General features: G+C 64.1%; 53 protein-coding genes, 1 tRNA gene and 1 pseudogene (2 of these 55 cut by a window edge). 33 read left to right on the top strand and 22 right to left on the bottom strand.

Annotated elements, in window-relative coordinates:
- The 7 genes from RTH46_RS19210 to RTH46_RS19240 form a co-directional block, all read left to right on the top strand.
- Nucleotides 1-2072: the 3' portion of a hypothetical protein gene (locus RTH46_RS19210; RefSeq protein WP_316906368.1), read on the top strand. The gene continues 547 nt to the left of window position 1, outside the view; only the last 2072 of its 2619 coding nucleotides appear in the window; its start codon lies off the left edge, out of view; the stop codon is at nucleotides 2070-2072.
- 253 nt (nucleotides 2073-2325) lie between these two features.
- The gene (locus RTH46_RS19215) at nucleotides 2326-3336 is read left to right on the top strand and encodes a nucleoside-diphosphate sugar epimerase/dehydratase (protein WP_279847231.1); all 1011 of its coding nucleotides are present in this window, start codon (nucleotides 2326-2328) and stop codon (nucleotides 3334-3336) included.
- On the top strand, nucleotides 3329-4456 hold the full coding sequence (gene wecB / locus RTH46_RS19220; protein WP_153786928.1) for a non-hydrolyzing UDP-N-acetylglucosamine 2-epimerase: 1128 nt from the start codon (nucleotides 3329-3331) through the stop codon (nucleotides 4454-4456). The genes RTH46_RS19215 and wecB overlap by 8 nt, the downstream gene beginning before the upstream one ends.
- A gap of 9 nt (nucleotides 4457-4465) precedes the next feature.
- Entirely contained in the window at nucleotides 4466-5434 is a 969-nt protein-coding gene (locus RTH46_RS19225; RefSeq protein ID WP_316906370.1) for an SDR family oxidoreductase, read from the top strand.
- A complete protein-coding gene (locus RTH46_RS19230) occupies nucleotides 5431-6441 on the top strand; it encodes a glycosyltransferase family 4 protein (RefSeq protein ID WP_316906394.1) in 1011 nt (336 codons plus the stop codon). Before RTH46_RS19225 ends, RTH46_RS19230 begins: the two co-directional genes overlap by 4 nt.
- Before the next feature lie 92 nt (nucleotides 6442-6533).
- A complete protein-coding gene (locus RTH46_RS19235) occupies nucleotides 6534-8531 on the top strand; it encodes a polysaccharide biosynthesis protein (RefSeq protein ID WP_178125811.1) in 1998 nt (665 codons plus the stop codon).
- Nucleotides 8532-8696: 165 nt separating this feature from the next.
- Nucleotides 8697-9023: a ComEA family DNA-binding protein gene (locus RTH46_RS19240; protein WP_153786925.1), complete on the top strand. Its 327-nt coding sequence runs from the start codon at nucleotides 8697-8699 to the stop codon at nucleotides 9021-9023.
- Between the two features lie 56 nt (nucleotides 9024-9079).
- On the opposite strand, the gene RTH46_RS19245 is transcribed toward RTH46_RS19240, so the two are convergent.
- Nucleotides 9080-9247 (bottom strand): DUF2897 family protein, encoded by a 168-nt coding sequence (locus RTH46_RS19245; protein ID WP_110992543.1) that lies wholly within the window; start codon nucleotides 9245-9247, stop codon nucleotides 9080-9082.
- 183 nt (nucleotides 9248-9430) lie between these two features.
- Here RTH46_RS19245 and pyrF point away from each other — a divergent pair, with 183 nt between their 5' ends.
- Nucleotides 9431-10132: an orotidine-5'-phosphate decarboxylase gene (gene pyrF, locus RTH46_RS19250; protein WP_110992544.1), complete on the top strand. Its 702-nt coding sequence runs from the start codon at nucleotides 9431-9433 to the stop codon at nucleotides 10130-10132.
- Between the two features lie 37 nt (nucleotides 10133-10169).
- Here pyrF and RTH46_RS19255 read toward each other — a convergent pair whose 3' ends face one another.
- Nucleotides 10170-11171: an NADP-dependent oxidoreductase gene (locus RTH46_RS19255; RefSeq protein WP_316906371.1), complete on the bottom strand. Its 1002-nt coding sequence runs from the start codon at nucleotides 11169-11171 to the stop codon at nucleotides 10170-10172.
- Nucleotides 11172-11349: 178 nt separating this feature from the next.
- Here RTH46_RS19255 and RTH46_RS19260 point away from each other — a divergent pair, with 178 nt between their 5' ends.
- Nucleotides 11350-12111, top strand: a complete 762-nt coding sequence (locus tag RTH46_RS19260) for an SDR family oxidoreductase (protein WP_153786923.1) — start codon at nucleotides 11350-11352, stop codon at nucleotides 12109-12111.
- Between the two features lie 28 nt (nucleotides 12112-12139).
- Here RTH46_RS19260 and RTH46_RS19265 read toward each other — a convergent pair whose 3' ends face one another.
- On the bottom strand, nucleotides 12140-13342 hold the full coding sequence (locus tag RTH46_RS19265) for an MFS transporter (RefSeq protein WP_316906372.1): 1203 nt from the start codon (nucleotides 13340-13342) through the stop codon (nucleotides 12140-12142).
- Nucleotides 13343-13463: 121 nt separating this feature from the next.
- Between RTH46_RS19265 and RTH46_RS19270 the strand changes: the two genes are divergently transcribed.
- The 3 genes and pseudogenes from RTH46_RS19270 to RTH46_RS26360 all read left to right on the top strand — a co-directional run bounded on the left by RTH46_RS19270 (nucleotide 13464) and on the right by RTH46_RS26360 (nucleotide 16916).
- Complete coding sequence (locus tag RTH46_RS19270) at nucleotides 13464-14861, top strand: PLP-dependent aminotransferase family protein (protein ID WP_153786921.1); 1398 nt, start codon at nucleotides 13464-13466, stop codon at nucleotides 14859-14861.
- A gap of 969 nt (nucleotides 14862-15830) precedes the next feature.
- A pseudogene (locus RTH46_RS26355) lies at nucleotides 15831-16010 on the top strand (hypothetical protein); the annotation flags it as partial.
- Nucleotides 16011-16211: 201 nt separating this feature from the next.
- Nucleotides 16212-16916: a methyl-accepting chemotaxis protein gene (locus RTH46_RS26360; protein WP_390967781.1), complete on the top strand. Its 705-nt coding sequence runs from the start codon at nucleotides 16212-16214 to the stop codon at nucleotides 16914-16916.
- A 131-nt stretch (nucleotides 16917-17047) separates the two neighbouring features.
- Here the strand turns inward: RTH46_RS26360 and RTH46_RS19280 are convergent, their stop codons facing one another.
- On the bottom strand, nucleotides 17048-18238 hold the full coding sequence (locus RTH46_RS19280) for a benzoate/H(+) symporter BenE family transporter (RefSeq protein WP_153786919.1): 1191 nt from the start codon (nucleotides 18236-18238) through the stop codon (nucleotides 17048-17050).
- Nucleotides 18239-18384: 146 nt separating this feature from the next.
- On the opposite strand from RTH46_RS19280, the gene RTH46_RS19285 reads away from it, so the two are divergent.
- Complete coding sequence (locus tag RTH46_RS19285) at nucleotides 18385-18987, top strand: glutathione S-transferase family protein (protein WP_110992551.1); 603 nt, start codon at nucleotides 18385-18387, stop codon at nucleotides 18985-18987.
- An 81-nt stretch (nucleotides 18988-19068) separates the two neighbouring features.
- Here RTH46_RS19285 and RTH46_RS19290 read toward each other — a convergent pair whose 3' ends face one another.
- From RTH46_RS19290 to RTH46_RS19310, 5 genes are all read right to left on the bottom strand, one after another.
- Nucleotides 19069-19434: a glutaredoxin family protein gene (locus RTH46_RS19290; RefSeq protein WP_153786917.1), complete on the bottom strand. Its 366-nt coding sequence runs from the start codon at nucleotides 19432-19434 to the stop codon at nucleotides 19069-19071.
- A 76-nt stretch (nucleotides 19435-19510) separates the two neighbouring features.
- Entirely contained in the window at nucleotides 19511-20056 is a 546-nt protein-coding gene (gene folE / locus RTH46_RS19295) for a GTP cyclohydrolase I FolE (protein ID WP_153786916.1), read from the bottom strand.
- Between the two features lie 69 nt (nucleotides 20057-20125).
- Nucleotides 20126-20686 (bottom strand): Smr/MutS family protein, encoded by a 561-nt coding sequence (locus RTH46_RS19300; RefSeq protein WP_153786915.1) that lies wholly within the window; start codon nucleotides 20684-20686, stop codon nucleotides 20126-20128.
- 128 nt (nucleotides 20687-20814) lie between these two features.
- On the bottom strand, nucleotides 20815-21135 hold the full coding sequence (locus tag RTH46_RS19305) for a hypothetical protein (protein WP_110992555.1): 321 nt from the start codon (nucleotides 21133-21135) through the stop codon (nucleotides 20815-20817).
- Between the two features lie 89 nt (nucleotides 21136-21224).
- Nucleotides 21225-21815: a cysteine hydrolase family protein gene (locus RTH46_RS19310; RefSeq protein ID WP_110992556.1), complete on the bottom strand. Its 591-nt coding sequence runs from the start codon at nucleotides 21813-21815 to the stop codon at nucleotides 21225-21227.
- A gap of 179 nt (nucleotides 21816-21994) precedes the next feature.
- On the opposite strand from RTH46_RS19310, the gene prmB reads away from it, so the two are divergent.
- On the top strand, nucleotides 21995-22903 hold the full coding sequence (prmB, locus tag RTH46_RS19315; RefSeq protein ID WP_153786913.1) for a 50S ribosomal protein L3 N(5)-glutamine methyltransferase: 909 nt from the start codon (nucleotides 21995-21997) through the stop codon (nucleotides 22901-22903).
- Nucleotides 22904-23081: 178 nt separating this feature from the next.
- Here prmB and RTH46_RS19320 read toward each other — a convergent pair whose 3' ends face one another.
- The gene (locus tag RTH46_RS19320) at nucleotides 23082-23867 is read right to left on the bottom strand and encodes a hypothetical protein (protein WP_316906374.1); all 786 of its coding nucleotides are present in this window, start codon (nucleotides 23865-23867) and stop codon (nucleotides 23082-23084) included.
- Nucleotides 23868-23990: 123 nt separating this feature from the next.
- Nucleotides 23991-24950 carry an alpha/beta hydrolase gene (locus RTH46_RS19325; protein WP_153786911.1) on the bottom strand — a complete coding sequence of 320 codons (960 nt, stop codon included), beginning with the start codon at nucleotides 24948-24950 and terminating at the stop codon, nucleotides 23991-23993.
- A 236-nt stretch (nucleotides 24951-25186) separates the two neighbouring features.
- On the opposite strand from RTH46_RS19325, the gene aroC reads away from it, so the two are divergent.
- The 3 genes from aroC to RTH46_RS19340 all read left to right on the top strand — a co-directional run bounded on the left by aroC (nucleotide 25187) and on the right by RTH46_RS19340 (nucleotide 28081).
- Nucleotides 25187-26278 (top strand): chorismate synthase, encoded by a 1092-nt coding sequence (gene aroC / locus RTH46_RS19330; protein WP_153786910.1) that lies wholly within the window; start codon nucleotides 25187-25189, stop codon nucleotides 26276-26278.
- Between the two features lie 112 nt (nucleotides 26279-26390).
- Complete coding sequence (locus RTH46_RS19335; RefSeq protein ID WP_316906375.1) at nucleotides 26391-27545, top strand: MFS transporter; 1155 nt, start codon at nucleotides 26391-26393, stop codon at nucleotides 27543-27545.
- Entirely contained in the window at nucleotides 27545-28081 is a 537-nt protein-coding gene (locus tag RTH46_RS19340) for an oxidase (protein ID WP_316906376.1), read from the top strand. The genes RTH46_RS19335 and RTH46_RS19340 overlap by 1 nt, the downstream gene beginning before the upstream one ends.
- Before the next feature lie 9 nt (nucleotides 28082-28090).
- On the opposite strand, the gene RTH46_RS19345 is transcribed toward RTH46_RS19340, so the two are convergent.
- Nucleotides 28091-28363, bottom strand: a complete 273-nt coding sequence (locus tag RTH46_RS19345; protein WP_110992563.1) for a DUF3509 domain-containing protein — start codon at nucleotides 28361-28363, stop codon at nucleotides 28091-28093.
- A gap of 267 nt (nucleotides 28364-28630) precedes the next feature.
- Between RTH46_RS19345 and RTH46_RS19350 the strand changes: the two genes are divergently transcribed.
- Together RTH46_RS19350 and RTH46_RS19355 are read left to right on the top strand one after the other, a co-directional pair.
- Nucleotides 28631-29152 (top strand): ankyrin repeat domain-containing protein, encoded by a 522-nt coding sequence (locus RTH46_RS19350; RefSeq protein ID WP_316906377.1) that lies wholly within the window; start codon nucleotides 28631-28633, stop codon nucleotides 29150-29152.
- A 62-nt stretch (nucleotides 29153-29214) separates the two neighbouring features.
- On the top strand, nucleotides 29215-29745 hold the full coding sequence (locus RTH46_RS19355; RefSeq protein WP_316906378.1) for a hypothetical protein: 531 nt from the start codon (nucleotides 29215-29217) through the stop codon (nucleotides 29743-29745).
- 122 nt (nucleotides 29746-29867) lie between these two features.
- Here RTH46_RS19355 and RTH46_RS19360 read toward each other — a convergent pair whose 3' ends face one another.
- Nucleotides 29868-30806, bottom strand: coding sequence for a ZIP family metal transporter (locus tag RTH46_RS19360; protein WP_153786905.1), 939 nt, complete (start codon nucleotides 30804-30806; stop codon nucleotides 29868-29870).
- Between the two features lie 126 nt (nucleotides 30807-30932).
- On the opposite strand from RTH46_RS19360, the gene RTH46_RS19365 reads away from it, so the two are divergent.
- The 4 genes from RTH46_RS19365 to RTH46_RS19380 all read left to right on the top strand — a co-directional run bounded on the left by RTH46_RS19365 (nucleotide 30933) and on the right by RTH46_RS19380 (nucleotide 34330).
- Nucleotides 30933-31124, top strand: a complete 192-nt coding sequence (locus tag RTH46_RS19365) for a PLDc N-terminal domain-containing protein (protein ID WP_125463163.1) — start codon at nucleotides 30933-30935, stop codon at nucleotides 31122-31124.
- A gap of 228 nt (nucleotides 31125-31352) precedes the next feature.
- Complete coding sequence (locus RTH46_RS19370; RefSeq protein WP_316906379.1) at nucleotides 31353-33431, top strand: LTA synthase family protein; 2079 nt, start codon at nucleotides 31353-31355, stop codon at nucleotides 33429-33431.
- Nucleotides 33432-33575: 144 nt separating this feature from the next.
- Complete coding sequence (locus tag RTH46_RS19375; RefSeq protein WP_153786904.1) at nucleotides 33576-33812, top strand: hypothetical protein; 237 nt, start codon at nucleotides 33576-33578, stop codon at nucleotides 33810-33812.
- A gap of 185 nt (nucleotides 33813-33997) precedes the next feature.
- On the top strand, nucleotides 33998-34330 hold the full coding sequence (locus tag RTH46_RS19380) for a ribonuclease E inhibitor RraB (protein ID WP_110992570.1): 333 nt from the start codon (nucleotides 33998-34000) through the stop codon (nucleotides 34328-34330).
- Between the two features lie 57 nt (nucleotides 34331-34387).
- Here the strand turns inward: RTH46_RS19380 and RTH46_RS19385 are convergent, their stop codons facing one another.
- Complete coding sequence (locus RTH46_RS19385; protein ID WP_316906380.1) at nucleotides 34388-35188, bottom strand: cytochrome c; 801 nt, start codon at nucleotides 35186-35188, stop codon at nucleotides 34388-34390.
- A 528-nt stretch (nucleotides 35189-35716) separates the two neighbouring features.
- On the opposite strand from RTH46_RS19385, the gene RTH46_RS19390 reads away from it, so the two are divergent.
- The gene (locus tag RTH46_RS19390) at nucleotides 35717-36451 is read left to right on the top strand and encodes an amidotransferase (protein WP_316906381.1); all 735 of its coding nucleotides are present in this window, start codon (nucleotides 35717-35719) and stop codon (nucleotides 36449-36451) included.
- 117 nt (nucleotides 36452-36568) lie between these two features.
- Here RTH46_RS19390 and RTH46_RS19395 read toward each other — a convergent pair whose 3' ends face one another.
- The 3 genes from RTH46_RS19395 to RTH46_RS19405 form a co-directional block, all read right to left on the bottom strand.
- The gene (locus RTH46_RS19395) at nucleotides 36569-37540 is read right to left on the bottom strand and encodes a magnesium and cobalt transport protein CorA (RefSeq protein WP_110992573.1); all 972 of its coding nucleotides are present in this window, start codon (nucleotides 37538-37540) and stop codon (nucleotides 36569-36571) included.
- A gap of 186 nt (nucleotides 37541-37726) precedes the next feature.
- A complete protein-coding gene (locus RTH46_RS19400; RefSeq protein WP_153786900.1) occupies nucleotides 37727-38452 on the bottom strand; it encodes a lysophospholipid acyltransferase family protein in 726 nt (241 codons plus the stop codon).
- A 136-nt stretch (nucleotides 38453-38588) separates the two neighbouring features.
- Complete coding sequence (locus RTH46_RS19405) at nucleotides 38589-39278, bottom strand: crotonase/enoyl-CoA hydratase family protein (protein ID WP_125463171.1); 690 nt, start codon at nucleotides 39276-39278, stop codon at nucleotides 38589-38591.
- A 289-nt stretch (nucleotides 39279-39567) separates the two neighbouring features.
- Here RTH46_RS19405 and RTH46_RS19410 point away from each other — a divergent pair.
- Nucleotides 39568-39657: transfer RNA gene (locus tag RTH46_RS19410), tRNA-Ser, on the top strand.
- Nucleotides 39658-39824: 167 nt separating this feature from the next.
- Complete coding sequence (locus RTH46_RS19415; protein ID WP_153786899.1) at nucleotides 39825-40721, top strand: hypothetical protein; 897 nt, start codon at nucleotides 39825-39827, stop codon at nucleotides 40719-40721.
- 8 nt (nucleotides 40722-40729) lie between these two features.
- On the opposite strand, the gene RTH46_RS19420 is transcribed toward RTH46_RS19415, so the two are convergent.
- Nucleotides 40730-42862, bottom strand: coding sequence for a TonB-dependent siderophore receptor (locus tag RTH46_RS19420; RefSeq protein WP_316906382.1), 2133 nt, complete (start codon nucleotides 42860-42862; stop codon nucleotides 40730-40732).
- A gap of 194 nt (nucleotides 42863-43056) precedes the next feature.
- Entirely contained in the window at nucleotides 43057-43434 is a 378-nt protein-coding gene (locus RTH46_RS19425) for a hypothetical protein (protein WP_125463173.1), read from the bottom strand.
- Nucleotides 43435-43876: 442 nt separating this feature from the next.
- Between RTH46_RS19425 and RTH46_RS19430 the strand changes: the two genes are divergently transcribed.
- The 5 genes from RTH46_RS19430 to RTH46_RS19450 are packed head-to-tail and all read left to right on the top strand — an operon-like array spanning nucleotide 43877 to nucleotide 50182.
- Nucleotides 43877-45334, top strand: coding sequence for a serralysin family metalloprotease (locus RTH46_RS19430; protein WP_153786897.1), 1458 nt, complete (start codon nucleotides 43877-43879; stop codon nucleotides 45332-45334).
- A 53-nt stretch (nucleotides 45335-45387) separates the two neighbouring features.
- On the top strand, nucleotides 45388-45765 hold the full coding sequence (locus RTH46_RS19435) for an AprI/Inh family metalloprotease inhibitor (RefSeq protein ID WP_279846075.1): 378 nt from the start codon (nucleotides 45388-45390) through the stop codon (nucleotides 45763-45765).
- 44 nt (nucleotides 45766-45809) lie between these two features.
- A complete protein-coding gene (locus tag RTH46_RS19440; RefSeq protein ID WP_153786895.1) occupies nucleotides 45810-47531 on the top strand; it encodes a type I secretion system permease/ATPase in 1722 nt (573 codons plus the stop codon).
- Nucleotides 47528-48820 (top strand): HlyD family type I secretion periplasmic adaptor subunit, encoded by a 1293-nt coding sequence (locus tag RTH46_RS19445; RefSeq protein ID WP_279846077.1) that lies wholly within the window; start codon nucleotides 47528-47530, stop codon nucleotides 48818-48820. Before RTH46_RS19440 ends, RTH46_RS19445 begins: the two co-directional genes overlap by 4 nt.
- 9 nt (nucleotides 48821-48829) lie before the next feature.
- Nucleotides 48830-50182, top strand: a complete 1353-nt coding sequence (locus RTH46_RS19450; RefSeq protein WP_410478582.1) for a TolC family outer membrane protein — start codon at nucleotides 48830-48832, stop codon at nucleotides 50180-50182.
- A gap of 203 nt (nucleotides 50183-50385) precedes the next feature.
- On the opposite strand, the gene RTH46_RS19455 is transcribed toward RTH46_RS19450, so the two are convergent.
- Nucleotides 50386-51573 (bottom strand): MFS transporter, encoded by a 1188-nt coding sequence (locus tag RTH46_RS19455; RefSeq protein WP_153786893.1) that lies wholly within the window; start codon nucleotides 51571-51573, stop codon nucleotides 50386-50388.
- Between the two features lie 107 nt (nucleotides 51574-51680).
- On the opposite strand from RTH46_RS19455, the gene RTH46_RS19460 reads away from it, so the two are divergent.
- A complete protein-coding gene (locus RTH46_RS19460; protein WP_153786892.1) occupies nucleotides 51681-52562 on the top strand; it encodes a LysR substrate-binding domain-containing protein in 882 nt (293 codons plus the stop codon).
- 114 nt (nucleotides 52563-52676) lie between these two features.
- Here the strand turns inward: RTH46_RS19460 and RTH46_RS19465 are convergent, their stop codons facing one another.
- Nucleotides 52677-53432, bottom strand: a complete 756-nt coding sequence (locus RTH46_RS19465) for a 3-oxoacyl-ACP reductase family protein (RefSeq protein WP_410478583.1) — start codon at nucleotides 53430-53432, stop codon at nucleotides 52677-52679.
- Between the two features lie 118 nt (nucleotides 53433-53550).
- Between RTH46_RS19465 and RTH46_RS19470 the strand changes: the two genes are divergently transcribed.
- The gene (locus RTH46_RS19470) at nucleotides 53551-54477 is read left to right on the top strand and encodes a LysR family transcriptional regulator (protein ID WP_316906384.1); all 927 of its coding nucleotides are present in this window, start codon (nucleotides 53551-53553) and stop codon (nucleotides 54475-54477) included.
- 137 nt (nucleotides 54478-54614) lie between these two features.
- Here the strand turns inward: RTH46_RS19470 and RTH46_RS19475 are convergent, their stop codons facing one another.
- Nucleotides 54615-55037: the 3' portion of a GreA/GreB family elongation factor gene (locus tag RTH46_RS19475; RefSeq protein WP_153786889.1), read on the bottom strand. 60 nt of this gene lie beyond the right edge of the window; the window shows 423 of its 483 coding nt (coding positions 61-483); the start codon falls outside the window, past its right edge — the gene reads right to left on this strand; the stop codon is at nucleotides 54615-54617.

Genomic DNA, 55037 nt, shown 5'->3' on the forward strand with positions numbered 1-55037 from the left:
TGGGCATGTTTAGTGGTTTGCGCACATTGTTACCTCATTTCGGTTCAACACTGGCGATTGGTGCTTCCGTATATATAATTCGGCTCTTCATGATTCTGTTGCTCGGCAAACAAAGTGCGGGTGACCTGTTTGCTGCGTTTGCCCTTGGCGGCATCATGGGCGCAGTTTTTTCCCAGGCACTGGGTGCGACGATGGTTCGCAATGAAGCGTCGCTCAGAAATAGTAAATTCAGAAAGCTCTTCAATATTCTTCTGCTGGCAATGACGTTGGCGGGTATCACGCTGGCGCTTTCAGTTTGGCATGTCCCGGAGCTGTTGGCCTGGACATCAAAGAGTCATGTTTTCTGGATGGCCGTTAGCTGCTCTTTGGTTGGAGGGACGGTAATGGTTCTCGCTCAGCAATTACGATTGCAGCTCCTGCAGAACCGTGCCGGATGCGATGTTTTTGGCTCCGATGTGTTGGCGAACTTGCTTCTGGTTGGTTGTGTGCCGCTCTTGTTTTTTGGCATGGGTGAAACCTACCTGGCGAGCTTGTATCTGGTTGGTGCTGTTCTATCACTGGTTTTCTATTTAAGTGAAGATTGGTCTGTGATCATGGAAAAATATCGAGGCGGTCGGATGGTGTCGAACCTGCGGAGGATGGCTGGTGTTGGTGCAGGGCAGCAGGGGTGGGGAATGCTGCTGTTGGTGATCGGCTTGTTCACCCCCATGTTTGTTCAGTGGGGGCTCGGTCTTTATCATGCGGATAATTATTATGACAGTGGCGGGCGGCTGGCTTCGCTTCCCATTCCCCTGTCTGTGGTTTTTTGTTGTGCGGGTATAGTGCTCATGGGTGGGTATGCGCGTGCGCGCAGGGTGTTGCTCGTCATTTTTTCTTCATTCGTGGCGATGTGCTTGAGCTTGTTGGCGTTTGCGCAAGAGTCTGGCGTCGGTATTAACATGAGTAAGCTTGTTTTAATGCTGCAGTATTTGCTGCCGATGTTTGCATTAATTGCAGGCGTGCAGGCTGGTAGCATATGCGATGCTCTGCGTGGCCTGGCGCGAGGGGTGCTTGCTGTCCTGCTGGTTGTAATAAGTCTGCAGCTGGTTGCTACGGTGGTTTTGGAAAAGCGGATATTAAGCGAGTCAGCATTATTGTTTGGGGTCTATCAGGGGTTGCAGTATGTGCCGGTTATATTTGTCGGCGGGTACCTGATCGCGCTTTATACGCTTTGGTGTGATAAATCGACACATGCATGGTTGCTGGTGCTTGGCGGGCTGATAGGAGCCTATGCAGCGCTCTCAATCTCGGTGCTTGCCCTGTTCCTTTTGTCGGCGGGGGGGCTGATATTCATGGTGACAAATCTGTTCGCGGGCGTTCACCGTGTTCGGGTTCTGGTTCTGGCGGCTCTATTGGCGGCAGGTTTGGGAGGGGGGGTAGTGTATGCGTCCGGAAGTCCGTTGCACTCGCTCAAGTTCAATATGCTGTTTGCTGCGGCTAAGCCTGTCGTACAGCCTGTGCAAAAAAAATCGCCAGTCACTACGGGGCCGGCACAGCCTTCTGCTTCGACCGCCGGCGTTCCGCGAGTGGCAACCACCGCCGTTACAGCAGCATGCGCTGGTGGCGAGGAGGGTAAGCGCCTCGCGGTTCCGCTCAATTTGATCGAACGATTGAAATTTTGGGACTTTTACCTTGAGGGGGTACAAGAAAGTTGGACGGCCTTCCTCCTGGGGCATGAGCGCCCCCCTGAGCGAAGCGTTTTCCCAAGTGCTCATAATTACTACCTTGATCTTGTTTATAATTTTGGCTTTCTGGCGCTTGCGCCGTTGCTCATGCTGATGTTGCACACGCTCCATTGTATTTTTAAGCAGGCGAATCGAATTTTTAACGAGCCAGGAATGTTGGCGGTTACAGTGGTCGTGTTGTTTATCCTGCTGATTGACAACTCACTCAAGGTCGGGATGCGCCAGCCTTACCCTGGTATCGTTTCATTCTTCCTGTGGGGCTTCCTCCTCGCCTGGCTGTGGCGCTTTGAAAACGCTGCAAAAACGTCAGCGGCCGAGACTCGTTGCCATGCTGGGCGTGATCAATGATGTCGATGTGGATGCGGCCTTCGTCAAAAGTGTGCCGTAGCCTGTATGATGCGTCAGCCGTGCGATGGGCCAGCTCCGTTACGATCAGGCAGAATGGCAAGCCGCTTGATAGTCCTGTGCACCAGGCCTGGTTGATGTGCATGGCTTTGCGTGTGCCTGGGTGACGCTTCAGGCATGGCCAGCATCATAATTGGCATGCGTTCATATCATTTCGTGCACCGCGTTGGCTGCACGCACCTGCTGGGAAGGTTCTATGTTCGACAATAAGGTATTGATGATCACCGGAGGCACCGGCTCCTTCGGTCACACGGTGTTGCGGCGTTTCCTCGATACCAACGTGCGTGAAATCCGCATTTTCTCTCGCGATGAGAAAAAGCAGGAAGACATGCGCATCGCCCTGGCCAATGACAAGGTCAAGTTCTACATCGGTGATGTACGCGACAGCGACAGCCTGAAACAGGCCATGGTAGGCGTCGACTACATCTTCCACGCTGCGGCCCTCAAGCAGGTGCCTTCGTGTGAGTTCTACCCGATGGAGGCCGTGCGCACCAATGTCATCGGCACCGAGAACGTGCTCAATGCCGCCATAGCCTCTGGCGTCAAGCGAGTGGTGGTGCTGTCGACCGACAAGGCTGTCTACCCGATCAACGCGATGGGTATTTCCAAGGCGATGGCCGAGAAGCTGGTGGTGGCCAAGTCGCGGATGATCCCGCAGGGTGGCACGGTGGTCTGCTCCACGCGCTATGGCAATGTCATGGCATCACGCGGCTCGGTGATCCCGCTGTTCATCGAACAGATGCGCAACGGCGAGCCGTTGACCGTCACCGACCCGGCAATGACCCGCTTCCTGATGTCGCTGGAAGACTCCGTCGACCTGGTGCTGCACGCCTTCGAGCATGGCGAGCAAGGGGATCTTTTCGTACAGAAAGCCCCGGCTTCGACCGTGGGCGACCTGGCTCAGGCGCTGAAAGAGATGTTTGCCAGCGACAGCGCGCTGCGGGTGATTGGCACCCGTCACGGCGAGAAACTCTATGAGTCGCTGGTGTCGCGCGAAGAGATGGCCAAGGCCGAGGACATGGGGCGCTACTACCGCATTCCCGCCGACAATCGCGACCTCAACTACAAGAAGTACTTCGTCGAAGGCGAGGAGAAGATCTCCGAGCTGGAAGACTACACCTCGCACAACACCGAACGCCTTGATATCCCAGGCGTCAAGCAGTTGCTGTTGAAACTGGACTACATCAAGGAGCAACTGAATGCTTAAGGTCATGACCCTGGTCGGTACCCGCCCCGAGCTTATCAAGATGAGTCGGGTGATTGCCGAGCTCGATCGCCAGGTCAACCATGTTCTGGTGCATTCCGGGCAGAATTACGACTTCGAACTGAATCAGGTGTTCTTCGACGACCTGGAAATTCGCAAGCCCGATCATTTTCTCGGTGCCGCCGGTGAGACTGCCGCGCAGACCATCGCCGAGGTGATCGCCAAGGCCGACGCAGTATTCGAGCAGGAACAGCCCGACGCGCTGCTGCTCTACGGGGATACCAATACCTGTCTGGCGGTAATCGCCGCCAAGCGCCGCAAGATTCCGGTATTCCACATGGAGGCGGGCAACCGCTGCTTTGACCAGCGTGTTCCCGAAGAGCTCAACCGCAAGGTGCTCGACCACCTGTCCGACATCAACATGGTGTTGACCGAGCATGCCCGCCGTTACCTGATCGCCGAGGGTATCCGCCCGGAAACCATCATCAAGACCGGCTCGCACATGCATGAAGTGCTCGAGTACTACATGCCGAAGATCGAAGCCTCCGACGTGCTGGCGCGCAGCGGCCTGGAAGCCGGCAAGTTCTTCATCGTCAGCGCTCACCGTGAAGAGAACGTGGACAGCCCGGACAACCTGCGCGACTTCCTGGCCACCCTGCGTGCCCTGGTGGAGCAGTACGGTTACCCGGTGATCGTCTCGACCCACCCACGTACCCGCAAGCGCCTGGAAAGCCTGGGTGAGAACCTGGACCATCCGCTGATCCGCTTCGTCAAGCCGTTCGGCCTGCTGGACTACATCAAGCTGCAGATGTCTGCGTTCTGTGTACTGTCCGACAGTGGCACCATCACCGAAGAAGCCTCGTTGCTGAACCTGCCGGCGGTGACCCTGCGCAATGCCCACGAACGGCCGGAGGGGATGGACGAAGGCACGCTGATCATGAGCGGCCTCAAGGCCGAGTCGGTACTGGCAGCTGTCAAGGTGATCACCAGCCAGCACCAGGCCGGCCAGCGGCAGATCCCTGTGGTCCCTGATTATGAGGGCGGCCCGGTTTCGCAGCAGGTCGTGCGCGTGGTGCTGAGCTACACCGACTACATCAATCGCACTGTCTGGCGTAAAGCCTGAGTGCCCGGCATGGCTCAACGAGTCTTCCTGACCGGAGCAACGGGGTTCGTCGGTTCGGCGGTCGCCCGGCGTCTGCTGGCTGATGGCTGCGGCGATTTGCGCTGCGCTGTGCGCAGTGAAGCAGCCGATGTGCCGTCGCCAGCGCAGGCTGTGCTATGCAAGGACTTCGCCGAGAATGATGGTTGGCAGGCTGCATTGGGCGGTGTGGACGTGGTCATCCACAGCGCAGCCCGCGTGCATGTGATGAACGACACCGAAGCGGACCCGCTGGCTGCGTTTCGCCGGGTCAATGTCGAGGGCACGCTCAACCTGGCACGCCAGGCAGCGGCTGCTGGCGTCAAACGTTTCGTGTTCATCAGCTCAATCAAGGTCAACGGAGAAGGTACGCCCCCTGGCAGCGCCTACCGTGCCGATGATACCGCTGCGCCTCAGGACCCTTATGGCGTATCCAAGCATGAGGCCGAGCAGCAACTGCTTCAGTTGGCGACCGAGGGCGCGATCGAGGTGGTCATCATTCGACCGGTGCTGGTCTATGGCCCAGGAGTCAAAGCCAACTTCCTGGCCATGATGCGTTGGCTCGACCGCGGTGTGGTATTGCCGTTTGGCGCCATCGGCAATCAGCGCAGCCTGGTTGCACTGGACAACCTGGTCGACCTGATCGTGACCTGCGTATCACACCCTGCGGCTACCAATCAGATTTTCCTGGCCAGCGATGGCGAAGACCTGTCGACGACACAGCTGCTGCGGCGCATGGCGGCGGCACTGGGCAAACCGGCCCGGTTGCTGCCCATCCCCGCCTGGGTGCTGACCCTGGGCGCCACCTGCCTGGGGCGCAAGGCGCTGTCGCAACGCCTGTGTGGCTCATTGGCGGTGAATATAGACAAAACCCGCACACTGCTGGGGTGGACCCCGCCGGTCAAGGTGGATGCCGCATTGTCGGCCACCGCCCGGCACTATCAGGATTCAGTTCGCAAATGATCTATTGGTTACTCCCCCTGATTGTCGTCATCTCGCTGGTGATGACGGCGTTGTTGCGCCGTTACGCGTTGGCCAGAAGCATCATCGACATCCCCAACGCGCGTAGCTCTCATACACTGCCGACACCTCGCGGTGGTGGCGTGGCGATAGTGGTGGCGTTCCTGCTGGCGCAGCCCCTGCTGGCCTGGACTGGCCTGTTGGACAGTGCTTCACTCGTCGCATTGTTTGGTGCCGGCCTGTTGGTTGCTGTCATCGGTTTCATGGACGACCACGGTCATATTGCGGCGCGCTGGCGCTTGCTCGGGCATTTTTGCGCTGCGATCTGGGCGCTGGCCTGGCTCGGTGGCCTACCACCCGTGCAAGTGTTCGGTATGAGCTGGTCATTGGGATGGGCCGGGCATGTGCTGGCCGCTTTCTACCTGGTCTGGATGCTCAACCTCTACAACTTCATGGATGGCATCGACGGCATCGCCAGCGTCGAGGCGATCACTGCCTGCCTGAGCGCTTGCCTGCTCTACTGGCTGGCGGGCGAGATCTCGCTGATCTGGGCCCCACTGTTGCTGGCGGGCGCGGTGGCGGGCTTCCTGTTCTGGAACTACCCTCCGGCACGAATCTTCATGGGCGATGCGGGCAGCGGTTTTCTCGGCATCGTGCTGGGCGGGCTCTCGCTTGTCGCGGCCTGGCAGTCGTCGCAGCTGTTCTGGGCCTGGCTGATCCTGCTGGGTGTGTTCGTGGTTGATGCGACGTTCACCCTGGGCCGGCGCCTGCTACGGGGAGAGAAGGTTTACGAGGCCCATCGCAGCCATGGTTATCAGTTCGCCTCGCGCCGTTACAAGAGCCACAAGCGAGTGACCTTGGCGGTACTGGCAATCAACCTGCTCTGGTTGCTGCCCATCGCTGTTGTGGTCGTTCATTGGCAACTGGATGGTTTGCTGGGGCTGTTGATCGCGTATAGTCCTTTGCTTGTATTGGCGCTCAAGTTCGACGCTGGCAAGCAAGAAAACTAAAAGCATATCGGCCATGACCGGTATCATGCGGTAACCGTGTTTACTGAATATTGACGTCATATCCGCGGGATGCGGAGGCGGGATCAACTCTGATGATGGATAAATTGAGGGCAGCCCTGCTGGGGCTGCCGCGTCGCTACAAAAGGGCGCTTCAAGTCGCTGTAGACCTGCTGCTGGTCTGGGTTGCGCTGTGGATGTCGTTCATCGTGCGCCTGGGGTTCGAGGACGCCGGCAGCCCGGTGCTCAACCATCCGTGGCTGTTCCTGGCCGCCCCCGCGATCGCCATTCCGATCTTCATCCGTTTCGGCATGTACCGGGCGGTGATGCGGTACTTCGGCAACGATGCACTCATGGTCATCTTCAAGGCTGTCGGGCTTTCCTCACTGCTGTTGGCGCTGGTCGTCTACTGGTACAGCAACCATGCCACCCTCGTGCCTCGCTCGATCGTCTTCAACTACTGGTGGTTGAGCCTGGTCATGCTCGGCGGCCTGCGCCTGGTGATGCGTCAGTATTTCATCGGCGACTGGTTTACCACTGCCCAGCACGTCCCCTTCACCAATCGCGATGATGGGCTGTTGCGTGTGGCCGTCTATGGTGCCGGGGCAGCAGGCAACCAATTGGTGGCTGCCTTGCGCATGGGCCGCTCGATGCGTCCCGTGGCGTTCATTGATGATGACCCAGGCATTGCCGATCGGGTCATCTCCGGCTTGCCAGTATTCAAATCGCGCAATATCCAGCGAATGATCGATGCCACGGGCGCCCAGGAAATCCTCATGGCGCTACCCTCAGCGAGCCGTGGGCGCAGGCGTGAGATCCTCACTTACCTTGAAGGATTCCCGCTGCATGTGCGCAGTGTGCCCGGGCTGATGGACCTGGCCAGTGGTCGGGTCAAGGTCGATGATATCCAGGAGGTCGATATCGCCGACCTGCTGGGGCGCGATGCGGTACCGCCCGAGGCCGGCCTGTTGCAGCGCTGCATCACCGGCAAGGTGGTGATGGTGACTGGTGCCGGGGGGTCGATCGGTTCTGAGCTGTGCCGGCAGATCATGGGGCTTGGGCCGACCACCTTGCTGTTGTTCGAGCACAGTGAGTTCAACCTCTACAGCATCCTCACCGAGCTGGAACAGCGTTGCCAGCGCGAGTCACTGAGCGTTCGACTGCTACCGATCCTGGGGTCGGTGCGCGATGCCAACAAGTTGCTGCACATCATGCAGACCTGGCAGGTCGAGACCGTCTACCACGCGGCCGCCTACAAGCACGTGCCGATGGTCGAGCACAATATCGCCGAAGGCGTGCTGAACAACGTCATGGGGACGCTGCATGCCGCGCAGGCGGCGATGCAGGCCGGTGTCGCCAACTTCGTGCTGATCTCCACCGACAAGGCGGTGCGCCCCACCAACGTCATGGGCAGCAGCAAGCGCCTGGCCGAGATGATCCTGCAGGCGCTGAGCCGGGAGAGCTCCCCTGTGTTGCTGGGCGACAATCGCAATGTCTCGCAGATCAACTCCACCCGTTTCACCATGGTGCGCTTCGGCAATGTACTGGGTTCGTCGGGCTCGGTGATCCCGTTGTTCCGCCAGCAGATCAAGGCTGGTGGGCCGTTGACCGTGACCCACCCGAAGATCACACGCTACTTCATGACCATCCCGGAAGCCGCGCAACTGGTGATTCAGGCCGGCTCCATGGGGCAGGGCGGCGATGTGTTCGTGCTGGACATGGGCGAGCCGGTGAGGATCGTCGAGCTGGCGGAGAAGATGATCCATCTCTCGGGCCTGAGCGTACGCAGCGAGCGTAATCCAGCTGGGGACATCGCCATCGAGTTCACTGGCCTGCGTCCTGGCGAGAAGCTCTATGAGGAGCTGCTGATCGGCGACAACGTCGAGGCCACTCGCCATCCGATGATCATGAGCGCCCATGAGGACCACCTGGCGTGGGAAGCGCTCAAGGATCGCCTTGGCCAGTTGTTGACGGCGGTGGCGACGGATGACTACGGGCGGGTGCGCCAACTGCTGCGGGAAACGGTGAGCGGTTATGCACCAGATGGCGAAATTGTCGACTGGATCTACCAGCAGCGTCGGCTGGAACCATAGGAAAAAGCCCGGACTGATGCCGGGCTTTTCTTTGCTTCAACGCTTTGAATTATCTAGAAAAATACTCGCACCTTGAGCGGTTTGCCGTGGGCGGCATGGCCATCTACCGTAGCAGGGCAACCAAGGAAACGTTGCCTTTCAATTAGCCTCAAGGAGTGACTTCCCATGCGTAACACTGTCCTGTCGTACCTGCTGCTTCCGCTTTTTGCCGGGTTTTCCTTTTCGCTCAGCGCTGCCCCCACCAGCATGCCTGCCGAGCCAGTGCCAGCAGTGATGCCGGCCGAGCAGGCAAACAATCGGGTAGATCTGAACACGGCCGATGCGCAAACCCTGCAAAAAGCACTGAACGGCATCGGTCAGGCCAAGGCACAGGCCATTGTCGCCTACCGTGATGCCAACGGGCCGTTCACCTCCGTGGATGAACTGCTCGAGATAAAGGGCATAGGCAAAGCGCTGCTGGAGCGCAATCGTGACAAGCTGATGGTCGAGTAAAGCAGGCTGGAGCCGATCGGCACCCGCTGGTCGGCTCTTCATGACGGCAATGTTGTTCAGCGGTCTTGCGCATCCTTGGCATCCGCCTCGGCATTGCGCTCGTGGACTTTCTTCAACTGCTCCTCGGTCAACGGCAGTTTTTTCGCCGTATCCCGCAGCATCATCAGCCCGCCAACGATCGAGCCAAGGGCGACGATGAGTATCAACCAGGCATACCAAGGCATCGATGTTCTCCTGCAAACTGAAGATGACAGCACCTGCATGGTATTCGAACCATGGCCGTGTGCGATGGTTCAATTATAGGAGTGGCCTACTGCCAGGCCAATTCTCATGACCCGCGGCCCCCAAAGGCCACGCCACTTCGTTTACAATGCGCGCCGTTTACGACTTGCCAAGAGACCGCGCCCATGTCCGCCTGCCAGACGCCCCTGATCGTCGCCCTGGATTTCCCTACCCGTGACGCCGCCCTGAAGCTGGCTGACCAGCTCGATCCGGCGCTGTGCCGGGTCAAGGTCGGCAAGGAACTGTTCACCAGCAGCGCTTCGGGGATTGTCGAAACCCTGTGCAGCAAGGGTTTCGAAGTGTTCCTCGACCTCAAGTTCCACGACATCCCCAACACCACGGCGATGGCGGTCAAGGCCGCTGCCGAAATGGGCGTCTGGATGGTCAACGTACACTGCTCCGGTGGCCTGCGCATGATGTCGGCCTGCCGTGAGGAGCTGGCCAAGCGCAGTGGCCCACAGCCACTGCTGATCGGCGTGACCGTGCTGACCAGCATGGAGCGTGAGGACCTGGCGGGCATTGGCCTGGATATCGAACCGCAGGAGCAGGTATTGCGCCTGGCGGCACTGGCCGAGAAGGCCGGGATGGACGGCCTGGTGTGCTCGGCGCTGGAGGCTCCGGCGCTGAAGGCCGCGCATCCGTCGCTGCAACTGGTCACCCCGGGTATCCGCCCGGCGGGCAGTGCCCAGGACGACCAGCGCCGGATCCTGACCCCGCGCCAGGCGCTGGATGCAGGTTCCGACTACCTGGTGATCGGTCGCCCGATCAGCCAGGCGGCGGATCCGGCGCAGGCGCTGGCCGCTGTGGTCGCTGAAATCCGCGGCTGATTCGAGCCTGCCGGGGCTGCCTTGCAGCCCCGGGACATCAGACCTTCAACACCAGCTTGCCGAAGTTTTCCCCGCTGAACAGCTTGAGCAGCGTCTCTGGGAAGGTTTCCAGCCCCTCGACCACATCTTCCTTGCTTTTCACTTTGCCGCTGGCCAGCCAGCCGGCCATTTCCTGTGCGGCCTTGCCGTACTCCTTGACGTAGTCCATCACCACGAAGCCTTCCATGCGCGCACGGTTGACCAGCAGCGCCAGGTAGTTGGCCGGGCCTTTGACCGCTTCCTTGTTGTTGTACTGGCTGATGGCGCCGCAGATCACCACCCTTGCCTTGAAATTCAGGCGCGACAGCACCGCGTCGAGGATATCGCCGCCGACGTTGTCGAAGTAAACGTCCACGCCCTTCGGGCATTCACGCTTCAGGCCCGCCAGCACGTCCTCGGCCTTGTAGTCGATGACGCCGTCGAAGCCCAGCTCGTCGAGCAGGTACTGGCATTTCTGCGCGCCGCCAGCGATGCCGACCACGCGGCAGCCTTTGAGCTTGGCAATCTGCCCGGCGATGCTGCCCACGGCGCCTGCCGCACCGGAGATCACAACGGTCTCGCCTTGCTTGGGCTGGCCGACGTCGAGCAGGGCGAAGTAGGCGGTCATGCCGGTCATGCCCAGGGCGGAGAGGTAGCGGGGCAGGGGGGCCAACCGTGGGTCGATCTTGTGCAGGCCCTGGGGTTCGCCGGTGAAGTAATCCTGCACGCCCAAGGCGCCGCTGACATGGTCACCGGGCTTGTAGTCCGGGTGCTGCGAGGCAACCACTTCGCCCACGCCGAGGGCACGCATCACCTGGCCCAGGCCAACTGGCGGGATATACGACTTGCCTTCATTCATCCAGCCGCGCATGGCCGGGTCGAGGGACAGGTACAGGTTCTTCACCTGAATCTGGCCCGCGCCGGGTTCGTCAGCCGGTACCTGCTCGAAGGTAAAGTCGTCGCGGCGCACGGCGCCGACCGGACGCTTTGCCAGCAGGAAACGGCGGTTGGTCTGGGGCATGGCGGATTCTCCTGAACAGGTTAAAAGAGGGTCGATGATCGGCTGTGATTATGTACTGCGTCACGCAAAATCACCGCAAACGATAGTAGTCCAACCGTGCCCCTGATGATGCTGCCCAGCCGGCAGGCGGGCTGACTAGACTCAGCCTCGACTCAATTTCTCCATGCAGGAGCCAGTGATGAGCATGACCTTCTCCGGCCAGGTAGCCCTGGTCACCGGTGGCGCGGCGGGTATCGGCCGGGCGACAGCCCAGGCGTTCGCCGCCGAGGGGCTGAAAGTGGTGGTGGCCGACCTGGATGCGGCCGGCGGCGAAACCACGGTGGCGCTGATCCGTGAGGCGGGTGGCGAGGCCCTTTTCGTTGCCTGCGACGTGACCCGCGACAGCGATGTGCGCCAGTTGCACGAGAAGACCGTGCAGGCCTATGGCCGGCTGGACTACGCCTTCAACAATGCCGGTATCGAGATCGAGAAGGGCCGCCTGGCCGAGGGCAGCGAGGCCGAGTTCGACGCCATCATGGGCGTCAACGTCAAGGGTGTGTGGCTGTGCATGAAGTACCAGCTGCCTTTGCTGCTGGCCCAGGGTGGTGGCGCGATCGTCAATACCGCCTCGGTGGCGGGCCTGTCGGCGGCGCCGAAGATGAGCATCTATGCCGCGTCCAAGCACGCGGTGATCGGCCTGACCAAGTCGGCGGCGATCGAGTATGCGAAGAAGGGCATCCGGGTGAACGCGGTATGCCCGGCGGTGATCGACACCGACATGTTCCGCCGTGCTTACGAGGCCGACCCGCGCAAGGCTGAGTTCGCCGCGGCGATGCATCCGGTCGGGCGCATCGGCAAGGTCGAGGAGATCGCCAGCGCGGTGCTGTACCTGTGCAGTGATGGCGCCGCGTTTACCACCGGGCACAGCCTGACCGTCGATGGCGGTGCACTGGCGATCTGATTGTCCCGTCAGCGCTGGGCAGATGGGATCAATTGTCTTGCTCGCCATTCAAACATCTGCGCGATTCCTGTGGGAGCGGGTTCACCCGCGAACGGGCCGGCCAGGTTATCCACAACCGCCACGCCACCCCCGCACACCCCAGCAGCAACACCGTGCCGAATACGCTCAGCGCCAGGCGCGACCCCAGCCTGTCGCTGAGCAATCCAGTAAAGATCACCGGCAGGCTGAACCCCAGATACGCCAGCAGGAAGAACCCGGCACTGGCCCGGGTCTTCTCGCTGCCGGCGAGCTGGTTCACCGCAGCCAGCCCACCCAGGTAGATAAAACCGTAGCAGGCACTGCTGGCGGCAATCGCGCCCAGCAGCACACCGGCCAGCTGGCCGCTGTCGGCGCCCCAGGCCAGCAACCCATAGCTGCAGGGCAGAATCAGCAGTCCGAGCAGTGTGGCCTGGGCGCTTGGCAGGCGCCGGGCCATGGGCTGGAACAGCAGCCCGCAACTGATCACGCAGAAGGTCGAGAACCCCGACCAGGCACTCAGGCCGTGTTGGCGCAGGATCCCCGGCAGCAGGGCGATCACCAGGCCGACACAGGCCCACGCGAGCAGGATCGCCAGGCCGTAGGCCAGGCTGCCGGCGGGGTAGCAAGGCAGACGCAGCATGGCGCTGCGCTGCGCCGGGCGCGGGTCGGGCAGTCGCCACACCAACAGCACTGCGATGCCCGCGAGCAACAGTTGCAGATGAAAGCTCGCCGGTGCCAGGGTGGGCCCGCGCAGCAGGCACAGGCTGGTCAGCGCCGCGCCCAGGCCGAAGCCCAGCGAGGTGCTGGCCGTGACCCAACTGGCGGCGCGGCCGCTGTCGCTGCCCGCCATCAGTTCGCCCATGTAGGCGGTGGCCGTGGCCGATGCCAGCCCGGTACCCAGGCCCAGGAGCATGCGCGCGACACCCAGTGCCTCCAGGCTTGGGAACATCAGCATGATCAGCGTGGCGAGCATCGACAGGGCCAGGGCGGCGATGATCAGCGGGCGTCGCCCGACCCGGTCGGCCAGCCCGCCAAGGGCCAGCAGCACCGGCAGTACGCCAAGCACATAGCCGGAGAAGGCCACGGCGGTGGTCGCGGCGCCACGGCCGGCGAGTTCGGCGTAGGTGATGTATAGCGGTGCCTGCAGGTTCACCGCGAGGGTGATCAGGCACAATGCGAAGGCCAGCAGGGCCGGGGCATGGCGGGTGGGCATGGGGGCATCCGTCAAAGGGGGAGTGTCTGTCGGCAGCATCGCGGCTAGGGGGTTGCCCAACAAGGCACACTCCCCAGGCATTTGTGCTTAACTGTTCGACCAAAATCAGCGAACACTTGCCATGCACCTGAATCTGGATCGCCTGCAGCCAACGCCCCTGGTCCAGCAACTGACCGAACAGTTGCAAGCCTGGATCGAACAGCAACGCCTGCGCCCCGGCGCCCGCCTGCCGTCGATCCGCACCCTGGCCAAGGCCCAGGCGGTAAGTGCGTCCTGCGTGATCGAGGCCTACGACCGCCTGGTGGCCAGCGGCTGGCTGGTGGCGCGGCACGGTGCCGGTTTTTTCGTTGCCGAACGCAAGCCAGGGCAACAAGTGGATGCCGGCAGCGCCTGGGGCGAGGCTACCGACGGCAGTTGGCGCCTGTTCCGTGAAGGCCATGAAGCGCTGCTCAAGCTCGGCTGCGGCTGGCTGCCGGTAGCCTGGCGCGCCGAGGCGGAACTGGCGCAGGCCGTGCGCCAGGTCAGTCGCGGCGAGCCCGAGGCGCTGTTCGACTACTGCCCGCCCCTGGGCCTGGCCAGCCTGCGCCTGCAACTGCACAAGGGCCTGGCGCGGCTCGATATCAGCGCCGAGCCCGAGCGCATCCTCACCACCCAGGGCATCAGCCATGCCCTCGACCTGCTGGTACGCACCCTGCTGGCGCCGGGCGACACGGTGCTGGTGGAGCGCCCCGGCTACTACAACCTGTTCAACCTGCTGCGCCAGCACGGCGTGCGGATGCTTGAAGTGCCCCGCACGCCCACCGGGCCGGACATTGGCGAACTCGAGCGGCTGCTGGTCGAGCACCGGCCACGCTGCCTGTTCACCAACAGCCTGTACCAGAACCCCACCGGCACCAGCCTGACCCCCAAGGTCGCCTATCGCCTGCTGGAACTGGCCCGCGAGCATGACCTGCGGATCATCGAGGACGACCTATACGCCGACTTCCAGGAAGGCCCGGCCACCCGCCTGGCCACCCTCGACAGCGAGCAGCGGGTGATCTACCTGGGCAGCTTCTCGAAAACCCTCAGCAGCTCGCTGCGGGTGGGCTACCTGGTCGCGGAACCGGCGCTGATCGCCCGCCTGGCCGAGTTGAAGATGGTCAGCGGCATCGGCACTTGCCGCTTTGCCGAGCAGGTGATCGGCCAGATGCTTGCCAATGGCAGCTACCGCAAGAGCATCCAGCGCCTGCGCGTGCGCCTGGGGCAGCACATGGCCAAGCTCCTCGGGCAACTGGAGGCGTGGGGCTGGGAGGTATTGTGCGAACCCTGTGGCGGCATGTTCGTCTGGGCCCGCTCGCCCGGGCGCGACTTTGCCGCTCTGGAGCGTCTGGCGCTGGAACATGCCGTGCTGCTCACGCCCGGCAGCGCCTTCGACCCCCAGGGGCGGGCGTGTGACTGGCTGCGCATCAATGTCGCGTACGGGCAGGACGTCCGCGCCCAGGCGTTCCTCCGACATGCGGGGCGACCTCCAGCGGCCTGAAAGCGACACGCTCATAGCTAAATGACACCATTCTGACGCCAAGCTCTTGTGAGGTGGCTGCCGCCGTTGTCACTCTTGCTTCTCGGAAAAGCCCGACAAGGCAGAGGGGAATCGGTGATGGCGGTGACCAAGCACGGTGTTCTGGCCAATCTGGGCATGGCCCGCAAGCTCGGTTTGGGCTTTGCCTTGGTGCTGCTGCTGACACTGCTGGTGGCAGCCATCGGCGTCTACGCGCTGTTCAGCGTAGGCCAGCGCTTCGACGGCTTGCGCCAGATGGCCCAGTTCAATACCGACCTGCTGCGCCTGCGCCAGCACGAGCAGGCGTTCGCCCTGCGCTCCGACATCACCGAAGCCGATGCGCTGCGCACTGGCCTGCAGGGCCTGCTCGAGCGCGCCCGTGGCCTGCCGGGGCTGGCCTCGACCGAAGACGAACTCGGCGCCTACGGCCAGGCGTTCGACCAGTTCGTCCAAGCGGTGCAGGGCAAGGAGCTGGCGCTGGACATGGCCAGCTGGTCGGTGTCCAGCGTGGCCAACAACCTCGATGTGCTGCAGGCCGGCCTGGCCGATGACGGCACCTACACCCTCAAGCAGTCGCAAGGCCAGCAGGGCGGCGAGTTTCTCGAACAGGCCGGCCAGGTGGCGCAGGTGTCACGGCTGATGCTGCAGGCCATGGATGAAGCCCGGGTGCGCCTGGAGCAGAGCCGCAAGGGCGGCGAGGTGGGCCAGGGGCGCATTGCGCAGACGGTGGAGGCGGCCAGCCTGGTCGAGCAGCTCAAGGGCGCGGTGAGCGATGCCGGTTACCAGAGCGTGCTGGGCGAGGTGGCCGGGCATATCGCCAGCTTCTCCGACAAACTCAATGAATACACCGACCTGCTGGCGCAGGAGCAAGGCATCAAGGCCCAGTTGCAGGTCCGCGCCGAACAGGTCACGGCGCGGGTCGACCAGGCCTACAGCGCACAGGAACAGGCGATGCAGGCCGAGCTCGCACGCAATGCCGTGGCCATTGCCGCCGCCACCGCGCTGGCGCTGCTGGTCGGGGTGCTGGCGGCCTGGCTGATCACCCGCGCGGTGGTCGCGCCGCTCAAGCGGGTGATCATCCGTGCCCGGCGCATCGCCGCCGGTGAGCTGGCCATCGAGGCCGAGGCGCCGCGCAAGGACGAGGTCGGCCAGTTGTTGCAGGCCATGCAGCAGATGGCCGAGGGTTTGTCCGGTGTCGTCAGCGGCCTGCAGCAAGGCATCGAGCAGTTGGCCGGCAACGCCCAGGCGTTGTCGGCCGTGACCGAGCAGACCAACCGCGAAGTCGGCAGCCAGAAGGACGAGACCGAGCAGGTGGCCACCGCCATGCAACAGATGACCGCCACCGTGCATGATGTGGCGCGTAATGCCGAGCAGGCGGCCGAAGCGGCCCAGGCCGCCGACGACAAGGTCGAGTCCGGCCAGCAGGTGGTGCGCCAGAGCATGCAGCGCATCGAGCAGCTGGCCGCCGCCGCCGAGACCGCCAGCTGCGGGATCGACAGCCTGAGTGCCGAGATCCACACCATCGGCGACGTGCTGGAGGTGATCAAGAGTGTCGCCGAGCAGACCAACCTGCTGGCGCTCAATGCCGCCATCGAGGCCGCTCGCGCCGGTGAGCAGGGGCGTGGCTTCGCCGTGGTGGCCGATGAAGTGCGCGCCCTGGCGCGGCGTACCCGGCAGTCCACCGAAGAGATCGAGCGCCTGGTGGCCAGCCTGCGTGGCAATGCCCAGCAGTCGGTGACGCAGATCCGTGGCAGCACCGAGCTGGTGCGCCTGGCGGTGGCCGATGCGCTGCAGACCGAAAGCGCGCTGGGCAGCATTGCCGCGGCGGTGTCGTTGATCCAGCAGATGAACCAGCAGATCGCCGCGGCGGCCGAGCAGCAAAGCTCGGTGGCCGAGGAGATCAGCCGCAGTGTCACGCAGATCCGTGGCAGTGCCGATCAGGCGGCGCTGGCGATGGAGGACAATGCCCGCTCAAGCGTTGAACTGGCGCGGCTGGGGGATGACCTGAAGGGGATGGTGGGGCATTTCCGCCTGTGATTGGCTGGGGTGTCCCCATCGCGGGGCAAGCCCGCTCCCACGCTGCTCACTGCTCTTCAAGGGTCGGATGGGGGCCAACTTCCTGAGGACAGTCCAAAGCGTGGGAGCGGGCTTGCCCCGCGATAGCGTTTTCAGCCCTTGCGCGGGCTGAGGATAAGCAAGGTCAGCACCCCCGCCACAATCCCCCAGAACGCCGACCCGATCGAGAACAGGGTGAACCCCGACGCTGTCACCATGAAAGTGATCAGCGCCGCCTCACGCTCGCGAACCTCGCCCATGGCCACGCTCAGGCCATTCATGATCGAACCGAACAGCGCCAGCGCAGCGATCGACAGCACCAGCTCCTTGGGCAGGGCGCCGAACAGCGCCGCCAGGGTGGCGCCGAAGATACCGGCGATACCGTAGAAAATCCCGCACCAGACCGCGGCGGTGTAGCGCTTGCGCGGGTCCTCATGGGCATGCGGCCCGGTGCAGATGGCCGCGCTGATGGCCGCCAGGTTGACCCCGTGCGAACCGAACGGCGCCAGCAGCAGCGAAGCCAAGCCAGTGGCCGAAATCAGCGGCGAGGCCGGCACCTGGTAGCCGTCGGCGCGCAGCACGGCGACCCCGGGCATGTTCTGCGAGGTCATCGCCACCACGAACAACGGGATGCCGATGCTGATGGTCGCCGCCAGCGAGAAGCTGGGCGTGGTCCACACCGGGGTGGCTACCTCGAGCTGGAAGCCGCTGAAGTCCAGCAGGCCCAGCGCGCCGGACAGCGCGGTGCCCACCAGCAGCGCGGCCAGCACGCAATAGCGCGGCGACAGGCGCTTGACCAGCAGGTAACTGAAGAACATCCCCAGCACCAGCAGGGTACGGTGCTGGGCGGCGACGAAGATCTCACTGCCGATCTTGAACAGGATGCCCGCCAGCAAGGCGCTGGCCAGCGACGCGGGAATACGCTTGACCAGCCGTTCGAAGCTGCCGGTTAACCCGCAGATCAGCACCAGCACGGCGCAGGTGATGTAGGCGCCAATGGCCTCGCCGTAGCTCACGCCGCCGAGGCTGGTGATCAGCAGGGCCGCGCCGGGCGTCGACCAGGCCACCGTGATCGGCGTGCGGTAGCGCAGCGACAGGCCGATGCTGCACACCGCCATGCCGATCGACAGCGCCCATATCCACGACGAGATCTGCGCGCTGGTCAGGCCCGCCGCCTGGCCGGCCTGGAACATCAGCACCAGCGAGCTGGTGTAGCCGGTGAGCATGGCGATGAAACCGGCGACTACCGCCGAGGGGGAGCTGTCTGCCAGCGGGCGCAGGGGCACGGTGGTGGCATCGGTCATAGGGTGAATTCCTTGTACAGGTGTAAGCATTTTTTTCAGGCTACCGTGCCATGGCTTGATCCTTGCCATACAGCAGGCATTGCATTTAGCCGTACAGTCGCCAACTATTGGCCACGGTTGTGCAACTGCGTGAAAGGGGAGGGGCGATGTACAAGGTGTATGGCGATTACCAATCGGGCAACTGCTACAAGGTCAAGCTGATGCTCAGCTTGCTGGGCCGCCCGTACGAGTGGCAGGCGGTGGACATTCTCAAGGGCGAGACCGAAACCCCCGAGTTCCTGGCCATGAACCCCAATGGCAAGGTGCCGGTACTCAAGCTGGAGGATGGCACTTGCCTGTGGGAGTCCAACGCCATCCTGAACTTCCTCGCCGATGGCAGCGAGTTCCTGCCCAGCGAGCCACGCCTGCGCACCCAGGTGCTGCAGTGGCAGTTCTTCGAGCAGTACAGCCATGAGCCGTATATCGCAGTGGCGCGGTTCATCCAGTTTTACCTGGGGCTGCCGGACGAGCGACTGGAGGAATACAAGGGGCTGCACAAGGGCGGTTACAAGGCGCTCAAGGTGATGAACAAGCAGCTGGAGATGACGCCGTACCTGGTCGGCGACCAGTATTCGATTGCCGACGTGGCGTTGTACGCCTACACCCATGTGGCGCATCAGGGCGGGTTCGATCTTTCTGCCTATCCGGCAGTGCAAGCCTGGTTGGCGCGCGTGGCCAGCCATCCGCGGCATGTGCCGATGGTGGATTGAGTTGAGTTATCGCGGGGCAAGCCCGCTCCCACGCCGGTATCTGGCGTGGGAGCGGGCTTGCCCCGCGATGGCTTGTAGCCTCTAAGCGAAGCGCTTGTCCAGGTAGGCAATGATGTCCTTGGACTCATACATCCAGGTCACCTTGTCGCCTTCTTCGATGCGCAGGCATGGCACCTTCACCCGGCCACCGCCTTCGAGCAGCGCCTGGCGGTGCTGGGCATCGTTCTTGGCGTCACGCAGCGCCACCGGCACGTTCAGGCGGTGCAGGGTGCGCCGGGTTTTCACGCAGAACGGGCAGGCGTGGAACTGATACAGGGCTAGGCCCTTGGCTTCCTGCTCAACGCGCGCCTGGGCCGAGGCATCACGCTTCTTCTTGGCCGGGCGGCTGATCCAGTCGCCGAAAACGATGAGCTGGCCGAGGCCGACCCGCAGGGCTTTGACGATCATGACTGACTCCTGATCTGGTTGAGGCGCACAAAACAAAAAGCCGACCCCTGGGGGTCGGCTGCGAATCACGGGCCGATCACTTGATCAGGCTGAGGAACTCGCTGCGGGTGGCGGCGTTGTCACGGAACTCGCCGAGCATCACCGAGGTGAGCATGGTGGAGTTCTGCTTCTCGACACCGCGCATCATCATGCACATGTGCTTGGCTTCGATGACCACGGCCACGCCAGCGGCACCGGTCACCTGTTGCACGGCCTCGGCGATCTGGCGGCTGAGGTTTTCCTGGATCTGCAGGCGACGGGCGAACATGTCGACGATGCGCGCCACTTTCGACAGGCCCAGTACCTTGCCCTGAGGCAGGTAGGCGACATGAGCCTTGCCGATGAACGGCAGCATGTGGTGTTCGCACATCGAATACAGCTCGATGTCCCGGACCAGCACCATTTCGCTGTTGTCGGAGCTGAACAGCGCGTTGTTGGTGACTTCTTCCAGGGTCTGCTCATAACCGCGGCAAAGGTACTTCATGGCCTTTGCAGCCCGCTTGGGCGTGTCGAGCAGGCCCTCGCGGGAGACGTCCTCACCCAGTTGGCTGAGGATCTCGGTGTAGTTCTGTTCCAGGGACATGGATCTACCTGTGGAAAATTTCGCAAAGGCGAAGGGTACGGCGGCGGCGGCGGCGCTGCAAGCGCGATGTCACTCGTCGCGCCCTTCGAGCATGGTTCGCTTGAGCATGACATACACCGCGCCAGTACCACCGTGGCGGGCCTGGCACGAGGTGAAGCCGAGCACCTGCGGGTGCTGGCGCAGCCAGGTGTTGACGTGGCTCTTGATCATCGGGCGCTTGCCGTCGATACGCGCGGCCTTGCCGTGGGTGACGCGCACGCAGCGAACTTCGAGCTTGGTGGCCTCGGCGATGAAGTCCCAGAGGATCTCGCGGGCTTTCTCCACGCTCATGCCGTGCAGGTCGAGGCTGCCCTCGAAGGCGATCTGGCCGAGCTTGAGTTTGCGGATCTGGCCTTCCTGCACGCCGTCGCGGCGCCACATCAGTTCGTCTTCGGCACCGACGTCGATGACGAACTGGTCGGACAGGCCGTCGACCACCAGTGGCTGGTCGCTGCGGATGGTCGCCGCCTGGCGCAGGCCGGCCAGCTGCTTGCGATCGGCCTTGGCCTTGCCGACTTCGGCGCGGTCGTGCTTGATCTGCTTGACCCCGCGCACTTCGCTGCGGAAGAGGGAAAAATCGTCGTCTTGCATGGTGCCTCCACGTGGGCGGCGTAGTTTACGCGAGTGGGGCAGGGTTGTGTTGCCCTGGCCGACGCCATCGCGGGGCAAGCCCGCTCCCACAGGCTATAGCGTGGGAGCGGGCTTGCCCCGCGATGGCGTCAGTCGTGCTTCTTCATCAAATGCGGCGACAGGTTCAGCTCACGCCCGCGGCGCAGGCGAATGCGGCTGCGCCGCCAGAAACGCACGCCGACATACAGCAGCAACAGCCCGACCACGGTCAGTGTGGCCGCGAGCGGGCGGTTGGCATTGAGTTCGGCGAGGGCAGGGTAGTTGCCCAGCAGGCCGGCGATGCCGGCCATGGCGAGCAGGATGCCCAGGGTAGCCAGCAGGACGGAGAAGGCGGCGGCCAGGCGCGCGCCCCAGTTGCGCGGCTCGCGCTGGCGCAGGCGTCTGGCATCGAAACTGCCTTTGAGCTTCATTCGAATTCCTCGGGATCTGGTGTCGCTGATCCGGGTTTCGACCTGCTGCCCGCCCTCGGGTTCCGCCCGTCCGCCGGGCGGTGCCTGGCTCAGACCAGGCTGGCGGTAGGGGCCACGCAGGCGAAGTTGTCGGCCATCACGGCCATCTCGCACTGGTGGATCTGCGCGGCAGGAATGACCCCGTCCTTGAAGGCCAGGTCACGGGTCGCCGAGGCATCTTCCACCAGGGTGCAACGATAACCATAGTCCTTGGCGCGGCGTACGGTGGTGCTGACGCTGGAGTGGCTCATGAAGCCGCAGACGATCAGGTCCAGGTGACCGAGTTCCTGCAGCGTTTCGTGCAGCTTGGTGTTCTTGAAGGCGTTGGGCATGCGCTTTTCGATGATGGTTTCACCGGCCAGCGGCTCCAGGCCCGGGATGAACTCGCCGCGCGCGCCCTGCGGGTCGAACAGGCCGCCGACAGTGCCCAGGTGGCGAACGTGGATGATCGGGCGCCCGGCCTTGCGGGCAGCGTCGAGCAACCGGGCGATGTTGGCCACGGCCTCGTCCATGCCCGACAGCGCCAACGGACCGCTCAGGTACTCCTTTTGCGCGTCGATGACGATCAGGCTGGCTTGGCCCAGCTTGGCCGGCGGGTAGTCGCGGCCGCTGAGGCGGAACATCGTGGTTGGAACGGACATCAAGGGCTCCTTGGATAGGGCTTTTGTGTACCTATTCTCCCTTGCCTTGGCGCCAATGTGAATGGTTGACATTGCAGGCGGCATGGTTACTGGCCTGTGGCTACCCATTCGGCTATCCGAGGGAGCATTTGTGTGGTGTGGGCTGTTAGACTTTTGGCCTGTCTGAAAAGGAGTCCTCCGTGATCACATCCCGCCTGCGCACCCTGCGCGACCATATCCGCTGGGCGGTCAGCCGCTTCCATGAGCATGAGCTGTTTTTCGGCCACGGTGCCGACAATGCCTGGGACGAAGCCCGCCTGCTGGTGCTCGGCGCCGTGCACCTGCCGTGGGAGGTGGCCGACAGCTACCTGGACTGCCAACTGGAAGACGACGAGCGGGTACGCCTGATGCACTTGCTCAAGCGCCGTATCGAGGAGCGGGTACCGACCGCCTACCTGCTGGGCGAGGCGTGGTTCTGCGGCATGTCGTTCATCGTCGATGAGCGTGTGCTGGTGCCGCGCTCACCTATCGGCGAGCTGATCGAAAAACGCTTCGAGCCGTGGCTGGCGGCGGAACCTGCGCGCATCCTCGACCTGTGCACCGGCTCCGGCTGCATCGGTATCGTCGCTGCCGAGGTGTTCCAGGAGGCCGAGGTGGTGCTGGGCGACCTGTCCTTCGAGGCCCTGGAAGTGGCCAACCAGAACATCGAGCGCCACGGGCTGGATGCGCGGGTCTACACCGTGCAGGGTGATGGCTTCGCCGGCCTGCCGGGGCAGCGCTTCGACCTGATCCTGTCGAACCCGCCCTACGTCGACTCGGAAGACTTCGCCGACATGCCGGCCGAATACCACCACGAACCCGAACTGGGCCTGGCCTGCGGCAACGACGGCCTGGACCTGGTGCGGCGCATGCTTGCCGAGGCGGCAGACCATCTGACCGAGAAAGGTTTGCTGATTGTCGAAGTGGGCAACAGCCAGGTGCATGTCGAGGCGTTGTACCCCGAGGTGGACTTTGCCTGGCTGGAGTTCGAGCGCGGCGGGCACGGGGTGTTCATGCTGACTGCCGAGCAGTGCCGACAGCATCAGGAACTGTTCGCTTCGCGGGTTTGATCGGCGTTCGCTGAACTGGGGCCGCTTTGCGGCCCATCGCCGGCAAGCCGGCTCCCACACCGATCGCATAAACCCAAACAATGCGTAATTCCTGTGGGAGCCGGCTTGCCGGCGATGAGGTCAGTGCAAGCTACACAAGGCAATTGCTCCCACCCCGACCGCTGGCTTGCCGGCTGTGTCAGCGCGTGGCAATCCAGATCAGCAGCCCGGCCTGGAACACCGCAAAGGCCACCAGGCAGGTGATGGTGAAGCGCAGCCCGTTGTCCTCGCGGCGGTACTTGGCCACACGCTCGTCACGCTCGCGCAGCTGCGCTTCTTTTTCCATCAGGTTCTGCTCGGCCTGCTGCAGCATGCCGGCGGCGTCGAGGATATCGACCCGCTGCACCTTCTCGGTATTCCAGCCGCCCTTGAGCTGGCCAACCGTGGTTTCCACCACGGCGCCCTTGAGTATCTGGCCTTCGCTGTACTCCACGGCCAGGCCGACGCTGGTCAGCACATGGTCGCGGCGCAGGCGCGTGTCTTCGTTCAGCGCGTCCTTGTTCGGCAGGCTCATGCCTTCGATGTGGTAGCCCGAGCAGCGCTGTTGCAACCATTGCACCGCCTGGGCCAGCAGGTAGCGGCCAAGCCCACGATTGAGCGGCTCCAGCTGCAGGCCGGCGTCGCTGCCGATACGCACCAGGCGCTGTTCGTGATCGACGCGAATATCCAGCTGGTTCTGTTCCTTGCGCACTTTCTGCCCGGGCAGGCGGATTTCCATGCGCAGCAGGCTATGGGCCTTGTCATGCCGCTCGGCGTAACCGAACTGGACGAAGCGCAGCGGGCGGGCGCCGCTGTTGCGATCGGTCGGCAGAGCGGCCAGGCGCAACAGCTGGAAGTGTTCGGCAGCCAGGTCCGCCCACGGCTGCGGGGCGCTTTCCGGGGCTTGTTCTTCGGGCGCCTCGGCGGCGGCGGGAGCATCGGTCATCAGGGCAATCCTCAGGTGCGCGGCGGCCGGGTACTGGTGGACATCGCACGCGCCGTCACCGCCTTCTCATGCCGCGTTATCGGCAGCCATCGCCAAGACCTGAGCCTGCGGCGGCAGGAAAGCTCAGGCCGGCGGCAGGCCATGGATGAAGGCGACGATCCGTTCGCCCAGTTCGCTGGCCAGCGGCAGTTCGGGATTGCTGTAGCTGTCGCGTTGCTGGCGCATGTCCCGGGGGCTGATGCGCAACATGTGGTTCATGCCGTCGATCAGCGCCAGTTGCGCGTCTGGCTTGGCGGCCTTGAGCCGTTCGGCGTCGGCAACCTCTACCTGCACGTCATTGCGCCCCTGAATGATCAGCGCCGGCACCTGGAGCCTGGCGAACGCCGACGCCGGGTCCTGGCGCAGCAGCGAAATCAGGTACGGCTGCACGCTGGGGCGGAACACCTGGCGCAGCGGGGCCGGGACATCCAAGCTGGTCTGCCCGGCCTGCAGGCGGTCGATCAAGGCCACGCCGCCGGCCAGTTGCGCCGCGGGCAGGCGCTGGGCCAACTGCTCGCGCAGCACATCGGCCACCGGGCGACCGCTGCCGGCCAGGGTGATGACCGCGCTGGCGCCGGCCTGCTCGGCGGCCAGGCTGGCAATCAGTGCGCCCTCGCTGTGGCCGATCAGGATCAGCGGGCCGAAACGCGGGTCGTGGCGCAATTTCTGGCCCCAGGCCACGGCGTCGGCGACGTAGCGCTCGACGCTCAGATTGCGCTCGTCCGGGGTGGCCGGCTGGCTGGCGGCCACCCCGCGCTTGTCATAGCGCACGCTGGCGATGTGTTCGCCGGCCAGCAGCAAGGCCAGGCGCTTGAGGTTGTCGATACGCCCGGAGGCCGGGTTGTTGCCGTCGCGGTCGGTAGGGCCGGAGCCGGCGATGATCAGCACCACCGGCGGCGGGGTGTCCTGCTGCGGCAACAGCAGGCTGCCGTGCAGCACGCCCTGGCCGGTGTCCAGGTCGATCGGGCGTTGAAGGACCGTGGGCGCGGCCTGGGCGAGGCTGGCGCAGAACAGCAGGAGCAGGGCGGCGAGGCGCGACGTCATGGAGGGGGTACTACCTGATGAGATGACAGTAGGACAGGGTGGGTGGGGGAAGGTTCTCATGGCCATGTCGTCCCATCGCGGGGCAAGCCCGCTCCCACGATAATCACGTGGGAGCGGGCTTGCCCCGCGATAAGGCCATTCCAGGCAAATGAGCGCCCCGAAGTTTTCACCCATTGCACCGGCTTTCCGTATACTGGCCGCCTCTCACCCACTCAGGCTGATTTCGCGGAGCGTCCATGTCCGGCAATACCTACGGCAAGCTGTTCACTGTCACCACCGCTGGCGAAAGCCATGGCCCGGCGTTGGTCGCCATTGTCGATGGGTGCCCGCCCGGGCTGGAAATCTCCCTGGCCGACCTGCAGCACGACCTCGACCGGCGCAAGCCCGGCACCAGCCGGCACACCACCCAGCGCCAGGAAGCCGATGAAGTGGAGATCCTCTCCGGCGTGTTCGAAGGTCGCACCACCGGCTGCTCGATCGGCCTGCTGATCCGCAACACCGACCAGAAGTCCAAGGACTACTCGGCGATCAAGGACCTGTTCCGCCCGGCCCACGCCGACTACACCTACCACCACAAGTACGGCGAGCGCGACTACCGCGGCGGCGGGCGCAGCTCGGCGCGCGAGACCGCCATGCGCGTGGCAGCCGGCGCCATCGCCAAGAAGTACCTGGCCACCCAGGGCATCCGCGTGCGCGGATACATGAGCCAGCTCGGCCCGATCGAGATCCCGTTCAAGACCTGGGACTCGGTGGAAGACAACGCCTTCTTCAGCCCCGACCCGGCCAAGGTGCCGGAGCTCGAGGCCTACATGGACCAGCTGCGCCGTGACCAGGACTCGGTCGGGGCGAAGATCACCGTGGTGGCCGAGGGCGTGATGCCGGGCCTGGGCGAGCCGATCTTCGACCGCCTCGACGCCGAGCTGGCCCATGCGCTGATGAGCATCAACGCCGTCAAGGGCGTGGAGATCGGCGCAGGTTTCGCCAGCGTCGCCCAGCGCGGCACCGAACACCGCGACGAAATGACGCCGGAAGGATTCCTCAGCAACAACGCTGGCGGAATTCTCGGTGGCATTTCCTCCGGCCAGCCGATCGTCGCCCACCTGGCGCTCAAGCCGACCTCCAGCATCACCACGCCGGGCCGCTCGATCGACATCGACGGCAACCCGGTGGAGGTGATCACCAAGGGTCGCCACGACCCATGCGTCGGTATCCGCGCCACGCCGATCGCCGAGGCGATGATGGCCATCGTGCTGATGGACCACCTGCTGCGCCACCGCGCACAGAATGCCGATGTGAAGGTGAATACCCCGGTGCTGGGCCAGCTCTGACAGTCCCGGCCCCATCGCGGGGCAAGCCCGCTCCCACGGGATTCGTGGGAGCGGCGGTGCGCCGCTGCGACTTGCCCCGCGATAGGGCCGGTAGCCTCTGAACGGACTTCCCATGCCTCCCATCCCCTACTGGCGCCTGTCCAGCTTCTACCTCTTCTACTTCGCCCTGCTCGGTTCCACCGCGCCGTTCCTGGCCCTGTACTTCGATCACCTTGGCTTTTCCCCGGCACGCATCGGCGAGCTGGTGGCCATCCCCATGCTGATGCGTTGCATCGCCCCCAACCTGTGGGGCTGGCTGGGTGACCGCAGTGGCCAGCGCCTGCTCATCGTGCGCCTGGGTGCCCTGTCGACCCTGGCGACCTTCTCGCTGATCTTCTTCGGCAAGAGCTACGCCTGGCTGGCGCTGGTGATGGCCCTGCACGCGTTCTTCTGGCATGCGGTACTGCCGCAGTTCGAGGTGATCACCCTGGCCCACCTGCACGGCCAGACCGCGCGCTACAGCCAGGTGCGGCTGTGGGGCTCGATTGGCTTCATCCTCACCGTGGTCGGCCTGGGGCGCCTGTTCGAACAGTTGAGCCTGGACATCTACCCGGTGGCCCTGGTGACCATCATGGCCGGCATCGTCGCCGCCAGCCTGTGGGTGCCCAACGCGCAGCCAGTGGAGCATGCCGAACGGCGCGGGGCAGGGGGCTTCCTCAAGCAGTTGCTGGCCCCTGGCGTGCTGGCGTTCTACCTGTGCGTGGGGCTGATGCAGCTCAGCCACGGCCCGTACTACACCTTCCTTACCCTGCACCTCGAGTCGCTGGGCTACAGCCGCGGCGCGATCGGCCTGCTGTGGGCGCTGGGGGTGGTGGCCGAGGTGCTGGTGTTCATGGGCATGAGCCGCATTTTTGCGCGTTTCTCGGTGCGCCGGGTGCTGCTGGCGAGCTTCCTGCTGGCCGCCGTGCGCTGGCTGCTGCTGGGCAACCTGGCGGATATCCCGGCGGTGCTGGTGCTTGCCCAGGTGTTGCATGCCGCCACCTTCGGTTGCTTCCACGCCGCCAGCATCGCCTTCGTGCAGTCCAGCTTCGGTGCCCGCCAGCAGGGCCAGGGCCAGGCGTTGTACGCCGCCCTGTCCGGCACCGGTGGTGCGCTGGGCGCGCTGTATTCGGGTTACAGCTGGAAACTGCTGGGCCCGCACTTCACCTTTGGTATGGCCAGCGTCGCGGCACTGGCGGCAGCCGTTATCATTGCCCTCCGTTTGAAAGACAGCAGGAACGACCCCTGATGAGCATCCTCAGCGTTTTCCACCGCAGCAGCCCGGAAATTGCGAACAAGGTACTGACCCACCACGACGACATCGTCGCCACCCTGGCCGAGCAGGGTGTACGCCTGGCGCGCTGGGAGTCCGGCGCGCGTCTGCGTCCGGGCAGCAGCCTGGGCGAGGTGCTGGACGCGTGCCGCGCACCGCTCGACCGGCTGATGAGCGAGCATGGCAGTGCCACCTTCAGCCTGCTCAGCCGCGATGGCGTCGACTCCGCCGAGGTCGACTTGCGCGACGAGCATGTGCATGACGACGAGCAAGTGTTCGCGCTGATCAGCGGGCGCGCACAGTTGAGCCTGCGCCTGGGCGATTTTGTCTATGCGGTACTGTGCGAGAAAGATGATGTGCTGGTGGTGCCGGCTGGCACCCGGCGCTGGCTTGACCTGGGGGACACGCCGTTCTGCCTGGCGCTGCAGCTGCACGCCAGCGAGCAGGGCGTGCAGCCGCGTTTCACCGGGGATCTCGGTGCCCGGCAGTTCCCGGGGTTTGGCGAGCTCTGAAACAGCTGCTCAGCGGTAGGTCGGCAGCGCGAAGCGCTGCTGGCTCTGCAGCCTGGAGATCACCGGCAGTTCACTGGCTTGTTCGGCGAGGTCACGGCGCAGCGCACTGATCGCCCACGACAGCTGTTCGGCACTGTGCAGTTGCGCGTAGCTCAGCACGCGGCGGGTGACCACGCCATCGGCGGCGCGCAAGGTCAGCAGCACACCGCCGTCCGGGCGGGCCTGAGTGTCCACCTGATAAGCGGAAAACACCGAGACGAACTTTTGCTGGATGAGGTCCATATCAACTCCTGACTGATGTGTGGGCAGACATGAGTTGGTTTTTGCAGTGATCGTGCCATTCTGTTTGTTATAAAAAGTCCTTTAAAAACAATAGTTTAATGAGGATTATTAGGTGCCTTGCATTGCATTCTGCAAGGTCGTGCAATTTGCACAGTGCATTTTGCACGGTCATAGCTTCTGTCTCTGCCCCCCATAGAATCTGAACCTTTGACCCGCTGGCGGTGCCTGACCAACACTTGGGCCCATTCAATTGCCAGGAGGTTCCAGATGTCTGACCAACAGCCCACGCCCATGACCGCCGAAGAAACCGCCGCGTTCGCCGAAGAAGTCTTCGAGCGTGCCCGCCGCGGCGATGCGCCGATGCTCGGGCGCCTGCTCGACAGCGGCTTGCCGGTCGATTTACGCAACCATAAGGGCGATACCCTGCTGATGCTGGCCAGCTACCACGGCCACCATGAAGCGGTGCAGGTGCTGCTGGCCCACGGTGCCGACCCACTGATCGCCAACGCCAACGGCCAGTTGCCCATCGCTGGCGCGGCGTTCAAGGGCGACCTGGCGATGATTCGCCTACTGCTGGAGCAGGGCGTGCCGGTAGACGCCGCCGCAGCGGACGGCCGCACCGCACTGATGCTGGCGGCGATGTTCAATCGTCTGGAGATCATCGACTACCTGCTGGCCCAGGGCGCCGACCCGACCCACCGCGATGCCGCGGGGGCCACCGCACTGATGGCTGCGCGCACCATGGGCGCGACGGACGCCGCAGCGCGCCTCGAAGCACTCGCCGGCTAACGGCCTGGGGGCGTTTGCGGCTATCCTTGGCGCCTTTTCACGCCAACCCGCAGGGCCCCCCCATGAAAGACCAGTTGCTCGAACTCATCCGTCTCATCGCTGCCGGCTGCATGCGCGATGAGGATATCGAGCGCATCGCCGACGAAGCCGCCCAGGCTTACGCCGACCCCGCCGCCTTCCTTGCCGCCAACCCGGACATCAACTTCGACGACACCTTCCCGTTCCCGCTGGGCGAATGGGTGGTGGTCGGCAGCCTGCCCGACACCGTGCTGTTCCAGGCCGACAGCTACCAGGAGTTGTTCCAGCAGATCTGCGATTCGTTCGACAAGAGCGTGCCGTTCACCCTCAAGCCCAAGCAGCTGGCGCGTACCGAGCCCTTGACTGCGCTCAACCGCATCCAGGTGCAGATGGGCGCGCTGAACAAGGAAGCCGGCGGTTATGTGCTGCTGAACTTCAGCCAGTTGCTCGACGATGAGTTGCAGGTGGTGATGGTGGGGCAGAACGACCTGGCGCGGGTACTGGAGCTGGGCGCAGCGGTGGGGATCAAGGTCGAGCCGGCGCTGGAAGCGTTGAAGGTGGCTGTGCACGTCTGAAATTTGCGTCGCTATTTTCGCGGGTAAACCCGCTCCCACAGGTTCCGTGCATTCCCCACGATTGCACAGTACCTGTGGGAGCGGGTTTACCCGCGAAATGGGCCTGAAGGTTGCTGTCAGTTTCAACCCAACGCGGTATCGAGAAACATCATCACCGCAAACCCGCCCATCAACCCCAGTGTCGCCGCGGTCTGGTGGCCGTTGCGGTGGGTCTCCGGAATCACCTCGTGGGATACCACGAAGATCATCGCCCCCGCCGCCAGGCCCATGCTGATCGGGTAGGCCAGGGCGAATCCGGTGGAGATGCCCAGGCCGATCACCGCTCCCAACGGCTCCATCAGGCCGGAGCCGATCGCCACCAGCGCCGCCTTGAAGTTGGACAACCCCGTGGCGCGCAGGGCCAAGGCGACCGCCAGACCCTCGGGAATGTCCTGGATGGCGATGGCGCTGGTCAGTGGCAGGCCGATGCTCATGTCGCCGTTGGCGAAACTCACGCCGATGGCCATGCCTTCGGGCAGGTTGTGCAGGGTGATGGCCAGCACGAACAGCCACACCCGGCTCACCCGCTCGGCCTGCGGGCCACAGGGGCCGGTGCTTTCGTGCTCGTGCGGGGTGAAACGGTCGAGGCCGAGCATCAGCAGCACGCCCAGGCCCATGCCCAGCACCACGGTGAAGGCCGCGGCCGGGCCGTTGCCGGTGATCTCGCGGGCGGCGTCGAGGCCGGGCAGAATCAGTGAGAAGGAACTCGCGGCGAGCATCATGCCGGCGGCAAAGCCAAGCATCACGTCCTGGCTGCGCGCGCTGACGTCGCGCAGGACCACCGCAAGCACCGCGCCCAGCGCGGTGGCCGCAAAGCCGGACAGGCCGCCGAGGGTGGCCAGGGGCAGGTGGTCGGCATGGTCACCGTTGAGCGCGTTCCAGATGCTAGCCAGCAGCAGCGCGACGATGGCCAGCAGGCTCAAGCCCAGGCCGGCGCTGAGCCAGGGTGTGGTGCGGGCCTGTTGCCGCCAGGCGCTGAGTGGCGAGAAGGGGGCGGCGTCCTGGGTGTGGGCTGGGGGCATGCGGACCTCGAAGCGATGAATGTTGCCAGTCTATCCACTGACTGGCCCGTGGGACCAAGGATTCCCCTCTATCGAGGCCATAGCCAGCTATGCTCTGGCTCACATTCACCTCACGGGAGCGGCGGCATGGGCTCTACTTTCAACGGGCTGGTCGGCCTGGTCATCCTCGCCCTGGACATCTGGGCGGTGCTCAACGTACTCAAAAGCAGCGCCGAAGTCGGCATCAAGGTGTTGTGGATCCTGCTGATCGTGCTGCTGCCGGTGCTGGGGCTGATCATCTGGGCCATTGCCGGCCCGCGGGGCAACCTGCGGATCTGATCGCCTGCTGCGGCGAAAAACTGGCATCAGCCGTTACAATTTGCCCACGACAAGGCCTATCCTGCCATAGCCTGTGAAAGGCGCTATCGACAAAATTTTCACACTCGATTTTCGAGAATCCGCGCCGCACAATGCCGCTCTGGTCCGGTGCCATGATCGATGGCAAGGCCTGGCTGTCGGCGATTTCGCCCTTTTCGCAAACCCGCAATCCTTAGGACCTCTCCATTCATGGCTAACACGGATGCCCTGAAGCAAGGGGGCGCGCGAGGCTCGTTCTCGCCGACCCTGAAATCCCACCTGGCCTATACGCTGCTCAGCGGCCTGGTGATCATGCTGATGCTCAGCCTCGTGCGCCTGGCGCTGCTGGTCTACAACAGCGACATGATCGGCGACACCCCGTACTCGACCGTGGCCGAAGGCTTCCTCAACGGCCTGCGCTTCGACCTGCGGGTGGTGGTGTACATCAGCATTCCGCTGCTGTTGGCCCTGCTCAGCCCCTGGCTGATGGCCCGGCGTGGCCTGTTCCGGCTGTGGCTGACCATCGCCTCGAGCGTGGTGATGTTCCTCGGCCTGATGGAGATGGATTTCTACCGCGAGTTCCACCAGCGCCTGAACGGCCTGGTGTTCCAGTACATCAAGGAAGACCCCAAGACCGTCATGAGCATGCTCTGGTACGGCTTCCCGGTGGTGCGCTACATCCTGGCCTGGCTGGTCGGCACCTGGCTGCTGAGCCTGCTGTTCAAGGGCATCGACCGCCTGACCCGTGGCGCTGGCGCCAGCCTGCAGGGCGCTGGCACGCGTACCGTGGCGCCTTGGTATGGCCGCCTGGTGGTGTTCGTAGTCATCCTGCTGATTGCCGTGGTTGCCGCCCGTGGCACCCTGCGTCAGGGCCCGCCCATGCGTTGGGGCGATGCTTTCACCACTGACTCGAACTTCGTCAACCAGCTTGGCCTGAATGGCACCCTGACGCTGATCGATGCCGCCAAGAGCCGCTTCGGTGAAGACCGCGCCAACATCTGGAAAGCCACCCTGGACCAGAACCTGGCCACCCAGAGCGTACGCGACCAGCTGCTGACCCCGCATGACACCCTGGTCGATGCCGACGAAGCGGCGATCCGTCGCGACTTCGTGCCGCCCCAGGAGCGCACCCTGCCGATCAAGAATGTGGTGGTCATCCTGATGGAAAGCTTCGCCGGGCACTCGGTGGGCGCCTTGGGCAGCGAGGCCAACATCACCCCGTACTTCGACAAGCTGGCCAAGGAGGGGCTGCTGTTCGACCGCTTCTTCTCCAACGGCACCCATACCCACCAGGGGATGTTCGCCACCATGGCCTGCTTCCCCAACCTGCCGGGCTTCGAATACCTGATGCAGACCCCGGAAGGCGGCCACAAGCTGTCCGGCCTGCCAGCGCTGCTCAGCGCCCGCGACTATGACGACGTCTACGTTTACAACGGCGACTTCGCCTGGGACAACCAGTCCGGGTTCTTCGGCAATCAGGGCATGACCACCTTCATCGGCCGCAACGACTTCGTCAATCCGGTGTTCTCCGACCCGACCTGGGGTGTTTCCGACCAGGACATGTTCGACCGCGGCAACGAAGAGCTGGCCAAGCATGACGGCAAGAAGCCGATCTATGCCCTGCTGCAGACGCTGTCCAACCACACCCCGTACGCGCTGCCCAAGGACCTGCCGGTCGAGAAGGTCACCGGCCAAGGCCGCCTGGACGAACACCTGACCGCCATGCGCTACTCCGACTGGGCGCTGGGCCAGTTCTTCGAGAAGGCGCGCAAGGAGCCGTACTTCAAGGAGACCCTGTTCGTCATCGTTGGCGACCACGGCTTCGGCAACCACCAGCAGGTCACCGAGCTGGACCTGGGCCGCTTCAACGTGCCGCTGTTGCTGATTGCCCCGGGTATCCAGGACAAGTTCGGCGCGGTCAACCACACCGTGGGTACCCAGGTCGACATCGTGCCGACCATCATGGGTCGCCTCGGTGGCCAGGCCCGCCACCAGTGCTGGGGTCGTGACCTGCTCAACCTGCCGGAAGGCGATCAGGGCGTGGGTATCATCAAGCCGTCGGGCAGCGAACAGATCGTCGGCCTGGTGCAAGGTGACCGCATTCTCATCGAGTCCAAGGACATGAGCCCGCGTATGTACCGTTACCAGCTGGGCCGTGAGTTCAAGGCCGAGCTGATCGAAAGCCCGGACGAGTCGCAGTTGCAGAAAAAGCTGGAGGCCTACATCCAGACCGCGACCAAGAGCCTGCTGGACAACACCGCGGGTGTGGTCCATGGCACGCCGAAGTAAGTAAGTCGTTGCAGCGAAAAAGCCCGCCCTGATCCGGCGGGCTTTTTTTATCAGGTTTCATGCTTGGGGCTGAACAATTGCCCCCTTGCCAGGGTCAAGCTAGTACGCAGTTTCACTCACCGTAGTGGTAGCGAGGGCTGATCGATGAAAGAGTGGGAAGTCCGTTTTGCTGATCAGAAGGGCGAACCGCAATCGCTGTTGCTCAACGCCGAGCAGCGCCCCAGTGAGGAAGATGCCGCACGGGCGATTCGCTCCCGTTTGTTTCCGCTCATGGATGAGCTGGACCTCAACGATTTTCAGGATCGCAGTTTCTCCCCGACTGCGCGTTGGCTCAAGGAGCAGAGCGGCGTCACCATCACCGCTATCCACGAAGCCCCCTGAACAACGGGTTTCTGGCAAGGTGCCGGCTCAGGCACTACGCTGTTTGAACGCGTGGGCCTAATCTGCGGGCCCGCGTCGTCTTCATTCTCGTTTTGCATCAGCTCTAAACGCCAGGCAGGTTTCAAATGCCAGGCAAGTGCGTTGTGCACGGAAAGTCTATCCATTGCATTGCAGGAGGACGTTTCATGAGCAGCCTGAACGACGATATCAGCAGCAGTGTCCTCAGCCAGATGAAAGCTGGCGGTTTCGATTTCACCCGCATCCACCCCATCGAGTTCTATGCCGTGTTCCCCGACGAGGCCTGTGCGCGCCGGGCGGCGGGGCAGTTCCGTGGGGAGTCGCTCAGTGCCCAGGTGAGTGAGCGTGACGATGGCGCCTGGCACCTGGAGCTGAGCAAGGTCATGTACGCCACCTACGGCGGGATTGGCGCTTTCGAGGCATCGTTCGAACGCGTGGTTTCGCCCTATGGCGGCGAGGTGGAAGGCTGGGGCGTCAAGCAGGAGCGGCCGATCGCCTGAGGCCATTTCAGAATAGCTTTCGCCTGCCGCTCCTACAGAAACAGCGCACGATCGGCCTCACTGTTTACGCCCGGCCATATGATTCAGATACGCCAGCAGCGCATCGAGCTCCTGCTCGCTCAGCACCGCAGTGGAAAACCCCGGCATCCTTGCCTGCGGCCACTGCCGCAGGCTCTGCGGGTCGCGGATGTACTGGCGCAGGAACGCCGGCTGGAAATACTCGGTGGGGTTGTGTGGCAGGTTCAAGTCCGGGCCGAACTGCGCGTCGCCTGCGCCATTGAGGCGGTGGCAGGCCAGGCAGTTCTGCTGGAACAGCGCGAAGCCCTGGCGCACCGGGTCATTCTCCGGCAGCGCGGGGGCGGGCAGCAGGGCCGGGAAACGCGCCTCCACCGGCGCCAGGCGGCGGATCGTGGCGATCTGGAACGGCCATTGTTCGGGGCGGATACCGCTGGCCTGCGGGTTGGTCCAGACCAGGTAGAACGGCCCGGCGCTAGGCTTGCCTGCGGCCAGCGGCGGCCAGCCATGGGCGGGGTCTTCGATGGCCAGCCAGGCCTGGGCCGGGCCGCTTTGCAGCAGCGGGCCGGCCGGCATTTCGGCGGCGAAACCATCCAGGGCCACGGCTTGCAGGTGATCTACTGCGCTCACCCCTTCGAGCAGCGCAGCCAGCGGCACCGCGCGGTAATGCATCGCGCGTTTGTAGGCCACATCCTGTTCGATGGTGATGTCGCGGGCTTGTGGGTGGTCGAGCAGTTGCTCGCTCTGCCATTGCTGGTGCTTTTCGCCCAGCTCCAGGTTCAACTGCGCCGCCGAAAGCAGCGGTGTGAGCAACAGGCAGAGCAGGGCGAGGTACAGGCGCATGGGGGTCTCCAACCATCAAGGTCGGCAGATTACCCGTGCACTGCCCGCAAAGGCTACAGCCGCCGTCAGCCAAACAGCCGGGTGAGGTTCGGCAGAATCAGTAGCAGTGTGGTGGCGAAGAGTATGAGCCCGGCTTGGCGTACTTTCGATTGTCTGAACATGGCGGACCGCCTTCTTGTTGTTATTCCTGAATAGCCCTTGGCTTCCCTGTCACGCGTCGGGTCGATCGCAGTGGCGTGGCATGACGCCGTTGCTGCTTGCCTCGTGTTTTGTCGATATACAACCAACAGTAGGGCGCGCGTCAGGCATGTTTCAGAACCCTTTGTTCTATTGGATTTTGCATTGATATCCGAGCGTTTTAAGGCCACTGGCCACCTCGCTGGCACGCACTGGCTAGACGAGTGCGCGCAGGGGGTTACCGAGGGTTACAGGGCCTACCGTTCGTCCGGACATCCTACTTGCTTGTGCTGATATTTCGCGTCAGTCTTTACAGCAAATCCCACCCACATGTCGTTCAGGACTACCGCTATGTCGTTACGCATCTGCATCCTTGAAACCGATGTCTTGCGACCGGAGCTGCTCGCGCAGTACCAGGGCTACGGAAGGATGTTCGAGCAGCTGTTTTCGCGTCAGCCGATCGCTGCCGAGTTTGACGTGTACAACGTCATGAACGGCGACTACCCCCCGGACGGCGTAGCCTTCGATGCTTACCTGGTCACCGGCAGCAAAGCCGACTCGTTCGGCGACGACCCGTGGATCCAGACCCTCAAGGCCTACCTGCTCAAGCTGTATGAGCGTGGCGAGAAGCTGCTGGGCGTGTGCTTCGGCCATCAACTGCTGGCGCTGACCCTCGGTGGCAAGGCCGAGCGCGCCGACAAGGGCTGGGGTGTGGGTGTTCATCGCTACAGCCTGGCGGCCCATGCCCCGTGGATGGACCCGCAAGTGTCCGAGCTGACCCTGCTGATCAGCCACCAGGATCAGGTCACCCAATTGCCCAAGGACGCAACGGTGATCGCCTCCAGCGATTTCTGCCCGAACGCCGCCTATCACATTCGCGACCAGGTGCTGTGCTTCCAGGGCCACCCGGAGTTCGTCCACGACTATTCCCGCGCATTGCTCGATGCGCGCCAGGATTACCTGGGGGATGAGGTCTATCAGAAAGCCGTGGCCAGCCTGGCCACCGAGCACCAGGGTGACCTGGTGGGCGAGTGGATGCTGCGCTTCATCCAGCAGCCGGCCAAGTCCAAGCCTGACGCGGCCTGATCGATCGCGGGGCAAGCCCGCTCCCACGCTGGCTGGACTGCCCCCAAGGGTTGGATTGGTGTCCAACTTCTAGGGGGCAGTCCAGGTCGTGGGAGCGGGCTTGCCCCGCGATGCGTTCTACAGCCAGCCCGATCGCTTGAAGCTGTAGAACAACCCCGCACACCCCAGTCCGATCACACTCAGCACGGCAAAATAGCCGTAGTGCCAGCCCAGCTCCGGCATGTTCTGGAAGTTCATCCCGTAGATCCCGGCAATCGCCGTGGGGAACGCCAGGATTGCCGCCCAGGCCGCGAACTTGCGCTGGGTGATGCTCTGGCGCGAAGACTCCAGCAGCATGCCGATCTCGATGGTCTGGCTGGCGATGTCGCGGATGCCGGCCAGGTCCTCCATCTGCCGCGTGACGTGGATCTGCACGTCGCGAAAGTACGGGCGCATGTTCTTGTCGATGAACGGGAAACTCAAGCGCTGCAGCTCCTCGCTCACCTCGACCATCGGTGCCACGTAGCGGCGCAGGCGCAGGATGTCGCGGCGCAGGCTGTGCAGGCGCTGGATATCCTCCTCCTTGAGCGAGTTGCTGAGCACGCTCTGCTCCAGCTCTTCGATCTCGCCGTGGATGGCTTCGCTGACGGGCTGGTAGTTCTCGGTGACGAAGTCGAGCAGGGCGTACAGCACGAAATCTTCACCGTGCTCGAGCAGCAGCGGGCGCGCCTCGCAACGTTGGCGCACCAGGGCATAGGATTTCGAATGGCCGTTGCGGCAGGTGATGATGTAGCCGTTGCCGGCAAAGATGTGGGTCTCGATGAATTCCAGCCGGCCCTCGTGGCGCACTGGGGAGTAGGTGACGATGAACAGTGCGTCGCCGAAGGTTTCGAGTTTCGGCCGGCTGTGTTTTTCCAGGGCGTCTTCGATCGCCAGTTCGTGCAGGCCGAACTGCCGCTGCAGGTTGGCCAGCTCCTCGGCATTGGGCTCTTCAAGGCCGATCCAGACGAAATGCCCAGGCTTGCGGGCCCATTCGGCGCCTTCATCGAGGCTGATGTTGGTGACTTTCCTGCCGGCACTGTACACCGCAGAGGCGACGACTCGACCCATGGTTGTCCGCTTATTCGGTTGAACACAACGGACAGCTTGGGCTGTGCGGGCGCTTGGGGCAACCCGCAGACATGAAGAATTGCGCAGGCCCTATCGCTGGCAAGCCAGCTTCCACAGGTGCAGCGCAAGTTTCGAGAATGGCGCGGTGAGGGTGGGAGCCGGCTTGCCGGCGATAGGGCCCGAGAGTCAGGCCCCGTTGCCTGGCAGTTCGTTTTCCATATGGTCGATGCAATGCTGCATCTGCGCCTGGCACTGCTCGATCAAGGCGGGCAGGTCGCGCTGGGTCAGGCCTGCGGTGGCGATCGGCGCCAGCGAGCGAATGATCACCGTGCGCCGGCGCCAGCTGTTCAGGCCCATGCGCCGGGTGTAACGGCTGACGCACACCGGCACAATCGGCACGCCGGCTTCGAGGGCCATGTGGAACGCGCCTTTCTTGAACGGCAACAGCTGTTCGCCCGGGTTGCGCGTGCCCTCGGGGAAGACCCAGATCGAGGTGTCGTGCTGCAAGGTGCGGGTAGTCGCCTGCAGCGCCTGGCGTGCCTGGAAGCTGTTCTTGCGGTCTATCAGCACGTTGCCGCCCAGCCAGAACAACTGGCCGAACAGCGGCACCCAGCCCAGGCTTTTCTTGCCGATGGCCACGGTGCGCCGCGGCACCACCTGGCCAATGATGAACAGGTCGTAGTTGGATTGATGGTTGGCAATGATCACGCAGCCCGGGGGCTGGTCCCACAACGGGCCGACCTCGGCCTTGACCTTGATGCCCATGAACCAGGCGGCGGGCACGCTGTAGAGGCGGGCGAACAGGCGGCTGTTGTCGGGGTTGAACGGGCGCAGCAGGCCGATGACCAGGCCGAGCACTCCTACGAGCAGGAAATGCAGCCCCAGCAGGAGCATGCGAAGCAGATAAAGCATGGTACGACTCACACAGGACGATCGCGGCGCAGTGTACGGACGTGCACTGATGGCGGCAAATGCTGTGGGAGGTTTGATGTCTTGTCTGTAGGACCGGCCCGATGAGGCCGATCCTGCAGGTGTTCAGGGCCGCCAATCAGCCCAGGTGGTTCTGGTCCGCCAGGATGGCCTCGTCCAGCACCTCCAGTAGGCCTTTGCGCACCTTCAGCTTGGTGTTCTTGTGCGCCAGCATGTTCAGCTTCTTCATTTCACGGGCGACCGCTGTGGCGGTTTCCAGCAGTTGCTCGGCCGGCACCACTTTGTCGAGGAAGCCAGCGTCCACCGCGCCCTGCGGGTCGAACACCTCGGCATTGTTCACCGAGCGCTGGAAGGCTGCACGGCTCAGGCGGTCACGGGCCAGTTCGATGCCGGCATGGTGCATGGTCATGCCGATCTGCACTTCGTTCAGACAGATCTTGTAGGGGCCTTCGACACCGATGCGGTAGTCGCCCGACAGCAGCAGGAAGGCGCCCTTGGCCACGGCGTTGCCAGGGCAGGCGACGATCACCGGGAAGGGGTGCGAGAGCAGGCGGCGGGCCAGGGTGGAGCCAGCGGTGACCAGCCCGACGGCTTCCTTGGGGCCGGCGGTCATCACCTTGAGGTCGTAACCGCCGGAGAGAATGCCCGGCTGGCCGGTGATGATCACGATTGCACGTTCTTCCACGGCGCGGTCGAGCGCGGCGTTGAACGCCTTGATGACCTCCGGCGAGATCGCGTTGACCTTGCCGTTGTTCAGGGTCAGGGTGGCGATGCCGTCTTCGGCGTGGTAGGTAATCAGCTCGCTCATGGCAGAGTCCTTAGGGTGGCGTGGCGACGACGTTACCCAGCGTCGCCAGCCAGGTAAAGCACCAAGGCTGACCGGTCGGTCAGCGCCAGGCCGCTACCCCTCGCACCATCGGGCCGGCGTATCTGCGGCAGGTAAAAGCGCAGGCCACAATGGCAGCTTTGCCTTGATAACCGAGCGAATTCGGCTGATTGGCTTAAGCGCATGAAAATTCTGAAAAAAATGCTTGCCAAAGAAAAGCTCTTCTACTAAATTAGCGCGCCTCGACAGGCTGAATAGCTTGAAGAGAAACGGTGAAGTGTCCGAGTGGTCGAAGGAGCACGCCTGGAAAGTGTGTATACGAGAAATCGTATCAAGGGTTCAAATCCCTTCTTCACCGCCACATTCTACGAGAAGCCCCCGAATCGAAAGGTTCGGGGGCTTTTTGTTTTGCGCCGCCGGCCATGCCTGGGCAAAGGGCACTGATATTTTTGCCAGTTGGAAAGGTTAGGCCCTGGCGCTAGCGTGGGGCATGTGTTTCTGGACGCTGCAAGCTCCAGGAGGTGCCTCATGTCCGCGATCACGGCGTTTCTTGACGCGCGTTTTGCCGAGCTTCAGCGAGGTTGGTACGAGCGAGGGATGGCCAGCCTGGTTGAAGGGCTGACCGAGTTTCGCCTGACGCTGCCCGATAACGCTTGGGCGAAGGGCGTCCTGCCAGCATGCCGGCAGCATCGTCTGGATAGCCTGCTGCTGGAGGATCCTTTTACCCGGCGTGCGCGTGAACGGCCGCGAGGCTACGCCGGAGACGCGGTCATGATGGACTATATGTATTTTCGCGAACCGCCCAGTCCTTGCAGCGATATAGGCCAGCAGGTGTTCGCGTTCCTGACCGACAGCCCCAATGCCGCGAGCGTGCGCTGGCGACGCGAGCATATCGCGAGCCTGATCAATGCAGAGGTCCGCCAGCGCAAGACATTGTCCGTGCTCGGAGTGGCGTGTGGTCATTGTCGTGAGGGGCTGCTACTCAGCAACGAAGCGATGCTGGCCATCTCCCGATACGACGTGCTGGACCAGGATGACGAAAGCCTCGAGGTCATTGGCCGGACACTGCCCGGGCATATCAAGCCCAAGAAGCTGGCCGCACAAGCGCTAGGCGAGCAGCAGGAGCTGTGTGGCTTCGACTTTGTCTATTCCGCAGGCCTGTATGACTATCTTGACGAGCCCCAGGCCGCCGCCCTGACCAAGGTGCTCGTCGAGCGTACAGCGCCCGGAGGGACGGTGCTGGTGGCCAACTTCACCCAGGACAATTGGGGGCGCGGCTACATGGAGGCGTTCATGAACTGGCGCCTCGTGCTAAGAACCCGTGATGACATGCGGCGGCTGGTGCCAGCCACCGGAGTGGCCGGCAGTGCACTGTACTTCGATCCTTATCGCAATGCGATCTACCTGAAGATAGTGCGGGCGTGAGCCCAGGTTCAGAAGCTCACCGACGCCGACAACCGTGCCGTGCGCGACGCGCCCTGGAACAGGTAGTTGTCCCCCAGGTAATCGCCCACGTCGCGCCAGTAGCGCTTGTCGAATACGTTGTCCACGGTCAGGCGCAGCACCGTGTCGTAGCCGCCGATGCGGGTGCTGTAGCGGCTGCCGATGTCGAACACGGTGTAACCGCCGACTTCGACGTTGCCGGCTTGGCTGGCGTACTTGCTGGCGCTGTAGCGCGCGCCGCCGAGCAGTGCCAGGCCCGGCACGGGCAGGGCGTAGTCGGCGTGCAGCGCGGCGCGCACGCGTGGCACGTTGATCGCCTGATGGCCCTCGTAGGCGTCGGTGCCGCTGTCCTGCACCCGGGCGCGGATTGCCGCGGCACTGGCCTGAAGCTGCAGCTTCGAGGTCACCCAGCCGCTGGCGCCCAGTTCCAGGCCAGTGTTCTTCTGCTGGCCCTGCTGCACGTAGGTGAAAGTGCCGTCGTCCTGCGGCTGTGCGTACTGGTAGGCCTGGCGGATCTGGAACAGCGCGGCACTGAAGCTCATGCCCTGCCAATCGCGCTTGATGCCCACTTCCAGCTGGCGCGACAGGGTGGGGGCGAGGATCTCGGCGGCGTTGCTGGCGAACCACGGCGCCGTGCCGCCACTGGAAAGGCCTTTGGAGTAGCTGGCGTACAGCGTGGTGTCAGGCTGCGGCTTGTAGATCAGCGCCGCATTGGGCAGCAACTGGTACTGCCGGGTATGCCGGCCGGCGATACCGTTTTCATCCCAGGTCTTCTCGTCCAGGCGCACTTCGCGAGCGCCAATGACGGTCTGCCAGTGTTCGTTGAAGGTGATGCGATCGCTGACAAACAGGCCGTACTGGCGGCTGTCCAGGCGGCGTTCGCTGTCGCCGATGGGCCTGTCGGATGGTGCCAGCGCCGGTGCGCCGGTGTAGATGTTGCCCGTGCCCAGCCACTCGTTGTAGTACGAGCGCTGGTCGAGGGTGCGGCGCTGTGCGCTGGCACCCACCGTCAGCTCATGGCCTACGCCGAACGCTTCGAAGCGGCCATCGAGCATGGCCTGGGCCTCGTCGGTGCGCCGGGTGTCGTCGGGGCTGCGGAAATCGTAGATGTCGTAGTCGCCGTTGCTGGCAAAGAACGCGCCCTCACTGGAGCCCCAGGCAAACGCGCTGTAGTCATCGATCACCACCTTGCTGCGCGACGCGCTCAAGGTGCCGTTCCAGTCATCGTTGAAGCGGTACTTGAAGCGCCCGCCCAGGTTCAGCGAGTCGTTCTGCACCGGCTTGGCCCACTGCTGCCAGGCCAGGTGGTCCTTGGGGTCGACGTTGTGCGGCAGTTGGCTGCCGCCCAGCAGTTGGTAGCCCGGCACCGAGTACTGCTCGCGGTGCTGGTATTCGGCGTCCAGCTCCAGCACGGCGTCGGGGTTGATCTGCCAGTCGGCGGCCAGCGAAGCGAAGTCGCGCTTGCCGTCGGCATGGTCGACATAGCTGCGGATGTCTTCATGGGCCAGGTTGACGCGCAGGCCAAACTGGCGCTCGGCGCCGAACCAGCCGCCCAGGTCGGTGGCCAGGTAGCGTTCACCCTGTTCATTGGTGGAAACGCTGAGCGTGCGAACGTCTTCCGTGCGCTTGGTCACGTAGTTGACCAGCCCGCCAGGCTCCGACACGCCGCTTTGCAGCCCCGACAGCCCCTTGAGCAGCTCGACCTGCTGTTTGTTTTCCAGTGCCACGTTCTGCTCACCGGCGATGGTCTGGCCGTTGATCCGGTAACTGCTGGCGGCATTGAGCTCGAAACCGCGCACGTTGAAGTTCTCGTAGTAACCGACCGGCGCATAGCTTTCACCCACCGAGGCGTCGCTCTGCAACACTTCGCTCAGTTTGCGCACCTGGCGGTCGTCGAGCAGCTGGCGGCTGAACACGCTGACCGCCGCCGGGGTATCGAGCAGCGGAGCATTGTGCAGCCCGCCGACCTGCGCCTCGCGGGCCTGGTAGCCATCGCTGCCGTACACCTCGGTGACCTTTACCGGCGCCAGGGTCACGCTGTCTGCTGCCAGGGCATGGGCGCTGTGCAGGGCAAGGCCGAGGCCGAGCAGGCCAAGGGGCAGGCGGGGGCGAAGCGGGGTCATGCGGGGCTCCTTGAAAATACCGACGTCGCCGTTATCGGTCGGCGGCGGTCGGCAGGGCAGGTGTCGGGCAGGGGAAGCCCGCCGGTGTTGCGCCGGTCAGGCGGATGCAAAAGGGCGCCATGTTAACAGGCGCGCACGAGCAAGTGCCTGCAAACGCAGGCACTCAGGGAGAAAACGTATGAGCCGGGGGGAATTCAGGCGGCGACCGGCCGTTGATGCCGACGCCAGTTGTCGTCGATCTTCGACCAGGTCTTGCCATCGGTGATGGCCAGCAGCTTGCGGCCATCCTTGAAGGTGGCGATGAAGGTCACTTCGTCCTCCTTGCCACCCAGCAGCAGGCCGGCGAGCAGGCCGACCGGCCCGGCCACCAGTGCCCCGGCCATGCCCCAACCCAGGGCGCCGCCCAGGCTGCGGGTCGATTCCAGGTTGGCCAGTTTCAGCTCCTGGATGCGTGTGAGGGAAATGCGCTCGCCAGGCGAGGGGCTGCGCGGGGTCTTGAGTGTGAGCGCTCCGTTGCGATACTCGCCTTCACCTTGCAAGAAATCGCCGGATTGCACCGTGAGTCTTGTCATCGTGTCGTCCTGTCGGGAAAGGGCTTTTGACCAACGCCTAATGAGCGCCGAGGGCGCGTGCAAGTCAACGGCCAGGCGACGGAGGGTCGTGTGGCCGGTTGTCGCGCAGTAAAGCGCCTAAACGAAATGATGCTTCGAATGAACATCAAGTGGTCGCATTTTCATAAGTAAACTTCGGGCGGATGAATAAAAACCACCGAGTCATTAATGGGACTCATGGTTTTATCCGGGTTTGCCGGGGTAATAACAGTTTGCGCAAATAACGGCATAGCAGTGCTGTTGTTCACAAACGAAAAAATCCTGTCAGAAAACGCTGGACAGAAAGTTTCGTTATGTGTCAGTTTTTTTGCGCCTCATAAGGGCGAGTGACAGGATGAACTCGCCAAGTGGGAGAGTCCTGTCTGACATCAACTGCTTGTTTGTAAACAAGGAAGTAACCTGCATGTCGAAAGTCCAAGTTAATGCCAGTGTTTCGGCCGCTTCTGCGTTACAACCGCAAGGGCCGAGTGCCTCCGCCGGTGTGATAGACCGTTTCGCCCATCAGTACGATCGCGGCGGCGCCAACATCAACGGCAAACCGTCCTACACCGTCGACCAGGCGGCCGATTTCATCCTGCGCGATGGTGCGGCCTGGAAAGACCTGAACAAGGACGGCACCATCAGCCTCACCTACACCTTCCTCAACCGCGCGCCGTCGGACTTCTACAGCCGCGAACTGGGCAGCTTCAGCCAGTTCAGCAGCCTGCAGAAGGATCAGGCCAAGCTCGCCATGCAGTCCTGGGCGGACGTGGCCAAGGTGACCTTCACCGAGGCGGCGTCGGGCGGCGACGGTCACATGACCTTCGGTAACTACAGCGCCAACGACGGCGGCGCGGCCTTCGCCTACCTGCCGTTCGACCAGCCGGGCTCGCACAAGGGTGAATCCTGGTACCTGATCAACAGCGGCTACCAGGTCAACACCACCCCGGGCACCGGCAACTACGGGCGCCAGACCCTCACCCACGAAATCGGCCACGTGCTCGGGCTGTCCCACCCCGGCGACTACAACGCCGGCAATGGCAACCCGACCTACCGCGACGCCACCTACGCCCAGGACACCCGCGGCTACAGCGTCATGAGCTACTGGAGCGAGAGCAACACCGCGCAGAACTTCGTCAAGGGCGGCGGGCAGTATTACGCCTCGGCGCCGCTGCTGGACGATATCGCGGCGATCCAGAAGCTCTACGGCGCCAACTACGCGACCCGCTCGGGCGACACGGTGTATGGCTTCAACTCCACGGCCGATCGCGACTTCTACTCGGCCACTTCGGCGTCGTCGAAGGTGGTGTTCGCGGTGTGGGACGGTGGCGGCAACGACACCCTGGACTTCTCCGGTTTCACCCAGAACCAGAAGATCAACCTCAACGAGGCGTCGTTCTCCGACGTGGGTGGCATGGTCGGCAACGTGTCCATCGCCAAGGGCGTCACCGTGGAAAATGCCTTCGGCGGTTCGGGCAACGACCTGCTGATCGGCAATGCCGTGGCCAACCTGCTCAAGGGCGGTGCCGGCAACGACATCATCTACGGCGGTGGCGGTGCCGATACCCTGTGGGGTGGCGCCGGCGCGGACACCTTCGTGTTCGGCGCGGTCAGTGATTCGGCCAAGGCGGCACCGGACCGGATCATGGACTTCACCAGTGGCCAGGACAAGATCGACCTGTCGGGCATGGCCGCCTTCGCCGTGGACAAGCTGCCGCTGCAGTTCGTCAACGCCTTCACCGGCCATGCCGGCGAGGCGATCCTGAGCTACGACCAGGCCACCAACCTGGGCAGCCTGACCATCGACTTCACCGGAAACAGCCTCGGCGATTTCCTGGTGACCACCGTTGGCCAGGCCGCTGTCACCGACATCGTGGTCTGATGCAAGAGGGGGCGGCGTGTGCGCGCCGCCCCTTTTTGAGCTGAGGTTGACGCATGCCTGTATGCAAACCAATGATCGCCTTGTGGGCGATCCCCCTGATGGTGATGACCGAGGTCAGTATGGCCAGCAGCCTGTTACTCCCCAACCCCGCGCAATTGGCCGGGCGTTGGCAGCTTTACCCTGAACGCCAGCAAGCGCAGGCCTGTGAACTGCGCCTCGACGCCAACGAAGGCGCGCTGGGCGGCGATCTGGATTGTGTCGCGCAGCTGATCGGCCTGCGCCCCGGCAGTTGGCTGGTAACCCCGGACACCCTGGCCCTGGTGGGTGGGGACGGCAGCAGCGTGGTGCACTTCAGCCGCGAGGGCGCCCTGCGCTATGGCTGGACCGCTCCGGACGGTACGCCGCTGATACTCGAACGCCAGCACCCATAACCCCCGCCCGGCACTTTGAAGTGCCGGGCCAATAAGGGCGAAACATGAAACAACCGAGCCAAAAGCCCGGGGCACCCTTGTGGGCGGCGCTCGGCAATTACAAGTCGACCTTGATCAGCGTTGGCTGTTTTACCGCACTGATCAATGTATTGATGCTGGTACCTTCCATTTATATGTTGCAAGTGTACGACCGTGTACTGAGTTCGCAGAACACCACAACCTTGTGGATGCTGACCTTGATGGTCGTCGGCTTTTTCGTATATATCGGTGCGCTCGAGGCGGTGCGCAGTTTCATTGTTATCCGCGTGGGTAACCAGTTGGAGAAAAGTTTCAACCTGAGTGTGTATCGCGCCGCCTTCGAGCGTAACTTGCGCCAGCGTGACGGCGCTGCCGGGCAAGCGTTGAACGACCTCACCCAACTGCGCCAGTTCGTCACCGGGCCTGCATTGTTCGCCTTCTTCGATGCCCCCTGGTTCCCCCTCTACCTGGCGGTGATCTACCTGTTCAATGTGTGGCTCGGGGTGATGGCCACGGTCGGCGCATTGCTGTTGGTCGGCCTGGCCGTGCTCAACGAGCGCCTGACCCATGCCACCCTGGCCGAGGCCAGCAACGTCCAGCAGCAATCGACCATGCTCGCGGCAAGCCAGCTGCAGAGCGCCGAAAGCATCCAGGCCATGGGCATGCTCGGCGCCCTGCGCCAGCGCTGGTTCGCCCTGCACGGGCGCTTCCTCGACCTGCAGAACCGCGCCAGCGACACCTCGGCGGTGATAACCGCCAGCAGCAAGGGCCTGCGCCTGTGCCTGCAATCGCTGGTACTGGGCCTGGGCGCACTGTTGGTGATAGAGGGGCAGATGACACCCGGCATGATGATCGCCGGTTCCATCCTCATGGGCCGGGTGCTCAGCCCGATAGACCAGCTGATCGCGGTGTGGAAGCAGTGGAGCGGCGCCCAGCTGGCCTACCAGCGCCTGGGCAGCTTGTTGCACGATCACCCCGAGCCACCGGCGCCCATGCCGTTGCCGGCACCCACCGGTGCCCTGGCGGTGGAGCAGCTCAGCGCCGGTCCGCCCGGGCGCAACCTGGCCACGCTGGCGCAGGTGAGCTTCAGCCTGGCACCGGGTGAACTGCTGGGCGTGCTGGGGGCCTCGGGTTCGGGCAAGTCGACCCTGGCCAAGGTGCTGGTCGGCGTATGGCCGAGCCTGGCCGGGCATGTGCGCCTGGATGGCGCCGAGCTCAAGCAATGGGACCGTGAAGCCCTTGGCCCGCACATTGGCTACCTGCCGCAGAACATCGAGCTGCTGCGCGGCAGCATTGCCGAGAACATCGCCCGCTTCGGCGAGCTGGACGGCCAGAAAGTGGTCGAAGCCGCGCGTCTGGCCGGGGTACATGAGCTGATCCTGCGCCTGCCCCAGGGCTACGACACCCGCCTGGGCGAGGCGGGCGCCGACCTGTCCGGCGGGCAGAAGCAACGCATTGCCCTGGCCCGCGCGCTGTATGGCAACCCCTGCCTGATCGTACTCGACGAGCCCAACTCCAACCTCGACAGCCCCGGCGAAGCCGCCCTGGCCAGCGCCCTGATGCAGCTCAAGGCCCAGGGCCGCACCGTGGTGCTGGTCACGCACCGCAGCGCGGCACTGGCCCAGGCCGACAAACTGCTGGTGCTCAACGAAGGACGCATGCAGGGCTTCGGCCCGGCCCGCGACATTCTCCACGCCCTCGGCCAAGGCCCGGCGCAACGCCCTTTGCAGGCTGGAGGTGGCGCATGAGCCGGCATGAGCGCGATGCGCGTTTCCATGTGCGCCTGGGTTGGCTGCTGACCCTGGTCGGCTTTGGCGGATTCATGGCCTGGGCCAGCCTGGCGCCGCTCGACCAGGGCGTGCCGGTGCAAGGCACGGTGGTGGTGTCGGGCAAGCGCAAGGCGGTGCAGTCCATGGCGGCCGGCGTGGTCAGCCGGATCCTGGTCAGCGAGGGCCAGCAGGTGCGCCAGGGCGAGCCGCTGTTTCGCCTCGACCGCACCCAGGTGCAGGCCGATGTGGACGCGCTGCAGGCCCAGTACCGCATGAGCCGCGCCAGCCTGGCGCGCTGGCAGAGCGAGCGCGACAACCTTGGCCAGTTGCAGTTTCCCGCCGAGCTCAGCGCCGATGCCGACCCCAGGCTGGGGCTGATCCTCGAAGGCCAGCGCCAGTTGTTCGACAGCCGGCGCCAGGCCCTGGCCCGCGAGCAGGGCGCCCTGGCCGCCAGCATCGATGGCTCCCAGGGCCAGTTGGCCGGCATGCGCCGCGCCCGCGGCGACCTGCAGGCCCAGGCCGATTCGTTGCGCGAGCAGCTGGACAGCCTGCGGCCGCTGGCCGGCGAGGGCTACATCCCGCGCAACCGGGTGCTGGAGTACCAGCGCCAGCTGTCGCAGGTGCAGCGTGACCTGGCGCAGAACGCTGGCGAAAGCGCACGGCTTGAACAGGTGATCGTCGAGGCGCGGCTCAACCTGCAGCAGCGCCGCGAGGAGTACCAGAAAGAAGTGCGCAGCCAGCTGGCCGAGGCCCAGGTGAAAGCGGCGACCCTCGAACAGCAGCTCAATTCCGCGCGTTTCGACCTGCAGCACAGCGAGATCCTCGCCCCGGCCGACGGCATCGCGGTGAACCTGGGCGTGCACACCGAGGGCGCGGTGGTGCGTGCCGGTGACACCTTGCTGGAAATCGTCCCCCAGGGCACCGCGCTGGAGGTGGAAGGGCGCCTGCCGGTCAACCTGGTGGACAAGGTGGCGCCACAGCTGCCGGTGGACATCCTGTTCACCGCGTTCAACCAGAACCGCACGCCCAGGGTCACCGGCGAAGTGGCGCTGGTGTCGGCCGACCAGCTGATCGACGAACGCACCGGCCAGCCGTATTACGTACTGCGCAGCAGCGTCAGCGACGCGGCGCTGGCACGCCTGCAAGGGCTGTCGATCCGCCCGGGCATGCCCGCCGAACTGTTCGTACGTACCGGCGAACGCTCGCTGCTCAACTACCTGTTCAAGCCCCTGCTCGACCGTGCAGGCAGCGCCTTGACCGAACAATAAGGACTGCGTGTGAACAAGCTGCAATTGATCGGGCTGCTGGCGGCCTGTGCCTGGCTGCCGCCGGCCGCGCAGGCGGCCATGGGGCCGTTCCAGGTCTACGAGCAGGCGCTGCGCCGCGACCCGACCTACCTGGCCGCCTTCAAGGAGCACGAGGCCGGCCAGGCCTACCGTGACATCGGCCGCGCCGGGCTGCTGCCGAACCTGTCGTACAACTACAACCGCGGCCGCAACGATTCCGAGGTGTCCTACCTGGGGGATTCGCGGCGCCAGACTGAGGACCGCAACTACAACAGCATGGGTTCGAGCTTCACCCTGCAGCAGCCCTTGTTCGATTACCAGGCCTATTCGAGCTACCGCAAGGGCGTGGCCCAGGCGCTGTATGCCGACGAGAACTTCCGCGATCAGAGCCAGCAACTGTTGGTGCGGGTGATGACCAGCTACACCAAGGCGCTGTTCGCCCAGGACCAGATCGCCATCAGCGTGGCCAGCAAACAGGCCTACCGCCAGCAGTTCCAGCAGAACCAACGGCTGTTCGATGCCGGTGAAGGCACTCGCACCGATATCCTCGAAGCCCAGGCCCGTTTCGAGTTGGCCGATGCCGAGGAGATTCAGGCGCGCAACGAGCAGGATGCCGCGCTGCGCGAGCTGGGCGCGTTGATCGGCGAGCCTGCGGTGCGGGTCGAGGACCTGGCGCCGCTGCAAGCCGGTTTCGTCCTGCCGCCGGTCGAGCCGAGCGGCTATGAGGCCTGGCAGGAGCGGGCCGTGGCCAACAATCCACAGCTGGCATCGTCGCGTCAGGCGGTGGAAGTGGCGCGTCAGGAGGTGGAACGCAACCGTGCCGGGCACCTGCCCAGGGTCACCGCGTTCGCCACCTCGCGGCGCCAGGAGTCGGACAGCGGCAACACCTACAACCAGCGCTACGACACCAACACCGTCGGCATCGAGGTCAGCGTGCCGATCTTCGCCGGTGGCGCCGTCTCGGCCTCGACCCGCCAGGCCAGCCGGCAGCTGGAGCAGGCCGAATATGCCATGGACGGCACTACCCGCAGCGCCCTGATCGAGCTGCGCAGGCAGTACAACGCCTGTCAGTCCGGGGCCAGCCGGCTGCGTGCCTACGAGCGTGCGCAGGTGGCGGCCGAGGCGTTGGTGGTGTCGACGCGCAAGAGCGTGCAGGGCGGCGAGCGGGTCAACCTGGATGTGCTCAATGCCGAGCAACAGCTGGCCACCACCCGCCGCGACCTGGCCCAGGCGCGGTATGACTACCTGCTGGCCTGGATCAAGCTGCACTACCAGGCGGGGGTGTTGAGCGAGACGCAGCTGGCGCGGGTGGATGAGGCGTTTGGCGTAGGCAAGTCAGGCTGACTCCAGGCCATGCACAAACCCTTGTAGGAGCAACTGTCTTGCTCAACTGCTAAAGCTAGCGCGATCCCTGTGGGAGCGGGCTTGCCCGCGAACACCGGCGCAGCCGGTGCCATCCACCGTGCTGCCTGTTTCGCGGTGGTCCGGCACTCCGGTAAACCCGCTCCCACACGAATTACGCTGCCCCTTAAGCCTGCGTTGTATTTTCAGGCTGTTACGACCAGCTTCCCGCGCCTGCGCTCCGCCAACCCCCACACAACCAGCGCCACGGCGCCGATCACCACCCCGGCGGCGACGATCCCGTTCCAGCCGTACGACTGGAACAACTGCGTCCCCAGCAACGAGCCCAGCGCGCCGCCGATGAAATAGCAGGTGATGTAGCCGGCATTGAGCCGTGTACGCGCTTCAGGGCGCAGCACGATCACCGCATTCTGGTTGCTCACGTGCACCAGCTGCACCGCCAGGTCCAGCAGCAGCACGCCCAGCAGCAGCGCCGCCAGCGAGCTTTGCGCAAAGCCCAGCGGCAGCCACGACAGCAGCAGCGCCACCAGGCCCACCGTGGTGCCCAGCGAACCCTTGCCGCGGTCGGCCAGGCGCCCGGCCCAGTTGGCTGCCAGCGCCCCGGCCGCACCGGCCAGGCCGAACAGACCGATCACTGCGTCGGAATAGTGGTACGGCGGGTTGCTCAGCAGGAACGCCAACGGCGTCCAGAACAGCGCGAACAGGCTGAACGCCAGCAAGCCCAGCAGTGAACGCAAACGCAGTACCGGCTCTTCGATGAACAGGCGGAACACCGAGCCGATCAGCGCCGGGTACTTGAGCCCGGCGTGGCTGTGGTGCTGTGGCAGGCTGCGGTAGAGGGCGAGGGCGGTGATTGCCATCAGCACAGCAGCCAGTACGTAGATGCTGCGCCAGCCGCCCAGTTCGGCCATGAAGCCGGCGGCGGTGCGCGCCAGCAAAATGCCCAGCAGCAGGCCGCTCATCAGCGTGCCCACGGCGCGACCGCGCTGGTCCGGGGCGCTGAGGGCGGCGGCCATCGGCACCAGGATCTGCGCCACCACCGAGAACAGCCCGGTCAGCGCGGTGCCGAGGATCAGCCAGGGCAGGCTCGGCGCGCAGGCGCTGATGACCAGGCCGGCGGTGGCGATCAGCACCATGGTCACGATCAGCCGGCGCTGTTCGAACAGGTCACCCAGCGGTGCCAGCAATAACAGGCCGGCGCCATAGCTGAGCTGGGCGGCGATGACGATGGTGCCGGCGCCGGCGGTGCTGAGGCCGAACTGTTCGGCGATGCTGTGCAACAGCGGTTGGGCGTAGTAGTTGCTGGCCACGGCCAGCCCGGTGGCGGTGGCCATCAGCAGGATCAGGGCGCGGCTGAGAGTGGGGGCGTTCATGGTCGTCTCGTGGCAGGCAAGGTGGAATGGCAACAAGTATCAGGAAGTGTCTTGCATGACGCCAATGTATAGTTTTCAGCATGTCCATCTAAAAAGCAGATAGATCGATGAATCTCAAGCAGCTCGAATACGCCCTGGCGGTGGCCGACACCGGCAGTTTCACCCGCGCTGCCGAGCGCTGCCATGTGGTGCAGTCGGCGCTCAGCCACCAGGTGGCGCGGCTGGAGGCCCAACTGGGGGTAAGCCTGTTCGAGCGCAGCTCGCGGCGGGTACGCCTGACCCACGCCGGTGAAGCCTTCGTGCTCAGTGCCCGGCCGGCGCTGGAGGCCGCCAGGCGCGTTGCCGATGACGTGGCCGCCGCCTGTGGCCAGGTGCGCGGGCGCCTGTCGATCGGCGAAATCAGTTCGCTTACCGCGCTCGACCTGGTCGACCTGCTGGCGGAGTTCCATCGCCGCCACCCGGATGTGGACGTGCGCTGGCTGACCGCCAAGAGCGAACTGTTGATGGCCGACGTGTGCGAGCGGCGCCTGGACGTGGGGTTTGTTGGTTTGTGGCAGGGCGAGGTGCTGCAGGGCGTGCAGCATCGCCTGCTGGCGCGTGAGGAACTGGTGGCGGTGCTGCCGCCCACGCATGCCTTGGCGGGCAGGGCGCAGCTGGCCCTGGCGGACCTGGCCGCCGAGGTGCTGGTGGACTTCCCCGAAGGCACTGGCGCGCGCCGGCAGACCGACGAAGCATTCCAGGCGGCGGGGTTGGTGCATCGGGTGCAGTTCGAGATCGGCCATATTCGCCTGGTGGAAAAGTTCGTCCAGCGCGGCATGGCCGTGGGGCTGGTGCCGGAGCGGATCGCCCGGGGTTTTGCCGGGGTGGCGGTGGTGCCGTTGCTGGATGCGCCGGTACGGCATTTGTATGCGGTGTGGTCGCCCAGCCCGACGCCGGCGGCGCGGGCGTTTCTGCAGGTAATGGAGCAGAGCCTGGGTACAGATGGCTGAGTCTGTGGCTGCCTGTGCTGGCCCCATCGCCGGCAAGCCGGCTCCCACAGTGTATTGCCTGATCCCTGTGGGAGCTGGCTTGCCAGCGATGAGGCCTGCCAGGCGAGGCGTGTCTCAGGCCGCGAAGCCACCATCGGCCGTCAAGCTGGCGCCGGTGATGTACCCCGCCTCCGGCCCAGCCAGATAGGCCACGAAGCTGGCGATCTCCTCCACATGCCCGTACCGACCGATGGCCATCAGCGGGATCAGGCTGTCGGCGAAGTCGCCGCTGGCCGGGTTCATGTCGGTGTCCACCGGCCCTGGCTGCACGTTGTTCACGGTGATGCCCTGCGGCCCCAGGTCACGGGCCAGGCCTTTGGTCAGGCCGACCAGCGCCGACTTGCTCATGGCATAGGGCGCGCCGCCGGCAAACGGCATGCGCTCGGCGTTGGTGCTGCCGATGTTGATGACCCGCCCACCCTGGCCCATGTGTTTCGCCGCCGCCTGGGTGGCGACGAACACGCTGCGCACATTGACCGCCAGGATGCGGTCGAAATCGGCCAGGTCGAACTCGGCCACCGGCGCCACCGCCAGCACGCCGGCATTGTTGACCAGGATGTCGAGCCCACCGAAGGCCTTGACCGTGTCGGCCACGGCCTGCTGCACGGCCGCGGCCTCGGCGCTGTCGGCGCGCAGGGCCAGGGCCTGGCCGCCCGCGTTGTTGATCTCGCCGGCCAGGGCTTCGGCGGTGGCGGCGGAGCTGACATAGGTGAAGGCCACCTTGGCGCCGTCACGGGCCAGGCGGCGCACGATGGCCGCGCCGATGCCACGGGAACCGCCCTGGACCAGGGCCACTTTGCCGCTCAGGGGAAGTGCTTGGGACATGCTGATCTCCAGTATTCAAGCAAGGCAGGTTGCCTTGGATGGGCGCAGTATCGACCGATGATTACCCACTGATAAGATGGTAATCACGATCATCAGAGTAAACCGTTGGTTGAGAATCCAAGCCATGGAATCGTTCAGTCACCTTGAATGCTTTGTTCGCAGCGCTGAAGTAGGCAGCTTTGCCGAAGCTGCCCGGCGCCTGTCGCTGACCCCGGCGGCGGTCGGCAAGAACGTCGCCCAGTTGGAAGCGCGCCTGGGCGTGCGGTTGTTCCAGCGTAGTACCCGCAAGCTGACCCTGACCGAGGCGGGGCAACGATTTCTGGGGGAAGTCAGTGACAGCTTACGCACCATCCAGTACGCCATGGCCAACCTGGCCAGCGCCGAGGGCCAGCCGGCGGGTGTGCTGCGGGTGAGCATGGGCACGGTGTTCGGGCGGCTGTATGTGCTGCCGCTACTGGGGGAGTTCTTGCGGCGTTACCCGGCGATCACCCCGGACTGGCATTTCGACAACCGCCAGGTCGACCTGATCGGGCAGGGCTTCGATGCCGCCATCGGCGGTGGTTTCGAGCTGCCGCTGGGGGTGGTGGCGCGCAAGCTGACCCCGGCGCACCGGGTGCTGGTGGCCGCGCCGGCGTACCTGCAGCGGCGCCCGCCGATCGAGCATCCCAGTGCGCTGGTGCAGCATGAAGGCATCCTGATCCGCTCGCCGCAGACCGGCCGCGTGCGGGCCTGGCCGCTGACCAGCCGTTGGCAGGAGCAGTGCCCGCTGCAATTGCCGCAGAGCATGACCATGAGCGACTCCGATGCCGCCTGCGCCGTGGCCGGGCAGGGGCTGGGAATTGCCCTGGTGAGTTTGCCGTTTGCCTTGCCGTACCTGACCGAGGGCAGGCTGCAGCGGGTGCTGCCGGACTGGTACGTGGACGATGGCAACATCAGCCTGTATTACGCCGAACACAAGCTGTTGCCGGGCAAGACCCGGGCGTTCATCGATTTTGTGGTGGAGCAGTTTGCCGAACAGGGCTTGGCGGGGCGGTTCAACGCGTTGCAATGACCATCGCGGGGCAAGCCCGCTCCCACGATACTGGACTGCCCCCAAGAAGTTGGACACCAATCCGCTAGCTGATCTGTCCAGCTTTTCTGGGGCAATTCAGTATCGTGGGAGCGGGCTTGCCCCGCGATGGCGATGGATCAGGCAACGCCGACAATGAATTGCACCTGCACGACGCCATTCACCACCAGGCTCACCTCGTCATCCAGCTTCTTGCCCAGCAGTTGTTGCCCCAGCGGCGCACGCGGGGTGATCACCGTCACCAGGGCATCACCTTCGCCAATCTTCAGCCCGGCCCCCTCCGGCCCGAGGAACAACAGGCGCTGGTGGCCGTCTTCATCTTCCAGGGTTACCAGGCAGCCGATCTGGATGCCCCGCGCCGGGTCATAGTCGCGCAGCACCAGTTGCTGATAAGTCAGCAGCGCCTGGCGGATCTCGGCGGTGCGCCGGGCCTGGCCAGTGGCGAGATAGGACGCCTCCAGCCCCAGGGTATCGTACTTGTTCTCGGCGATGTTCTCTTCGGCGGTGGCCGTCTCGTAGGCAGTCTGGGCCGCCTGGCGCAG

The organism is Pseudomonas sp. zfem004 (assembly GCF_032621715.1).
GTDB lineage: Bacteria > Pseudomonadota > Gammaproteobacteria > Pseudomonadales > Pseudomonadaceae > Aquipseudomonas > Aquipseudomonas sichuanensis.

Coding starts and splice junctions, on each gene's coding strand:
- RTH46_RS19215 (WP_279847231.1), top strand. CDS start 2,326: ATGTTCGACAATAAGGTATTGATGATCACCGGAGGCACCGGCTCCTTC.
- wecB (WP_153786928.1), top strand. CDS start 3,329: ATGCTTAAGGTCATGACCCTGGTCGGTACCCGCCCCGAGCTTATCAAG.
- RTH46_RS19225 (WP_316906370.1), top strand. CDS start 4,466: ATGGCTCAACGAGTCTTCCTGACCGGAGCAACGGGGTTCGTCGGTTCG.
- RTH46_RS19230 (WP_316906394.1), top strand. CDS start 5,431: ATGATCTATTGGTTACTCCCCCTGATTGTCGTCATCTCGCTGGTGATG.
- RTH46_RS19235 (WP_178125811.1), top strand. CDS start 6,534: ATGATGGATAAATTGAGGGCAGCCCTGCTGGGGCTGCCGCGTCGCTAC.
- RTH46_RS19240 (WP_153786925.1), top strand. CDS start 8,697: ATGCGTAACACTGTCCTGTCGTACCTGCTGCTTCCGCTTTTTGCCGGG.
- RTH46_RS19245 (WP_110992543.1), bottom strand. CDS start 9,247: ATGCCTTGGTATGCCTGGTTGATACTCATCGTCGCCCTTGGCTCGATC.
- pyrF (WP_110992544.1), top strand. CDS start 9,431: ATGTCCGCCTGCCAGACGCCCCTGATCGTCGCCCTGGATTTCCCTACC.
- RTH46_RS19255 (WP_316906371.1), bottom strand. CDS start 11,171: ATGCCCCAGACCAACCGCCGTTTCCTGCTGGCAAAGCGTCCGGTCGGC.
- RTH46_RS19260 (WP_153786923.1), top strand. CDS start 11,350: ATGAGCATGACCTTCTCCGGCCAGGTAGCCCTGGTCACCGGTGGCGCG.
- RTH46_RS19265 (WP_316906372.1), bottom strand. CDS start 13,342: ATGCCCACCCGCCATGCCCCGGCCCTGCTGGCCTTCGCATTGTGCCTG.
- RTH46_RS19270 (WP_153786921.1), top strand. CDS start 13,464: ATGCACCTGAATCTGGATCGCCTGCAGCCAACGCCCCTGGTCCAGCAA.
- RTH46_RS26360 (WP_390967781.1), top strand. CDS start 16,212: ATGACCGCCACCGTGCATGATGTGGCGCGTAATGCCGAGCAGGCGGCC.
- RTH46_RS19280 (WP_153786919.1), bottom strand. CDS start 18,238: ATGACCGATGCCACCACCGTGCCCCTGCGCCCGCTGGCAGACAGCTCC.
- RTH46_RS19285 (WP_110992551.1), top strand. CDS start 18,385: ATGTACAAGGTGTATGGCGATTACCAATCGGGCAACTGCTACAAGGTC.
- RTH46_RS19290 (WP_153786917.1), bottom strand. CDS start 19,434: ATGATCGTCAAAGCCCTGCGGGTCGGCCTCGGCCAGCTCATCGTTTTC.
- folE (WP_153786916.1), bottom strand. CDS start 20,056: ATGTCCCTGGAACAGAACTACACCGAGATCCTCAGCCAACTGGGTGAG.
- RTH46_RS19300 (WP_153786915.1), bottom strand. CDS start 20,686: ATGCAAGACGACGATTTTTCCCTCTTCCGCAGCGAAGTGCGCGGGGTC.
- RTH46_RS19305 (WP_110992555.1), bottom strand. CDS start 21,135: ATGAAGCTCAAAGGCAGTTTCGATGCCAGACGCCTGCGCCAGCGCGAG.
- RTH46_RS19310 (WP_110992556.1), bottom strand. CDS start 21,815: ATGTCCGTTCCAACCACGATGTTCCGCCTCAGCGGCCGCGACTACCCG.
- RTH46_RS19320 (WP_316906374.1), bottom strand. CDS start 23,867: ATGACCGATGCTCCCGCCGCCGCCGAGGCGCCCGAAGAACAAGCCCCG.
- RTH46_RS19325 (WP_153786911.1), bottom strand. CDS start 24,950: ATGACGTCGCGCCTCGCCGCCCTGCTCCTGCTGTTCTGCGCCAGCCTC.
- aroC (WP_153786910.1), top strand. CDS start 25,187: ATGTCCGGCAATACCTACGGCAAGCTGTTCACTGTCACCACCGCTGGC.
- RTH46_RS19335 (WP_316906375.1), top strand. CDS start 26,391: ATGCCTCCCATCCCCTACTGGCGCCTGTCCAGCTTCTACCTCTTCTAC.
- RTH46_RS19340 (WP_316906376.1), top strand. CDS start 27,545: ATGAGCATCCTCAGCGTTTTCCACCGCAGCAGCCCGGAAATTGCGAAC.
- RTH46_RS19345 (WP_110992563.1), bottom strand. CDS start 28,363: ATGGACCTCATCCAGCAAAAGTTCGTCTCGGTGTTTTCCGCTTATCAG.
- RTH46_RS19350 (WP_316906377.1), top strand. CDS start 28,631: ATGTCTGACCAACAGCCCACGCCCATGACCGCCGAAGAAACCGCCGCG.
- RTH46_RS19355 (WP_316906378.1), top strand. CDS start 29,215: ATGAAAGACCAGTTGCTCGAACTCATCCGTCTCATCGCTGCCGGCTGC.
- RTH46_RS19360 (WP_153786905.1), bottom strand. CDS start 30,806: ATGCCCCCAGCCCACACCCAGGACGCCGCCCCCTTCTCGCCACTCAGC.
- RTH46_RS19365 (WP_125463163.1), top strand. CDS start 30,933: ATGGGCTCTACTTTCAACGGGCTGGTCGGCCTGGTCATCCTCGCCCTG.
- RTH46_RS19370 (WP_316906379.1), top strand. CDS start 31,353: ATGGCTAACACGGATGCCCTGAAGCAAGGGGGCGCGCGAGGCTCGTTC.
- RTH46_RS19375 (WP_153786904.1), top strand. CDS start 33,576: ATGAAAGAGTGGGAAGTCCGTTTTGCTGATCAGAAGGGCGAACCGCAA.
- RTH46_RS19380 (WP_110992570.1), top strand. CDS start 33,998: ATGAGCAGCCTGAACGACGATATCAGCAGCAGTGTCCTCAGCCAGATG.
- RTH46_RS19385 (WP_316906380.1), bottom strand. CDS start 35,188: ATGCGCCTGTACCTCGCCCTGCTCTGCCTGTTGCTCACACCGCTGCTT.
- RTH46_RS19390 (WP_316906381.1), top strand. CDS start 35,717: ATGTCGTTACGCATCTGCATCCTTGAAACCGATGTCTTGCGACCGGAG.
- RTH46_RS19395 (WP_110992573.1), bottom strand. CDS start 37,540: ATGGGTCGAGTCGTCGCCTCTGCGGTGTACAGTGCCGGCAGGAAAGTC.
- RTH46_RS19400 (WP_153786900.1), bottom strand. CDS start 38,452: ATGCTTTATCTGCTTCGCATGCTCCTGCTGGGGCTGCATTTCCTGCTC.
- RTH46_RS19405 (WP_125463171.1), bottom strand. CDS start 39,278: ATGAGCGAGCTGATTACCTACCACGCCGAAGACGGCATCGCCACCCTG.
- RTH46_RS19415 (WP_153786899.1), top strand. CDS start 39,825: ATGTCCGCGATCACGGCGTTTCTTGACGCGCGTTTTGCCGAGCTTCAG.
- RTH46_RS19420 (WP_316906382.1), bottom strand. CDS start 42,862: ATGACCCCGCTTCGCCCCCGCCTGCCCCTTGGCCTGCTCGGCCTCGGC.
- RTH46_RS19425 (WP_125463173.1), bottom strand. CDS start 43,434: ATGACAAGACTCACGGTGCAATCCGGCGATTTCTTGCAAGGTGAAGGC.
- RTH46_RS19430 (WP_153786897.1), top strand. CDS start 43,877: ATGTCGAAAGTCCAAGTTAATGCCAGTGTTTCGGCCGCTTCTGCGTTA.
- RTH46_RS19435 (WP_279846075.1), top strand. CDS start 45,388: ATGCCTGTATGCAAACCAATGATCGCCTTGTGGGCGATCCCCCTGATG.
- RTH46_RS19440 (WP_153786895.1), top strand. CDS start 45,810: ATGAAACAACCGAGCCAAAAGCCCGGGGCACCCTTGTGGGCGGCGCTC.
- RTH46_RS19445 (WP_279846077.1), top strand. CDS start 47,528: ATGAGCCGGCATGAGCGCGATGCGCGTTTCCATGTGCGCCTGGGTTGG.
- RTH46_RS19455 (WP_153786893.1), bottom strand. CDS start 51,573: ATGAACGCCCCCACTCTCAGCCGCGCCCTGATCCTGCTGATGGCCACC.
- RTH46_RS19460 (WP_153786892.1), top strand. CDS start 51,681: ATGAATCTCAAGCAGCTCGAATACGCCCTGGCGGTGGCCGACACCGGC.
- RTH46_RS19470 (WP_316906384.1), top strand. CDS start 53,551: ATGGAATCGTTCAGTCACCTTGAATGCTTTGTTCGCAGCGCTGAAGTA.